This is a genomic window from Mucilaginibacter daejeonensis, from assembly GCF_020783335.1.
In the GTDB taxonomy this organism is placed as follows: Bacteria; Bacteroidota; Bacteroidia; order Sphingobacteriales; family Sphingobacteriaceae; genus Mucilaginibacter; species Mucilaginibacter daejeonensis.
On record NZ_CP086068.1, the window covers coordinates 403,700 to 461,370 of the forward strand.

At 48.6% G+C, this 57,671-nt stretch carries 50 protein-coding genes and 1 tRNA gene (1 of these 51 cut by a window edge); 31 read left to right on the plus strand and 20 right to left on the minus strand.

The annotated features are described in order from the left end of the window. Positions 1-114: 114 nt before the first annotated feature. The 6 genes from LLH06_RS01780 (at position 115) to LLH06_RS01805 (ending at position 9,492) form a co-directional block, all read left to right on the plus strand. Complete coding sequence (locus LLH06_RS01780; RefSeq protein WP_228171539.1) at positions 115-1,254, plus strand: efflux RND transporter periplasmic adaptor subunit; 1,140 nt, start codon at positions 115-117, stop codon at positions 1,252-1,254. A 76-nt stretch (positions 1,255-1,330) separates the two neighbouring features. Beyond that, the gene (locus tag LLH06_RS01785; RefSeq protein WP_228171540.1) at positions 1,331-4,492 is read left to right on the plus strand and encodes an efflux RND transporter permease subunit; all 3,162 of its coding nucleotides are present in this window, start codon (positions 1,331-1,333) and stop codon (positions 4,490-4,492) included. Positions 4,493-4,505: 13 nt separating this feature from the next. Continuing rightward, entirely contained in the window at positions 4,506-5,945 is a 1,440-nt protein-coding gene (locus LLH06_RS01790) for a TolC family protein (RefSeq protein WP_228171541.1), read from the plus strand. Between the two features lie 127 nt (positions 5,946-6,072). Then, on the plus strand, positions 6,073-7,356 hold the full coding sequence (locus tag LLH06_RS01795) for a glycoside hydrolase family 2 TIM barrel-domain containing protein (protein WP_228171542.1): 1,284 nt from the start codon (positions 6,073-6,075) through the stop codon (positions 7,354-7,356). A gap of 79 nt (positions 7,357-7,435) precedes the next feature. Next, complete coding sequence (locus LLH06_RS01800; RefSeq protein ID WP_228171543.1) at positions 7,436-8,119, plus strand: response regulator transcription factor; 684 nt, start codon at positions 7,436-7,438, stop codon at positions 8,117-8,119. 14 nt (positions 8,120-8,133) lie between these two features. Next, entirely contained in the window at positions 8,134-9,492 is a 1,359-nt protein-coding gene (locus LLH06_RS01805) for a HAMP domain-containing sensor histidine kinase (RefSeq protein WP_228171544.1), read from the plus strand. An 80-nt stretch (positions 9,493-9,572) separates the two neighbouring features. Here the strand turns inward: LLH06_RS01805 and LLH06_RS01810 are convergent, their stop codons facing one another. The 6 genes from LLH06_RS01810 to LLH06_RS01835 form a co-directional block, all read right to left on the minus strand. Further along, positions 9,573-10,379, minus strand: coding sequence for a hypothetical protein (locus LLH06_RS01810; protein ID WP_228171545.1), 807 nt, complete (start codon positions 10,377-10,379; stop codon positions 9,573-9,575). 522 nt (positions 10,380-10,901) lie between these two features. After that, the gene (locus LLH06_RS01815) at positions 10,902-11,345 is read right to left on the minus strand and encodes a hypothetical protein (protein ID WP_228171547.1); all 444 of its coding nucleotides are present in this window, start codon (positions 11,343-11,345) and stop codon (positions 10,902-10,904) included. A gap of 173 nt (positions 11,346-11,518) precedes the next feature. Next, on the minus strand, positions 11,519-12,064 hold the full coding sequence (locus LLH06_RS01820) for a hypothetical protein (protein WP_228171549.1): 546 nt from the start codon (positions 12,062-12,064) through the stop codon (positions 11,519-11,521). A 292-nt stretch (positions 12,065-12,356) separates the two neighbouring features. Next, positions 12,357-13,604, minus strand: coding sequence for a tagaturonate epimerase family protein (locus LLH06_RS01825; RefSeq protein ID WP_228171554.1), 1,248 nt, complete (start codon positions 13,602-13,604; stop codon positions 12,357-12,359). 157 nt (positions 13,605-13,761) lie between these two features. Next, entirely contained in the window at positions 13,762-15,486 is a 1,725-nt protein-coding gene (locus tag LLH06_RS01830; RefSeq protein WP_228171555.1) for a S41 family peptidase, read from the minus strand. Between the two features lie 86 nt (positions 15,487-15,572). Continuing rightward, entirely contained in the window at positions 15,573-15,788 is a 216-nt protein-coding gene (locus tag LLH06_RS01835; protein ID WP_228171556.1) for a hypothetical protein, read from the minus strand. Between the two features lie 115 nt (positions 15,789-15,903). On the opposite strand from LLH06_RS01835, the gene LLH06_RS01840 reads away from it, so the two are divergent. Next, entirely contained in the window at positions 15,904-16,497 is a 594-nt protein-coding gene (locus LLH06_RS01840; protein WP_228171557.1) for a porin family protein, read from the plus strand. Between the two features lie 73 nt (positions 16,498-16,570). Here the strand turns inward: LLH06_RS01840 and der are convergent, their stop codons facing one another. After that, positions 16,571-17,872 carry a ribosome biogenesis GTPase Der gene (der, locus tag LLH06_RS01845; protein WP_228171558.1) on the minus strand — a complete coding sequence of 434 codons (1,302 nt, stop codon included), beginning with the start codon at positions 17,870-17,872 and terminating at the stop codon, positions 16,571-16,573. Between the two features lie 83 nt (positions 17,873-17,955). Next, positions 17,956-18,834, minus strand: a complete 879-nt coding sequence (era, locus tag LLH06_RS01850) for a GTPase Era (RefSeq protein WP_228171559.1) — start codon at positions 18,832-18,834, stop codon at positions 17,956-17,958. 80 nt (positions 18,835-18,914) lie between these two features. Here era and LLH06_RS01855 point away from each other — a divergent pair. The 3 genes from LLH06_RS01855 (at position 18,915) to LLH06_RS01865 (ending at position 21,914) form a co-directional block, all read left to right on the plus strand. After that, positions 18,915-18,991 (plus strand) — tRNA-Met (locus tag LLH06_RS01855). Between the two features lie 59 nt (positions 18,992-19,050). Further along, a complete protein-coding gene (locus tag LLH06_RS01860) occupies positions 19,051-19,614 on the plus strand; it encodes a hypothetical protein (protein ID WP_228171560.1) in 564 nt (187 codons plus the stop codon). Between the two features lie 572 nt (positions 19,615-20,186). After that, positions 20,187-21,914 (plus strand): ATP-binding protein, encoded by a 1,728-nt coding sequence (locus tag LLH06_RS01865; RefSeq protein ID WP_228171561.1) that lies wholly within the window; start codon positions 20,187-20,189, stop codon positions 21,912-21,914. 148 nt (positions 21,915-22,062) lie between these two features. Here the strand turns inward: LLH06_RS01865 and LLH06_RS01870 are convergent, their stop codons facing one another. Then, positions 22,063-22,662: a lipoprotein gene (locus LLH06_RS01870; protein WP_228171562.1), complete on the minus strand. Its 600-nt coding sequence runs from the start codon at positions 22,660-22,662 to the stop codon at positions 22,063-22,065. A 314-nt stretch (positions 22,663-22,976) separates the two neighbouring features. On the opposite strand from LLH06_RS01870, the gene fumC reads away from it, so the two are divergent. The 4 genes from fumC (at position 22,977) to LLH06_RS01890 (ending at position 26,300) form a co-directional block, all read left to right on the plus strand. Beyond that, the gene (fumC, locus tag LLH06_RS01875; protein ID WP_228171563.1) at positions 22,977-24,374 is read left to right on the plus strand and encodes a class II fumarate hydratase; all 1,398 of its coding nucleotides are present in this window, start codon (positions 22,977-22,979) and stop codon (positions 24,372-24,374) included. A 46-nt stretch (positions 24,375-24,420) separates the two neighbouring features. Continuing rightward, positions 24,421-24,945 (plus strand): fumarate hydratase, encoded by a 525-nt coding sequence (locus LLH06_RS01880; RefSeq protein WP_228171564.1) that lies wholly within the window; start codon positions 24,421-24,423, stop codon positions 24,943-24,945. 4 nt (positions 24,946-24,949) lie between these two features. Beyond that, positions 24,950-25,744, plus strand: a complete 795-nt coding sequence (locus tag LLH06_RS01885; protein WP_228171565.1) for a S1/P1 nuclease — start codon at positions 24,950-24,952, stop codon at positions 25,742-25,744. A 115-nt stretch (positions 25,745-25,859) separates the two neighbouring features. Next, entirely contained in the window at positions 25,860-26,300 is a 441-nt protein-coding gene (locus tag LLH06_RS01890; protein ID WP_228171566.1) for a low molecular weight protein-tyrosine-phosphatase, read from the plus strand. Between the two features lie 66 nt (positions 26,301-26,366). On the opposite strand, the gene LLH06_RS01895 is transcribed toward LLH06_RS01890, so the two are convergent. Next, positions 26,367-26,807, minus strand: a complete 441-nt coding sequence (locus tag LLH06_RS01895; RefSeq protein ID WP_228171567.1) for a DoxX family protein — start codon at positions 26,805-26,807, stop codon at positions 26,367-26,369. Between the two features lie 192 nt (positions 26,808-26,999). After that, positions 27,000-29,102 carry a glycoside hydrolase family 97 protein gene (locus LLH06_RS01900; protein WP_228171568.1) on the minus strand — a complete coding sequence of 701 codons (2,103 nt, stop codon included), beginning with the start codon at positions 29,100-29,102 and terminating at the stop codon, positions 27,000-27,002. 728 nt (positions 29,103-29,830) lie between these two features. Between LLH06_RS01900 and LLH06_RS01905 the strand changes: the two genes are divergently transcribed. Then, entirely contained in the window at positions 29,831-30,022 is a 192-nt protein-coding gene (locus tag LLH06_RS01905; RefSeq protein WP_228171569.1) for a cold-shock protein, read from the plus strand. A 116-nt stretch (positions 30,023-30,138) separates the two neighbouring features. On the opposite strand, the gene LLH06_RS01910 is transcribed toward LLH06_RS01905, so the two are convergent. Continuing rightward, complete coding sequence (locus LLH06_RS01910; protein ID WP_228171570.1) at positions 30,139-31,239, minus strand: lipase family protein; 1,101 nt, start codon at positions 31,237-31,239, stop codon at positions 30,139-30,141. Positions 31,240-31,652: 413 nt separating this feature from the next. Between LLH06_RS01910 and LLH06_RS01915 the strand changes: the two genes are divergently transcribed. After that, a complete protein-coding gene (locus LLH06_RS01915) occupies positions 31,653-32,429 on the plus strand; it encodes a TlpA disulfide reductase family protein (protein ID WP_228171571.1) in 777 nt (258 codons plus the stop codon). A gap of 114 nt (positions 32,430-32,543) precedes the next feature. Here the strand turns inward: LLH06_RS01915 and LLH06_RS01920 are convergent, their stop codons facing one another. Continuing rightward, positions 32,544-32,891, minus strand: coding sequence for a HesB/IscA family protein (locus tag LLH06_RS01920; protein WP_228171572.1), 348 nt, complete (start codon positions 32,889-32,891; stop codon positions 32,544-32,546). Positions 32,892-32,988: 97 nt separating this feature from the next. Here LLH06_RS01920 and LLH06_RS01925 point away from each other — a divergent pair, with 97 nt between their 5' ends. The 3 genes from LLH06_RS01925 to dnaA all read left to right on the plus strand — a co-directional run bounded on the left by LLH06_RS01925 (position 32,989) and on the right by dnaA (position 35,801). Next, on the plus strand, positions 32,989-33,522 hold the full coding sequence (locus LLH06_RS01925; protein WP_228171573.1) for a DUF7935 family protein: 534 nt from the start codon (positions 32,989-32,991) through the stop codon (positions 33,520-33,522). Between the two features lie 41 nt (positions 33,523-33,563). Continuing rightward, positions 33,564-33,878, plus strand: coding sequence for an energy transducer TonB (locus LLH06_RS01930; protein ID WP_228171574.1), 315 nt, complete (start codon positions 33,564-33,566; stop codon positions 33,876-33,878). Between the two features lie 495 nt (positions 33,879-34,373). Further along, positions 34,374-35,801, plus strand: coding sequence for a chromosomal replication initiator protein DnaA (gene dnaA / locus LLH06_RS01935; RefSeq protein WP_228171575.1), 1,428 nt, complete (start codon positions 34,374-34,376; stop codon positions 35,799-35,801). Between the two features lie 70 nt (positions 35,802-35,871). On the opposite strand, the gene LLH06_RS01940 is transcribed toward dnaA, so the two are convergent. Further along, the gene (locus LLH06_RS01940) at positions 35,872-36,972 is read right to left on the minus strand and encodes a glycosyltransferase family 4 protein (RefSeq protein WP_228171576.1); all 1,101 of its coding nucleotides are present in this window, start codon (positions 36,970-36,972) and stop codon (positions 35,872-35,874) included. After that, positions 36,969-38,147, minus strand: a complete 1,179-nt coding sequence (locus LLH06_RS01945) for a glycosyltransferase (protein ID WP_228171577.1) — start codon at positions 38,145-38,147, stop codon at positions 36,969-36,971. The genes LLH06_RS01940 and LLH06_RS01945 overlap by 4 nt, the downstream gene beginning before the upstream one ends. A gap of 100 nt (positions 38,148-38,247) precedes the next feature. Between LLH06_RS01945 and LLH06_RS01950 the strand changes: the two genes are divergently transcribed. Next, entirely contained in the window at positions 38,248-38,979 is a 732-nt protein-coding gene (locus LLH06_RS01950; RefSeq protein ID WP_228171578.1) for a glycosyltransferase family 2 protein, read from the plus strand. An 8-nt stretch (positions 38,980-38,987) separates the two neighbouring features. On the opposite strand, the gene LLH06_RS01955 is transcribed toward LLH06_RS01950, so the two are convergent. Beyond that, on the minus strand, positions 38,988-40,046 hold the full coding sequence (locus LLH06_RS01955; RefSeq protein WP_228171579.1) for a glycosyltransferase family 4 protein: 1,059 nt from the start codon (positions 40,044-40,046) through the stop codon (positions 38,988-38,990). A gap of 80 nt (positions 40,047-40,126) precedes the next feature. Then, positions 40,127-41,416: an aminopeptidase P N-terminal domain-containing protein gene (locus LLH06_RS01960; protein WP_228171580.1), complete on the minus strand. Its 1,290-nt coding sequence runs from the start codon at positions 41,414-41,416 to the stop codon at positions 40,127-40,129. A gap of 148 nt (positions 41,417-41,564) precedes the next feature. Between LLH06_RS01960 and LLH06_RS01965 the strand changes: the two genes are divergently transcribed. From LLH06_RS01965 to LLH06_RS02000, 8 genes are all read left to right on the plus strand, one after another. Next, positions 41,565-42,899 carry an OmpA family protein gene (locus LLH06_RS01965; RefSeq protein ID WP_228171581.1) on the plus strand — a complete coding sequence of 445 codons (1,335 nt, stop codon included), beginning with the start codon at positions 41,565-41,567 and terminating at the stop codon, positions 42,897-42,899. A gap of 73 nt (positions 42,900-42,972) precedes the next feature. After that, the gene (locus LLH06_RS01970; RefSeq protein WP_228171582.1) at positions 42,973-43,116 is read left to right on the plus strand and encodes a DUF6728 family protein; all 144 of its coding nucleotides are present in this window, start codon (positions 42,973-42,975) and stop codon (positions 43,114-43,116) included. Further along, positions 43,116-43,496, plus strand: a complete 381-nt coding sequence (locus tag LLH06_RS01975) for a RidA family protein (protein ID WP_228171583.1) — start codon at positions 43,116-43,118, stop codon at positions 43,494-43,496. The genes LLH06_RS01970 and LLH06_RS01975 overlap by 1 nt, the downstream gene beginning before the upstream one ends. Positions 43,497-43,518: 22 nt before the next feature. Further along, positions 43,519-45,627, plus strand: coding sequence for an ATP-dependent DNA helicase RecG (gene recG / locus LLH06_RS01980; protein WP_228171584.1), 2,109 nt, complete (start codon positions 43,519-43,521; stop codon positions 45,625-45,627). Positions 45,628-45,660: 33 nt separating this feature from the next. Continuing rightward, a complete protein-coding gene (locus tag LLH06_RS01985) occupies positions 45,661-47,058 on the plus strand; it encodes a M20/M25/M40 family metallo-hydrolase (protein WP_228171585.1) in 1,398 nt (465 codons plus the stop codon). 71 nt (positions 47,059-47,129) lie between these two features. Further along, positions 47,130-47,699, plus strand: coding sequence for a C40 family peptidase (locus tag LLH06_RS01990; protein ID WP_228171586.1), 570 nt, complete (start codon positions 47,130-47,132; stop codon positions 47,697-47,699). Positions 47,700-47,783: 84 nt separating this feature from the next. Next, on the plus strand, positions 47,784-49,079 hold the full coding sequence (locus LLH06_RS01995) for an MFS transporter (RefSeq protein ID WP_228171587.1): 1,296 nt from the start codon (positions 47,784-47,786) through the stop codon (positions 49,077-49,079). Between the two features lie 47 nt (positions 49,080-49,126). Next, positions 49,127-49,510: a DUF6804 family protein gene (locus LLH06_RS02000; RefSeq protein WP_228171588.1), complete on the plus strand. Its 384-nt coding sequence runs from the start codon at positions 49,127-49,129 to the stop codon at positions 49,508-49,510. Between the two features lie 212 nt (positions 49,511-49,722). On the opposite strand, the gene LLH06_RS02005 is transcribed toward LLH06_RS02000, so the two are convergent. Continuing rightward, a complete protein-coding gene (locus LLH06_RS02005) occupies positions 49,723-50,706 on the minus strand; it encodes a pyruvate dehydrogenase complex E1 component subunit beta (RefSeq protein WP_228171589.1) in 984 nt (327 codons plus the stop codon). 218 nt (positions 50,707-50,924) lie between these two features. On the opposite strand from LLH06_RS02005, the gene LLH06_RS02010 reads away from it, so the two are divergent. Beyond that, positions 50,925-52,868: a DUF4153 domain-containing protein gene (locus LLH06_RS02010; RefSeq protein ID WP_228171590.1), complete on the plus strand. Its 1,944-nt coding sequence runs from the start codon at positions 50,925-50,927 to the stop codon at positions 52,866-52,868. Between the two features lie 63 nt (positions 52,869-52,931). Here LLH06_RS02010 and LLH06_RS02015 read toward each other — a convergent pair whose 3' ends face one another. Then, complete coding sequence (locus LLH06_RS02015) at positions 52,932-54,578, minus strand: S8 family serine peptidase (protein ID WP_228171591.1); 1,647 nt, start codon at positions 54,576-54,578, stop codon at positions 52,932-52,934. A gap of 377 nt (positions 54,579-54,955) precedes the next feature. Here LLH06_RS02015 and LLH06_RS02020 point away from each other — a divergent pair, with 377 nt between their 5' ends. Then, positions 54,956-56,359: a tetratricopeptide repeat protein gene (locus LLH06_RS02020; protein ID WP_228171592.1), complete on the plus strand. Its 1,404-nt coding sequence runs from the start codon at positions 54,956-54,958 to the stop codon at positions 56,357-56,359. 175 nt (positions 56,360-56,534) lie between these two features. After that, positions 56,535-57,365, plus strand: a complete 831-nt coding sequence (locus LLH06_RS02025) for a hypothetical protein (RefSeq protein ID WP_228171593.1) — start codon at positions 56,535-56,537, stop codon at positions 57,363-57,365. Positions 57,366-57,454: 89 nt separating this feature from the next. Here the strand turns inward: LLH06_RS02025 and LLH06_RS02030 are convergent, their stop codons facing one another. Beyond that, positions 57,455-57,671, minus strand: the final stretch of a protein-coding gene (locus tag LLH06_RS02030; protein WP_228171594.1) for an N-acetylmuramoyl-L-alanine amidase. The gene runs 653 nt beyond the window's last position; the window shows 217 of its 870 coding nt (coding positions 654-870); the start codon falls outside the window, past its right edge; the stop codon is at positions 57,455-57,457.

Sequence of the window (57,671 nt, forward strand, 5' to 3'; positions counted from 1 at the left end):
ATAAAAGCTTTCTCGACCCGATCACTGTGCTGCATGGCCTTGCTTTGCCGTGCCCTGCCGTATAGCTTTTTACAGGGACCACTACGCCCTTTATGTTTTCAGACTTAACACACCATGACCGAAATTAAACGAGTTCATAGCTGGTTGGCAGTTGTTGCTGCTGCATTTTTATTAGCCAGCTGTTCTTCAAAAGATAAAAATAACGAGGCCCAGGACACCCTGGAGATGCCCGTATTGACCATCAAGACACAAGACACCACCCTGCAGACCGCCTATGTGGCCGATATACAGGCCCTGCGGAACGTAGAGGTGCGCTCACGCCTGAAAGGCTTTTTAGAAAAGATATTTGTTGACGAGGGTAAGCCCGTGACCAAAGGGCAGATCCTTTTCAAGATCAATGATGAGGAGTACCGCCTGGCGCTCTCTCGCGCCAAAGCGATGCTCGGCAATGCCGAAGCCGATGCCGTGGCCACCCGCCTGGAGGTGGACCGCGTAAAGATGCTGGTGAACAAGAACGTACTGGCCGCATCAGAATTGCAGGTGGCGCAATCAAAGCTTAAGGCCGACGAGGCTACCATTGCCGAGGCCCGCGCCAATGTACAAAGTGCGCAAACACACATCGCCTACACTACCATACGTGCCCCGTTCGACGGCATTATTGACCGTATACCACTTAAGGGTGGGAGCCTGATCGATGAGGGTACACTATTGACCAGCATATCCGATATTAGTTCCATTTATGCTTACTTCAGCTTCCCTGAAAATGAGTATCTTAAATATCAGCGTATACTTAATAGTGGAGAACAGGAAGAGGGTGCTAATACCGTGAAACTGGGACTGGCCGACGGTAGCAGTTATGCCCACAGCGGCACGATCGAGACTATTGAAGGCGAGATCGAGCAAACCACCGGTTCCATTTCGTTACGGGCCAAATTCCCCAACCCACATAAGCTGTTACGTCATGGGGCCAGCGGTAAGATCTACATCACTTCGGAGATGGACAACGCGATCATGATACCGCAAAAATCGGTCTTCGAGGTGCAGGACAAGAGCTACGTGTACCTGGTCGGTCCTGACAACAAGCTCAAGATGCACAGCTTTGTGCCGTTGACCCGTTTTTCGCAATACTACATCGTGAAAGAGGGCTTAAAGGCGGGCGACAAGATCCTGTTCGAAGGTGCGCAGAACGCACGCGACGGTATGGTGATCAAGCCCAGCTTGTTGAGAACGGCTCCTGTACTGGCTGCCAAATAAGCCGTAACCCATTTATTGCTGAATGCTGCCTTTGCAATATGCTAAGGAGCTATCGTATCATTTAATACCCTGATAAATGTTCAACACATTCATTACGCGGCCTATCCTGTCGCTCGTAATATCATTGATCATAACCCTGCTGGGTGTACTGGCGCTGATCACGCTGCCGGTGACCCAGTTCCCCGATATCGTACCGCCATCGGTAACGGTGACTGCCAACTACGTGGGTGCCAATGCCGAGGTATGCGCCAAGGCGGTAGCCACGCCGCTGGAGCGTGCCATCAACGGTGTGCCCGGCATGACCTACATGTCGTCGGTTTGTAGTAACGATGGTTTGACCGTGATCCAGATCTACTTTAACGTTGGTACCGATCCTGATCAGGCCGCCGTTAACGTACAGAACCGCGTGGCCACCATTATTGATGAGATGCCTGAAGAGGTGATCAAAGCCGGTGTGACCACCGAAAAAGAGGTGAACAGTATGCTCATGTACCTCAACGTGATGAGTACAGATCCTGCCGCCGATGAGAAATTCATTTACAACTTTACCGACATCAACGTACTGCAAGAGTTAAAGCGTATAGATGGTGTGGGGCGTGCCGAGATCATGGGTGCCAAAGAATACTCGATGCGGGTATGGCTGAAGCCTGACCGCATGATGGCGTACAAAGTAAGCACCGACGACGTGATCGCTGCCATACGCGCCCAGAACGTGGAGGCCGCTCCTGGTAAGACCGGACAAAGCTCTGACCGCTCGCCTCAAATGATGCAGTACGTACTGCGTTATAAGGGCAAGTTCTTTGAGCCGAAGCAATACGAGCGGATCGTGATCCGGGCCAACGAGAACGGTACAGTGCTGACCCTGAAAGAGGTGGCCGATATCGAATTCGGTTCATTGACCTACAGCATGGTGTCTGAAACGGATGGTCGTCCTTCGGCATCCATCATGATCAAACAGCGCCCGGGTTCCAATGCCCGCGATGTGATCAATAACATCAAATCGCGCATGGCCGAGCTGAAGGAAACGCAATTCCCCAGCGGGATGACCTACAACGTGAACTATGACGTATCTCGCTTCCTGGATGCCTCGATCGATGAGGTGCTGCATACGTTGGTGGAAGCCTTCCTGCTGGTTTTCGTGGTGGTGTACATCTTCCTGCAAGATTTCCGCTCTACACTGATCCCTGCACTGGCCGTGCCCGTTGCGTTGATCGGTACGCTGGCCTTTATGCAGATGCTGGGCTTCTCTATTAACTTGTTAACGCTCTTTGCGCTCGTACTCTCTATCGGTATCGTGGTCGATAACGCCATTGTGGTGGTAGAGGCCGTGCACGTGAAGATGCACGAAGAACACATGAACGCCATGGATGCTACCCTAAGTGCCATGAAAGAGATCAGCGGAGCCATTGTGGCCATTACACTGGTGATGTCGGCGGTGTTCGTGCCGGTGGCATTTATGTCGGGTCCGGTAGGGGTATTTTATCGTCAGTTCTCGCTCACCATGGCCATCGCCATCGTGATATCGGGTGTTAACGCCGTAACGCTTACCCCGGCCTTGTGTGCCATCATGTTGAAGCCGAACCACAGTAATAAGAAAGGATTTATCGACCGGTTCTTTGCCAAATTCAACAAGGGGTATGATGCTGTGTCCAACAAGTACTCAGGATCGTTGACCAAGGTGGCAGGCCGCAGGGTGGTCACTTTGATCGCATTGGCGGTCTTCTTCGCCGCTACTTATGGCTTGAGCAGCATACTGCCTTCAGGCTTTATCCCTACAGAGGACCAAGGCATGATCTACGTGAACGTGACCACTCCACCAGGCGCCACTGTTGAACGTACCCAGGAGGTATTGAGTTCGGTGTACAAGCAAACCAAAAGCATCAAAGCTATCGAGTCGGTATCTACATTGGCCGGTTATAGTTTGGTGAACGAGGTGGCTGGTGCCTCATACGGTATGGCCATGATCAACCTGAAAAGCTGGGACGAACGCGAGGAATCACTGGACGACATCATCCGGGAGCTGCAGAAGCGTACGCGCAACATTAGCGACGCCACCATTCAATACTTCCCGCCGCCTACCGTACCGGGCTTTGGTAACTCCAGCGGTTTTGAGATCCGTATGCTGGATAAAAGCGGTACCGGCGACCTGCAAAAGACCGCCGAGATATCCAATGGCTTTATCAAAGCACTTAACGATGCGCCCGAGATCGAGAACGCTTTCTCCAGTTTCGACCCTAACTTTCCGCAGTACCTGATCAGTGTTGATCAGCATATGGCCGCCAAAAAAGGGATCACTATCGATAAGGCCATGAGCACCCTGCAAACGCTGATGGGTAGTTACTATGCCTCTAACTTTATCCGTTTTGGGCAAATGTATAAGGTCATGGTACAGGCATCGCCCGAATTCAGGGCCAAGCCTGAGGACGTACTGCAACTGTACGTGAAGAACGATAAGAACGAGATGGTGCCCTTCTCTACCTTCATTAAAATGGAGCGTGTTTACGGCCCTGAGCAGTTGACCCGTTATAATATGTACACCTCGGCCATGGTGAACGGCGATGCCGCACCGGGCTACAGTAGTGGTGATGCCATCAACGCGATCAAGCGTATCGCCGAAGAAAAGCTTCCTAAAGGTTACTCTTTCGAATGGTCTGGTATGACGCGCGAGCAGATCCTGTCAGGTGATCAGGCCATCTATATCTTCATCGTGTGTTTGGTGTTCGTGTACCTATTGCTGGCCGCGCAATACGAGAGCTTGTTGCTCCCGCTGGCGGTGATCCTGTCCTTGCCTACGGGTATTCTCGGAGCATTCTTCTTCCTCAAGATAACTGGGCTCGAGAACAACATCTACGCCCAAGTAGCGCTGGTAATGCTCATTGGCTTGCTGGGCAAAAATGCCATTTTGATCGTGGAATTCGCCGTGCAGCGGGAGCGTGAAGGTGCTACGGTATTGCAGGCCGCCATTGAAGGTGCGGTATCGCGTTTACGCCCGATCTTGATGACCTCGTTCGCGTTCATTGCCGGTTTGATCCCGTTGTGTATCGCCAGCGGGGCGGGCGCCATGGGTAACCGCTCGATCGGTACGGCTGCTGCCGGAGGCATGCTGTTAGGAACCTTCTTTGGCTTGATCCTGATCCCCGGGTTGTATGTCATCTTCTCCGGTCTTTCGGGCAAGAAGAAAAAGCAGGAACCTGTGCCTGTGGCCTTAGAACCTGAACTGAACACCACTTACCATTAATTGAAGTTCCTTTATGCTCAAATATAAGATCCATATATTCTCGCTGCTGATCGTGATCGGTTTGGCGGCATGTCATCCGCTCAAGACCATACCCACCAGCACACGTGATACTGTACCTGCCACTTATACCGGCAAAACCGACAGCACCAACGTGGCGGCTTTACCCATCGGCAGCTTTTTCACCGATACGTACCTGGTACAACTGATCGATACCGCCTTGGCGGCAAACCCTGATATATTGACCGCCTTGCAGCGTGTCGAGATCGCCAACGCCAACCTTAAATATAACAAGGTGCAGTTGCTGCCCTCACTAAATGGCGATGCCCGCGCAGGGGTGGAACGTTATGGGGATTACACCATGAACGGAGTGGGTAACTATGACACCAACCTGTCGCCCAACATCAACGGTGATCAGCGTATCCCTAACCCAACGCCTGATTACTTTGTGGGTTTCCGCAGTAACTGGGAGGTCGATCTGTGGGGACGATTACGTAGCCGTAAAAAAGCCGCTTATGCTCGTTTTTTGGCAAGCCAGGCAGGCTACCGCATGGTGATCACGTCGCTCACCGCGCAGATCGCCACGGCTTATTACGAATTGCTGGCACTTGACAATGAGTTGCGCGTCATCCGCAAGAACATTGCCCTGCAGAACGATGCGCTCGAGATCATCAAGGTCCAAAAGCTGGGTGGCCGTGCTACTGAATTGGCCGTTCAACAATTTTTGGCGCAGCTAAAACGTACGCAGGGACTGGAATACGCCGTGATGCAGCAGGTCACCGAGACGCAGAATCAGCTGAACTTCCTGACCGGCAAATTCCCGAAAGACATCGTTCGCGATACCTCGATCAATACCCTAAAGTTGCCGGCGGTATTAAAAGCGGGCGTACCGACCCAGTTGCTGCTCAATCGGCCCGACATACAAGAGGCCGACCTGGAGCTTCGCGCCATGAATGCGGATATCAAGGCCGTGCACAGGACCTTCTTTCCGTCGTTAACGTTAACGCCTTACGTTGGCTTCAATGCCTTCGCCTCCAAACTGTTGTTCAATCCCGGCTCGGTGGCCTGGGGTGTGATCGGCGGACTTACCGCGCCGATCTTTAACAAGCGCCAGATCCGCACCGATTATGAAACGGCCATAGCTCAAGGCAATCAGGCGCTGTACAACTACCAAAAAACGGTATTGAACAGTTACCAGGAGGTACTCAACAACATCAAAGGGGTGGAGAACTACAGTCAGATCTATTCGCGCAAGCAGCAGGAGGTGCAGGCGCTCAACAATGCAGTGTCGGTAGCTAAGGATCTGTACCTGGTGGGCCGGGCCAATTACCTCGAGATCATCACCGCCCAGCGTAACGTGCTTGATGCGGAGCTCGAACTGGCCAATACTAAAAAGAACATCTTTATATCGGCCATTAACCTGTACCGCGCCGTGGGCGGTGGTTGGAAGCGTTAAACCGTTATCAACAAATATCACTCAATATCCAAGCCCTGTTGGTCATATCAGCAGGGCTTTTGTGCATAATAGTGTTACTTGTACACTTGGTTAAAAAAGGGGATATTGCGTTCACCAATTATTTCCTATGAAGATCTTTTCCATGTTGTTAGCCTTGGTAGCAGGGGCGTTTTTTACCTTGAATTGCCATGCACAGGGTCCGGTGCCCGTGAAAGTCAAAGCCACTAAAGATGGTTTTGAACTGTTGCGCAACGGCAAACCCTATTTCATCAAAGGCGCTGGCGGTACCAATTATACCGACCGCCTGGCCCGATACGGCGGCAACTCGATCCGCACCTGGGATACCCGCAACGGCACCGAGGTGCTCGACAAAGCACAAAGCCTTGGCCTTACCGTTACCATGGGGCTCAATGTGGCCCGCGAAAGGCACGGCTTTAACTATGATGATACCGCCGCAGTGCATGCTCAACTGGAGCGTTTACGTAAGGAGGTGATCAAGTATCGTAACCATCCGGCGCTGCTGATCTGGGGCATAGGCAATGAGCTGAACCTTGACTACAAGAATCCCAATGTTTGGAACGCGGTGAACGATATCGCCAAAATGATCCATGCCGAGGACCCCAACCACCCGGCTACCACGATGCTGGCGGGCGTGAACAAACGCGAGATAGACCTGATCAAAGAACGTTGTCCGCAGCTCGACCTGCTTTCGGTGCAGGTTTACGGCGGATTGGCCAGTGTACCGCAGCAATTGGCCCGTGCCGGATGGCAAGGCCCTTACATAGTGACCGAATGGGGGCCTACCGGCCATTGGGAAGGCCCGCAAACGGCATGGAAGGCATCGGTAGAAGAGACCAGCAGCCAAAAAGCCGCCGTTTATAAAAGTCGTTATGAGGCATCCATTCAAAAGGATAAGCATTGCCTGGGTTCATACGTGTTCTTATGGGGGCAAAAGCAGGAACGCACACCGACGTGGTACGGCTTATTTACCGAGGCCGGTGAAGAGAACGAAGTGGTGGATTTGATGCAGTATCTATGGACAGGTAAATATCCGGCTGATCGTGCGCCGCACCTGGCCGAAGCTTTGTTGAATGGAAAAAGCGCTACCGATAACATCTATCTCGAACCCGGGTCAAGTTACCCTATCGAACTCAAAGTGAACGACGCGGACAATGATCAACTTACCACCCGGTGGGAGTTACTTCCCGAAAGTACTGACCTGAAACAGGGCGGCGACCGTGAATCGCGCCCGGCACCAATTGCGGGGCTGATCAAAGCGGAACGGTATGACAAAGCGACCTTGAAAACACCCGAAAAAGAAGGGGCATATCGGCTTTTTATGTATGTAAGTGATGGGCACAACAAAGTGGCTACCGCTAACATACCTTTCTACGTGAATGCCAGCAGATAACTGTATGAACAGTGCATACTTTTGTTAAGTTTGCTGTTCGGCGAAGGGCTGCGGCCTCACGCACAATTATAGCAAGGGCATGGCACAAATACTGTTAGTAGAGGACGAGGACAAAGTATCGTCATTCATCAAAAAAGGGCTGAATGAGCATCACTATCATGTTGATGTGGCGCGCGATGGTGTGGCAGGCCTGTCAGAAGTGCTTCAAAAAAAGTATGACCTCATTATACTGGATGTGATGCTGCCCCTCATTAACGGGATCGACCTTTGTAAGCAGATCAGGCAAAAGCAAACGCAGGTACCTATTTTGATGCTGAGCGCCCTGGGTACCATTGATGACAAGGTGAACGGCTTACAAGCCGGTGCTGATGATTATTTGTTGAAGCCTTTCCACTTTAACGAACTGTTGGCCCGTATAGAGGCATTGTTGCGCAGGCGTAACATTGCCGAATCAGTAGACCATACCCTCAGCTTTGCCGATCTTAAGCTGGATACCTGGGACAAGACGGCCGAACGGGCCGGGAAAAAGATATCGTTAACGGCTAAAGAATACGTGCTGCTTGAGCTATTCATGCGCAACCCTAACAAGCTACTTTCGCGTGAGTACATCATGGAGAAAGTATGGGGGCTTAACTTTGATACCGGTACCAACATGGTTGATGTATATGTGAACTACCTGCGCAACAAGGTGCAAAAGGGGTTCGATACCAAGCTGATCCATACCGTGATCGGCATGGGCTATATCATGAAAGAGCAACGTTAATCAAACCGTAGCACATGAAGATCAAGACCCGCCTCTCGCTATACTTTACCCTGATCAGTTGCGGCGCGTTGTTGCTAGTGCTACTGGGTGTATATTTTGCGGTGTTCGCATACTCTAAGACCGACTTCATTAACAGGCTTAACGACCGCGTGAACGTGGCCTCCAAACTGTACCTCAAAGCCGATGAGATAGGAGAGGACTCGCTACTGCAGATACAGCAACAATATCTGGAAAAACTACCCGATGAGGTGATCCGGGTGTACGACGAGTCGAACACCTCGGCCTTTAATACCCGCAACCGGATCGATTGGACCAAGGACATCATTGAACAGGTGCGTAAGGATGGCTCCATAATGTACCAGGAAGGGTCGAGGCAGGTGATCGGTAAGTATTATCGCGACAACCAGGGCAACTTTGTGATCCTGGCCTCGGCCGTTGATGAGAATTTTAGTAAGCGGATCATTCAACTGGGCAAGATCGCTACGGCGTTCTTTGTGGTATTCAGCGTGTGCTTGTTCTTTGCGGGCCAATGGCTGGCCAAAAATACGTTGAGGCCCATTGAACGCATCATTGGGCAAATGCGGCAGATCCGGTCAAGTAACCTGCATTTACGCATCAAGGAGAATAAGAATAAGGATGAGATAGATGAGCTCATTAGTAACTTTAATAATCTTTTAGAACGGTTGGAGAATGCCTTCGAGATGCAGCGCAGCTTTGTGTCCAACGCGTCGCACGAGTTGCGCACTCCCGTGACCAGCATTATGGGCGAGGCTGATGTGGCACTCGAAAAGCCTCGTAACATGGATGAATACGAACGGGTGCTAAGATCTGTATCGGCCGATGCCATGCATTTACAGGAGACCATCACCAGTTTAATGGAGCTGGCCCAGGTAGACTTCAATTACACCCAGGCCGTGCTCACTCCGGTGCGCATGGACGAACTGGTGTGGGAGCTGCAAGAGTATTGGATGAACAAAAAGGATGCAGGCAAGCTCGACATCATTTTGGCCGATATGCCTGAGGACGAGAATGCGCTGGTGATACAAGGAAACAAGCCCCTGCTTAACATCGCCATCAATAATATTGTCCATAATGCCTTCAAATTTTCGGGTAATGCGCCGGTGCAACTGCATTTTGAGGTATTGGAACACAACATCGTGATGACCATTACCGACAAAGGCCCCGGCATCCAAGCTAATGATGTGGATAAGATATTCCGCTCGTTCTATCGTGCCGATAACACGCGCGACGTTCCGGGTAGCGGTATCGGCCTGTACATTGCCGGTAAGATCATACAGCTGTGTAACGGTACCATTAAGGTGGAGTCTGATGGCGTGTCGGGCAGTTCCTTTGTGCTTAACTTTGCTAAATGATCAAATGAGACAAATGAAAAAGCCGCTGCCTGTATCAGGTCAGCGGCTTTTTTGTAGATGACTGTTATGGCCTGCACCACTTATTGATAGCTGAATTTGACGGTGCTCACGGTCGGATTAAGTTGTCCGGGTTCGGTAACCTTGGTTTGGGCCTGAGTTGGGTAGCCGTTGCTGTTGTAAGTGTAGGCGTAAGTGGTGGTGCGCACCAAGTCATTATTCTCATCAGTAACAGTGGCTTTTACCGGATTATGTTTTGATGGTGCCTCGAACTTAAGCTGATAGATCTCGCTCACGCTATACAACGGGTTGTCGTGGGTGTCATACTCGTAAGTGGTACTTTCTGATAGCACATAAGTCTTGGTCAACCAGTTGTATTGAAGGTCACGCTGGGTCTTTATATCGCCATTGGCGTAGTACTCAAAGGTGGTTTTAATGAGTGGCACCGGGTTGGCCTCGTTGGGGATGAGTCCGTAAGTAACGATGTCGTTCAAAACGGCGTTGTTGTAGCTGAACTTAAAATAGCCCACATTGGCGCCCTGCAAACCTCCTTGATACATGTCTACCCGGTCGGTTAGGCCATTGGTAGCATAAGTGAATTTGAGTGCTTCCTGGTCAGATGAGGTCAGGCTGAACAGCTTATTGTTCTGGTAAGCCAGGTCGATCACGTCCGTCTCGCCATCTTCGGCGGTCGTTATCTTAGTGATATGACCGGCGCTATTGTACTCAAAGTTGGTGTAGTTGGTGGCCGAGGCCTCTACCCGCTTAAGTTTAAAACCATTGGCAGGTCTGTCGGCACCGTCGTTATCTTTTTTGCATGACGTGCTGAGCATGATCAAGGCCGCAGCGGCTAAGGTAAAAGCTTTGGATAATTGTTTAAATGGTTTCATGTTGTGTGTGATTGTGATAAAATAGGTGTGTTATTAATAATTATTCAGTTTAGGCGACCTTTGTGGCTGGGCAATAGCTTTCCATTTGGATACCTGGTATCCATTACATGGGTCGGAAAATGATGGTGAATTAGGAAGGTCTAAATGATCAGACCTTGAGGGAGCGTTGTTGCGCCGGTGTTGGCCGGCGCACTAACTGGTGATATAGGGTTTAGGTAGAGTGACATTTGTTGTGTATAAAGTTAGGTCGCTTTTGCTTCGGTATAGCGTAGACATTGTTGGCATGCCTAACGCTACAGCGAGCCAAAAAGATATTATCGCTTACTCTCTTTGTGGCCGCTTCCTTATTTGCAAAAGCACTTGATAGAGTAGGAATAGGATGGAAGGTTTAAGGAGATCTTTAAAATTAATTTGAAAGGCGCTATAATGAGTTGTACGCCAGTGTTTTAAATTATCCGTCTGTGCGTTGTGAAAAGCGACATGATCGCGCCAACAGCATGTAGCGCAGATAAGACAACACTTTCAATACTTGATCTTTACGCCCTGGCTTTGTTTCAGATCAGAGGCCAGTACCAAGCGGCGAATGAGTTTCTTGCCGCTATAAAGGTAAAGGGCGGCGGTGTTGGGTGGGGTGGTACCTTCGTTCTCGGCTTGCATCACCAAGCTGTTCATGCCTTTTTTGAGTACGATCTGGAATATGCGTTTGCGCTTGTGGTCGAGCGTGAAGTGGCTGATGATGGGCTTATTGTTATAAAATACCGTCACCACGTCGCCATCGGTCTGGTCGGCATCGTACATCTCGGCACGCAGGGTGCGGTTACGTGAGGTAAGGGTACGCAGGTAGGTGACCGGCCGCATGATCGCCACAGGTTTGGCAGTGGCAGTTGTTGCTGTCGTAACTGGTTGCTCCTGGGCAAAGGCCATCGCACTAATGGCAATAAGCGTTAAGGTAATGAGGCTCTTCATGGTCATTCTGCTAATAGATCTAAGGATAATGGATACGGATGGGAATCTGTAGTTCAATGTATGCTATTAAACGCCAGTTGCTTATCAAGTGTTTCAAACACTTTGATAAGGCTTATTAAACAACAGAGCGGCCTTTATAAGTGCCGCTCTGTTCAATCATACTGATCGATCAATTAGTGATGACCGTGGCCATGACCTTTGCCCGGACCACCGCCTGGGCCATGTCCGTGACCCTTACCCGGTCCGCCCGGACCATGTCCTGGCCCACGACCGTTACCTTTGCCAGGGCCGCCTTTCGGTCCTTTGCCGGGTTTATAATGATCCACATATTTAGTTTCCTTACTGTTGCGAATGATCACCTGGTCATGGCGTCCACGGTAACCGGCATAACGGCTACGATACACGGCGGCGCGTTCCCACGGGCGAGGCTCGTTGATCACCACTTTATAGTTGTTGTAAACGTTATAGTTACCAAAGCGTGATGGCAAGCTGCGTGAGCGTATCCAGCGGTTATCGTTCAGGTACACGTATTCGTGCGTATCTACGGCGTAGTAGCTATCAATGTCAGGCAGGTAATAGTAGTCTACATGGTCATAACCAACCGGGCCCCAGTCTGGCTGGCTGCCGATATTGATATTCAAACTTACCTGTGCATCGGCTTTATGGGTAGCTGCAACACCACTTACTAAAATGGCCGCTGCAATGATGAATCTTTTCATGGTGCTTGTTCTGCTAAAATTTGGAAGTATGACAAACACTGCAGGTCAAAAGTTTAAAAATTCGTGTGTATCGGTTCGGTTACGATCGGGGGGCATAGTATATCTTGCTACCACCACATCATTGCAAGGAACGAAGCGAACTTTACAGTGCATTGGATGGAACTCTATACTGACCGTACGCATTTTCTATATCAACCTAGTTCTATCTATTTAATAATTTATCAAATTCCTTTTTAAATGAAAAGGCCACACGCTTACCGCGTGTGGCCATCAACCTTATGATCTTTAACGCTTAGCTCAAGAACAATGGCACGATGTGGCGCTCGTAAAGGTTCAGGGTAACATTGGCCGCTACCACATCTTTGTATTTCTTTAAGGCAGCGTAATAGCGGTCGCCTTTTTCGCCGGCCACTTTGTAGGCCACGTGCAGCATCTGCCTGAAGTTAGGGTTCAGGTCGGGGTGCTTTTGATCATGGCGCAGGCTGTTGGCAAATTTTTCGCCGCTCCAGCCTTGTACCTCTTCGGCTGTAGGCAGCAGATCTTTTTTTACATCGATCACGGTGGCGTAAGGCACGCATAATTCGTCGAAGCGGCCCAGGGCGTCCAGGTATATCTCTTTGGCCAATTCCAATGCTTCATTGCCCGCCTCTGCCAAACCGATCATTTCTTCTAACCAAGTGGTGCCTGCCGTTTTAAGATGAATGCCGGTATCATGCTTTTTGATCAGCTTGCTGATAGGGGCATACAGCGAGAACTTATCGCTACCGGAGTGTACGCTCAGTTTCAGGTTAGCCGGTAAGCCGAACTCCTTGATCGCCCCCCTGATCACCAGTATATCTTCCTCGAACTCCTTAGTGAACTGCGCTAGATCACCCACATAATCAACACCTTTATTGAAACGGCCGGTGAATTTCGGGGCGATGGTCTGCGCCTTGATGCCATTATCGGCCAGGGCGCTTAAGATGAAGAATAGCTCAACAGGTGTTTGCGGGTCGTTCACCTCGTCCATTGATACCTCGGCAATGAAGTTGTCTTCACCTTTAGCATCGGCAATATGTTTATATAATTTACCCGCCTCGATCGCAGCCAGCAAAAATTTGCCGGCAATGTCGCGCAGTTTTTCTTCAGTAATCTCGAATTTTTCTTCGATGCCCGGTATCGATAAGCTGCCCACGAATTGTTGGCGACGCTGGATGAACGCCTCTATCTCGGCATCGGGAGCGGGCTTGCCAATAAAATCGGCCACATCGAGGGTGAAAAAGTCAGAACTTGCAATAAAGCCATCAACTGTGGCCAGCGTGATATGATCGGCGTCAACACGGTACGGGCCTGTCCAACCCAGCGCTTTTACGGCGGCATCAGCTTCGGCGCGTAACTCAGCAGGTTCGGTCTTTACGGTCTTGTGTTCGCGATTTGATTTGTTCCATACAGGAGTGATGTCAACACCTTGTTGTTTGGCCCTGGCAACTGCGGCAAGCTGTGCTTCGCCCTGATGCGCGAAACGATCGCCCATGCCGAACGAAAATTTTTCTAAGATCATATCTGTATCTGTTTAACGGTTGGTATTAGTTGCGCTAAATATAGATACCGTTAGTATGTGAACCGTCCTGATGGCTTTCCTGACCCAAGGCATTCATATCAACAAAAAAAGCAGCCTATCAAGCTGCTTTTATATCATAATTGCGAATGAAAGGCAGTTAATTACCGTCGGTGCCGGTGGTCTTGGCGGCTGCCAGGGTAAGCTGCGGTTTGCCGATCACTTTATAGTTGCCTTCGCCCTTCAATATCGCCAATACCTGAGGCTTGTCTTGCAAGGTCTTTACGGCAAGGGCCAGTTCTTTGTCGTATTTAAAGTTAGCCTCGTAACGGCCTTTTTCGTAATAATAGCGGGCAGCTATCTCATTCTCCAGCACTTGTTTGATCTCGGGCTTATGTACCTGCAGGTCGTTCTTTTTGGTGCTGGCCAGTTTATTTTTCAATGCCTCTAGTTCGGGCTGTAGCTCAGCATATTGCTTGTCCTTTGAAGCCTCTGTTTTGAGCGCGGTCAGGATCTTTTCGCTGGCAGTACTGTAGCTGTAATTCTTGCTCGACAGATATTTTACAAATTCCGCATAATCCTCGTCGTTAAGCGTGAAGCTACGGGGAGCGCTGATCTTAGTATGCGTGTTGCGGTAATTGTTGGCGAAATCAAAGATCAGGTACTTGCCCACCAAGGTCTGCGTCACATCGGCGAAGCGTTCCTGTTTGATGGTCAAATCGGGGTAAACGCCGCTGCCATCATACACCGAGCGGCCCGCACGGGTCTTGAACTCATGTAAAGATGAATCGGCGATCTTCACCACGCTTCCATCATCCTTACGGTGAGCATAGTCAAGCGCTTGCACGCAACGGCCCGACGGGATAAAATATTTAGCGATGGTGATCTTGACCAGGCTACTATAAGGTAAGCTAAAGGTTTGTTGTACCAGGCCCTTACCGTAACTGCGCTGACCGATCACCACGGCACGGTCAAGATCTTGCAGGGCACCGGCCACGATCTCTGAAGCTGATGCCGAGCGGCCATTCACCAATACCACCAACGGCAGATCCGGCTCCATGGCATTGCTTACCGTGCGGTATGTGAAATTCTTTTCTTTGATCTTTCCTTTTTGCGACACCACTTCCATGTCCTTAGGTACAAAAAGGTTCACGATCTTAACGGCCTCCTGTAAGATACCACCTCCGTTAGAGCGCAGATCCAGGATGATGCCGCTTGGATTATTCTTTTTGATACTGGCCAGGGCGTTGGTCACTTCATCGGCCGAGTTCTCTAAAAATTTGTCGAGTTTGATGTAGCCCATGTTGCCATCGACCATGCCTGCGTAGGATACGTTAGGCTGTTTGATCTCGTCACGAACGAGGCTCTTCTCCATGGTTACCTCACCGCGTTTGAGCACCAGCTTAATGCCGGCGCCTTTGCTGCCTTTAAGTAACTGGCTAACCTGTTCGCTATTGCGGCTGGTAAGCTCGATGTCATTGATCTTCACGATCTGGTCGCCGGCGCGTACATCGGCCTTTTGAGCAGGGTAACCTTCAAATACCTCTGATACGTAAACTTTGCCATTGCGTGAAAAGATGCTGGTACCTATACCACCGTATTGGGTGCTGATGTAATGAAGTTTGTAATCCTCGATCTCAGATTCAGGAACGAACTCGGTATATGGGTCCAGACCGTTCAGCATGGCATCCACGCCGGTCTTGACCATTTTGGCCGAATTGATATCGTCCACATAGTTCAGGTTTACCTCTTTATAAACAGAAGCAAAAACATCCAGATTTTTGGATATCTGGAAAAGGTCATCTTTGAAACTGACAACACCTATGGCCAACAAGGCCAGGCCGGTGACCATACCCGCTTTACGGTATACATTTTTCACGCTCATAATTCCTTCAGCTCACTGCTTTAGAGGGCAATATCTTAAAGATACGTAAAACGACACCGTATTGTTGACCCTGCGATCGTAATTATTTACAAACGGTTGTTGTCAATATTCACCAGTGCTTTTTGGAGCGTAAATACCACATACTCACGGCTGCGGTTCACGAGGTTGGTCAGATTATTGATCAGTGCCTCTTCCTGCCCTTCGGTATATTGCAGCGCGGCATCAGTCAGATGATTATATTTGCGTTTCAGTTTGATCTTGACACGTGGCCAATCTTTATTGCTTATGCTGATATTTGCCATGAAGACAAAAATATAAAAAAACACCACTTTTGCAGATCGGCCGTAAAATTGTGACAAAAGGTTAAACCTTCCGGTCCGAAACTTATCTTAGCGTTAACTATAAAACTACACCTACATGAAAAAGTACATTTTAAGCATTGCCCTGCTGGTGATCACTATTGCAGGCGCTAAAGCTCAGGCATCGCTCGGTATAAAAGGCGGGATCAACCTTTCTAAGATCAACCGTGATGACCTGACTGAATCTACCGTTACCGGTTATCAGGTAGGTCTATATGGCCGCATCGGTAACAACCTGTACCTGCAGCCCGAGCTTTACCTGGGCAGCCGCGGTGGCAAATTTGAGACCAATGTGGCCGGAGGTACCAGCGCTACGGCCACCAGTAAGGTTACCTTCACTACGCTTAACGTGCCGTTATTGGTAGGTACTAAGATCGTTAATGCCGGTACGATCAACGTACGTGCAATGCTTGGTCCGGTTTACTCTTACAACCTTGACAAGAACACCAGCGCCGCCAACAATGCATCAGGCGCTATCAATGATTTTGGCGATTATAAGAACAGCACCCTGGGCTTCCAGGCCGGTGCTGGCGTGGATATCGGCAGTATCAACGTTGACCTGCGCTACGAGGGTGGCCTAACCAAGATCAATGAAAAGTACGGACAACGTGCCAACCTTTGGGCATTGAGCGTAGGCTTCAAGATCCTGTAATCGTTACTTCAATAAAATAAAAAAGGCCATTGCAATACGCAATGGCCTTTTTTATTGCGTCAATAAGAGGCTATTATTTTTGCCTGAAGAATATCTGGATCGGCACACCTTCAAAGTCAAAGTTCTCGCGCAGCTTGTTCTCTATAAAGCGGCGGTAAGGCTCTTTGATGTATTGCGGCAGGTTACAGAAGAACGCGAACATTGGCGCGTTACCATTGATCTGTGTAGCGTATTTGATCTTAACGTGCTTACCTTTTAACGATGGCGGAGGATAGTTCTCGATGATCGGCAGCATCACATCGTTAAGCTTCGACGTTGGGATCTTTTTGCTGCGGTTGGCGTAAACCTTATCGGCTGTCTCCAAAACCTTAAGCAAGCGTTGTTTCTCCAATACAGAAGTGAAGATGATCGGCACATCGGTGAACGGTGCGATCTTTTCGTGTATCTGCTCTTCAAATACCTTAATGGTCTTATTGTTCTTCTCGATCAGGTCCCACTTGTTCACCACGATCAATACACCTTTCTTGTTCTTTTCGGCCAGGTGGAAGATGTTGATATCCTGTGATTCCAGTCCTTCAACCGCATCGATCATCAACACCACCACATCAGCTTCTTCCAAAGCTTTAATGGTACGCATCACCGAATAGAACTCGATATTCTCTTTTACCTTGGTCTTTTTACGCAGACCGGCGGTATCGATCAGCATGAACTCATGACCGTAACGGTTATAATGAATGTGGATCGAATCGCGCGTGGTGCCGGCGATAGGCGTAACGATATTGCGGTCCTGACCGATAAGCGCATTGATGATAGATGATTTACCCACGTTAGGACGACCTACGATGGCATATTTAGGCAAGGTGTTCTCTTCGGCCGGTTCATCGTCGAAGGTCTTCACCAACTCGTCCAGCAATTCGCCCGTGCCTGAACCGGTCATAGAAGAGATGTTAAATATCTCGCCCAGGCCAAGGCTGTAGAACAGTGTGGCGTCAGACTGTAGCGAGGTGTTATCCACCTTGTTCACTACCACGAATACCGGTTTTTTGCCTTTACGCAGCATCACGGCTATCTCATCGTCCAGGTCGGTTATTCCGGTGGTCACATCCACCACGAACAGTATGGCGGTGGCCTCATCGATCGCGATCTGTACCTGCTCACGTATGGCGGCCTCAAAAACGTCATCAGAATTAGCTACATAACCGCCGGTATCGATCACGTTGAAGCTGCGGCCTACCCACTCGGCTATACCGTAATGGCGATCACGGGTAACACCGCTAAAATCGTCAACTATGGCTTTCCGGCTTTCGGTAAGGCGATTATATAAAGTGGATTTGCCCACGTTAGGGCGGCCCACAATGGCTACTATATTACTCATATTTTAATGGTGAGTTGTGAACGGTCAATGTTTGACAGCTCGTTGCAAAGATACGGAGGGCTGGTGACACAAGGTCACAATGATCAATCTTCGTACCCGAATTTTTTAAGATAATTTTTCTTGCTGCGCCAGTCGCCGATCACTTTAACGAACATTTGTAAGAAGATCTTGCGCTGAAAGAACTCCTCCATGCTGCGGCGGGCATAAGTGCCCACGATCTTGAGCATATCACCGTTCTTTCCGATCAGGATGTTCTTTTGCGAATCGCGCTCCACAATGATCTCGGCACTGATGCGGTAGATGTCCTCAGCCTCCTTGAACTCGGTGATGATGACCTCAGTGCTGTATGGGATCTCTTTTTTATATTGTTTGAATACCTGCTCACGGATCATCTCCGAAGCAAAGAAACGGTCGTTACGATCGGTCAGGAAGTCCTTTTCGTAATAGGGTGGATGCTCGGGCAGGCTATCGATCACAAAGTCCATAATGGCTTTGATGTTGTGCTCATGTAGAGCCGATATAGCAAATATGGCTTTGGGCTTCAGCTTTTGCTCCCAGTACTCGATCTTTTGTTTAACGGTGGCCTCGTCGCTTTTATCGATCTTGTTGATCAGCACGGCCAGTGGCGCTAACGAACCTTCCAACTTCTCCAGCACCTCGTTCTCATCGTGCGTCTCGTTAATATCGGTCACTAACAGGATCAGGTCGGCATCAACGATCGAGCCGCTTACCTGGTGCATCATGCTTTCTTGCAGGGCGTAATGCGGTTTGATCACGCCAGGCGTGTCAGAGAACACGATCTGATGGTCGTCAGTATTCACGATGCCCAGTATACGATGCCTTGTGGTTTGCGCCTTAGGCGTAATGATCGACATCTTTTCGCCCACCAGGGCATTCATTAAGGTAGACTTACCTGCGTTAGGTTTACCAATAATGCTTACAAAACCCGCCCTGTGACCCATATCAAAAAATAATTAAAATAAATTTGGACTGCAAAGAAACGAATTATATCTTTGCAGTCCAATACAAAAACAAACAATAGTGCGGGATGGAGCAGTTGGTAGCTCGTCGGGCTCATAACCCGAAGGTCGTAGGTTCGAGTCCTGCTCCCGCTACCCAAGAAAAAAGGGGGTCAATAAAGTTGATCCCCTTTTTTTATTTCAGCAAACCTTATCAACATGAAACATAAATTTTACGCCATTTCCATCGCGCTTGCATCTTTGTATTCCTGTCAGCAATCTCAAGCTTTAAAAGTTAATACTGAATCGGTCGCTGAACAAACAAAAACCGCAGATATTGATAGTATGAAAGTATTATCTGATACAACTGGTTTAAATAACGCACCTATCAAAATATTTTCAACAAAGCTTAGTTCAAAAGTAGTCGACACTGTTGATCAGCCCGCTGACAATCTAAATCATAAAGGTCATTTTGGACGCTTTATAACTATTAAGGTCAAATACAAGAACATATCATCGAAGCGAATTATTGGTGCGCGTTTGATATGGCTAATAGTTGACGAATATGGTAAACCCGTACCTGTAGGAAATTCCAAATTAGGCAATCAAATGGGTTACATGGGTAGTTTAGCAGAGCCGGAAATGGATTTTAGTTTTGCAATTGGTGAAACCCGAACCGATGAATGGGAATACACAAGTAACTCAGGTCAAAACATAAGGCTCGCTTATCCTCAAGAAGTTGAGTTTTATGATGGAGCAAAGTGGAAGATTGGAAAGAAATGAAAACTATTAAATTTCACCACAAGTCGCCTCGTTTGTATATTAATGGAGAGAAAAAAAATCGGACTCTGCTCCCGTTACCCAAGAAAGGAAAAGCCTCTTAGAAGAATCTGAGAGGCTTTTTTAATGCTTAAAAAGCATATGGTGTGCCTTGAAACTCTATGACCTGACCAAACAGTGGTACAGGCTAAGGTATACAAAACGTCTCCGAAGTATACTTGCCGATTTTAAGTGATCTACTGTTTTTTACACACTTGTATTGATGCTCTGATCTATTCATTTTGATCAGTGCAACCAAGTGGTACACAACATTCACATCCTGTTCTTTCTATACCGACACCTTCCTTATTGACTGCGACGCCAACTCTACCATTGGCGTTTTATTGAGCCCGGCTACTTGGAATAAGCACTCATCGTAAAGACATAATGAGAGCTTCGCACATGGATTTGGGGAGGCTTTTTTCTTTTCGGCCGATCGGTAGTGTTCAGGTCAATGACAACTTCATGCGCTAATATTTCAAAAACCTCGACGGGGTTGTCGTGTTAATTTAATTTATTTCCATAATTCTCCTAAGGTGATACATCCAGACCGCGATCTGTTCTACAGCAGCAATGAATTTCAAAACTTTTTTCAGCGTTCGCTACGCTCATTGGTGCTCAAAACTGATGCACCGCGGTTCACGATCATGGCAGTAAGCGACACGTATCTCGATCTTGTTCATAAGCAGCGGGAGGAGGTTTTGGGCTTAGGGCTTTTTGAGGCGTTCCCCGGCAGTGAAGGTGACCCTTCGGAGGCTGGCAGTGTAATGGAAGCATTGTTGGAAGTGATCCACACCCAAAGAACCGTTATTCAGCCTATCTTCAAATATGAGATCTACGTGCCCGAAACGGATGCTTATGAAACGCATTACTGGCATAATCAGCATGAAGCGATCCTAGACCAGGCCTCAGGGCGGGTAGCTTACATCATCAACACCACCACGAATATCACCGAGCGCATCAGGTTAGAGCAGGAAGTGAAAAAGGGTCGTGAGCGTGAGTTAAGTCTGATGGGGCAGCTCGCAGCACGTAACCGAGATCTTACTGCGATAAATGATGCATTATATACGACAAACACCGAGCTGAAGGCCTCCAATGCTGATATCAGGCGGCTGAACATCGAATTACGGAGTTATGGTGAGCGGCTGAAGCAGATCAATCAAACCCTGTCAGAAAGCGAAGAACGATTCAGGAGCATGGCCGAAGGGTCAGGTGTGCTGATAGGGGTGGGCGATACGACAGGAGAGGCGATATATTTTAATCAGGCTTGGTCACGGCTTACCGGCAAGCCTATCGAGGAGCTACTGGGTACTGGTTGGTCTTCGCTTATCCACCCTGACGACAAAGACGACTACCTTGACCTCTACATGACCTCCGTCAAAAATAAGCTTCCTTACACGGGCGAATACAGGATCCTTAGTGCAAGCGGCGAGTACAGGTGGTTACTGGCCTTCGCCTCGCCACGCTTTGAGCCGGATGGCTCTTTCGCAGGCTTTATAGGTTCGTTCGTTGATATTACTGAGCGTAAGAGGGACGAACAGCGTAAGGTAGATTTTATCAGTATGGTCAGTCATGAGTTAAAAACGCCTATTACCTCTTTGAACGGTTTTTTGCAAGTGCTCAGAACAAGAGCCGCGAAGGCAGAGGATACTTTGGCCGTTGGCTTTTTAGATAAATGTATAAAGCAGGTACGCAAGGTGACCGATATCATCAATGGTTTCCTCAATGTATCCCGTTTGGAGTCGGGCAAGGTTCATATTGATAAACAGCCGTTCGATATGGCCGAATTGGTAAAAGAGGCAGAAGAGGAAAGTTTAGCGGCCATCACCACCCATCGGGTGGTATTCGCACCGGTAGAACATACTCCCGTTATGGCCGACAAAAATAAGATCGCGCAGGTGGTGACCAATCTGATCAATAATGCCGTTAAATATTCACCACAGGGGAGCGTAATTAATGTAGCCTGCGTAACTGCCAATGATGTGGCCCTGGTGAGTGTTAAAGACGAAGGAATGGGTGTCGCTCCTAATGACATTAAAAAGTTGTTCGATCGTTATTACCGGGTAGAGAGCCATGCCACCAGGTCCATAGCAGGTTTTGGTATCGGTCTATATTTTTGTAAGGAGATCATTGAACGCCACGAGGGTACCATAGCAGTTAAAAGTGAGTTAGGCAAAGGTTCAACTTTTTATTTTACGATCCCCGTGTTAAGCAGCATCAATAATGGTGACAAAGCGGCTATTCAAGGCGAACAAGAAAACTGATCATTGTAAGGTCACTCGCCAAAATGCCCACCAAGGATATTGGTTAGAGAGTGTGTCAAGCTCGGTTGGGCCAGGCCGTCATCGTATCCTGATAAATAAGAAAGCCTCACCATTTACGGTAAGGCTTTTCGTGTTTATGATAAGGTGGTTAATGGTCCCATTTCAGTCCGGCTATATCGAATTCCATGGTCTGCAGGCCACTTTGGTAGAACTCGGCCTGGATGATCATCTTCTTGGATCTTTTGGCATTGGCTATGAATTTGGTGGCATTGTTGATAAAGAGCAGGTCTGAACTATTATCTGATGGTTCGCTACAACTGAAGGTGATCGCTTTGTTCTGGTCAAATCGTACGGTCACTTCCGAGCCGTCCACGCCGGTGTTGAACTGCCCTTTAGATACCGAAAGCAACACTTCATTGCCGTTCTTGCCTTTTCTGAGCGCGATCGTTGCTGTAGAGCCGCCATCATAAGGGAAGTCGAACTGTAATTCCTCGTTGGCGTCTATCGAGGCAAAGTAGGTCTTTTTTGAGGTCATCTTATCTTCATGCTCGCTATAGGTCCACTTGGTGGTCGGTGTGGTAGCCACCTTTTCTTTTTCTGCGGCGGGCATGGTATCGTCACTCACTCCTGTGGTGGTGTCAACGGCAAAGGTGTCTACCTTAACACTGTCGATGTCTGAAGTTGAGGAAGGGGCATTGCAGGCACTAAGCATAATAGCCGCAACAATGAATGTGAAGGTCTTTTTCATGTGAGTTGAATTTGGTGCGGCTAAACTAAATATAAATTTTAACTGTACAATAGTTTGGCTATTATTTTTAGTAAAATAATTGATGGGCAGTGTTCAATTAGGTCGCAATTATACAGCGGAAAGACGGTCGCTTCGTATTAATAGGCTATATAGGCCATTGAGTTCAGGTTCGGAGTTGATGCTTATGAGCCCTCATGCCCAATGTTTTGGTATATGATGCGGCAAATGGTCAGAGAGGTTAAATTTATTCAGCGGCGGTGCATGATCTTTACATCTGATCCTTAACTTTGGGCGCAAAATAATACAGCGAACTTATGAGTTTCAGAACCGAACATGATACCATGGGCGCGGTACAGGTACCGGCCGATAAATACTGGGGCGCACAGACCGAACGCTCACGCAACAACTTTAAGATCGGCCCCGAGGCTTCGATGCCTAAAGAGATCATTGAGGCGTTCGCCTTCCTGAAAAAAGCTGCAGCTTACACCAACACCGACCTTGGCGTATTGCCAGCCGAAAAACGTGACCTGATCGCTCAGGTATGTGATGAGATACTGGCCGGTAAACTGGATAGCGAGTTCCCACTGGTGATCTGGCAAACCGGTTCAGGCACTCAAAGTAACATGAACGTTAATGAGGTGGTAGCCAACCGTGCGCACGTACTACAGGGCAACACACTGGGCGAGGGCAAGACCTTCATCCACCCCAATGATGATGTGAACAAATCACAGTCATCTAATGATACTTACCCTACCGCTATGCACATCGCGGCTTACAAGATCCTGATGGATGTGACCATCCCCGGGGTCGAAAAATTGCGCGATACCTTGAAGGCCAAATCAGAAGCTTTCAAAAGCGTAGTTAAGATCGGTCGTACCCACTTGATGGATGCCACACCGTTGACCTTGGGTCAGGAGTTCTCGGGTTATGTTTCTCAACTTGATCACGGTTTGAAAGCGCTGCGTAACACGCTGGAGCACCTTTCAGAACTGGCCTTGGGTGGTACAGCAGTAGGTACCGGCATCAACACCCCTAAAGGTTATGATGTCAAGGTGGCTGAGTATATTGCACAATTCACAAACCTGCCGTTCATCACGGCCGAAAATAAATTTGAGGCACTGGCCGCTCACGATGCCATTGTAGAGAGCCATGGTGCATTGAAGCAGATCGCGGTATCATTGATGAAGATCGCTAACGATATCCGCATGCTGGCCTCAGGTCCGCGCTCGGGCATAGGCGAGATCCACATCCCTGACAATGAGCCAGGTTCATCGATCATGCCGGGTAAAGTTAACCCTACACAAAATGAGGCCGTTACCATGGTAGCCGCCCAGGTGATGGGTAACGATGTGGCCATTTCTATAGGCGGGTCTAACGGACACTATGAGTTGAACGTGTTCAAACCGGTCATGGCCGCTAACTTCCTGCAGTCTGCCCGTTTGATCGGCGATGCATGCGTATCGTTCAATGATCATTGCGCGGTGGGCATAGAGCCTAACTACGAGGGTATCAAAAAACACCTCGAGAACTCGTTGATGCTGGTGACCGCATTGAACCCGCACATCGGTTACGAGAACGCTGCAAAGATCGCTAAGACCGCATTAAAAGAAGGTTTGTCATTACGTGAGGCTGCCCTTAAACTCGAACTGCTCACCAACGAGCAATTTGACGAGTGGGTACGTCCAGAAGATATGATCGGAAGTTTAAAATAAACACCTCTCCCAAACCCTCCCCATTAGGGGAGGGCTTTTTGTTTATATGCTACGCAGAACATTCGCTTTTCTTTATCCGGTCTTGTTCCTGGCCATCGGCTCCTGGTACTTGTCTCTTACAGCCTGTAGCCCTAATGCCAATATCCAAGGTATGGGCGAAGGCTTTTTGCAGGGCGAATGGAAACAGAAAGCCAATGCTGCCGATCAGCAATTGGTGAACTATACATTGTATAACTTCAAGTTCACCTGCGATTCGTTCTACGTGCAAATGAACACCTTTAGCAAAGTGAACTACGGTGCCGATACCTGTATGAACAAAGGCCACTGGACCGAGTATGCGAAAGGGCTCTACAACATGCGTAACGATACGCTGCACCTAAAGGGATTTTATACCAACGCCGATCAAAGCCTCAAGAACCTGGGTGGATGTTTTAGGGCCGGTGTATACGAGGAGTATTTCAAGACCCGTAACGAAGCTGATACCTTGTTGCAACTCACCAACACTTCAGGGGTTTTACCGCTAAATTTGCAGCTAACAAAACGACTTACTTGTGTTCCCAAACCATTGTAGAAAAATGAAACTGAACATTCTTAAAAAACTGATGCTGGGCGTGGTGCTATTCTATTTACCACTGCAAAGTATGGCCTGGGGCGATAAAGGCCACCGCATAGCCGGACAGATCGCATCAAGCTACCTTACCCCAAAAGCCCGTGCTGCAGTTAGAGCCATTTTAGGCAACGAGAGTGTGGCCATAGCCAGCACCTGGGGCGATTTTATTAAATCAGACCCATCTTACAATTATCTGTACAACTGGCACTTTGTTGATTTTGACAAGCCTTACACCTATCCTGATATGGTGACCTACCTGAAACAGGACACCAGCGTCGATTCTTATACCAAGATCCAATTTATGGTAGGTGAGCTCAAGAAAAAGAACTTAGCCGCCGATAAAAAACTGCTTTACCTGCGCATGTTGATACACGTGGTGGAGGATATTCATCAGCCTATGCACACCGCCCACACAGATGACAAGGGGGGTAACGACTTCAAAGTGCAATGGTTCAACGAGCCAAGTAACCTGCACTCGATATGGGATAGCAAACTGATCGAATTCCAGAACCTGAGCTATACTGAATATTCAAATGCGATTAACTTTACCACCCCAGCGCAGCGCGCCGAGTGGCAAAAAGAACCGGTGACCAAATGGATATTTGAAAGCCAGCAACTGGCCGAGAAGATCTACGCAGCATCGCAAAAAGATGAAAAGCTGGGTTATAAATACAACTTTCAGCACATCGCTACTGTGAACAGGCAACTGCTAAAAGCGGGGGTTCACCTGGCCGGTTTGCTGAACCAGATATTTGGATAATTCTTTACACGTCATCGCGAGGAACGAAGCGATCTCTGAACTTGATGGATAAACGCCCCATGCAGAGATCGCTTCGTTCCTCGCGATGACGTCTTTTTATATCACATCGATACACATGAAGATCCTAATGATATGCCTCGGTAATATATGCCGGTCGCCATTGGCAGAGGGTATTATGCAGCACCTGGCCGATAAGCAAGGACTCGGCTGGACCATTGATTCGGCCGGTACGGGCAACTGGCATGTGGGCCAATGTCCTGATCATCGCTCTACTAGGGTAGCTCAACGGTATGGAGTGGATATCAGCAAGCAGGTATGTCGCCAGTTCAGTGTGGCCGACTTTGACGAATTTGACCTGCTAATGGTGATGGACCGTAACAACCTGCGCAATGTTCTTGCTATGGCCCGCAACAGCGCCGATCAGGCCAAGATAAGGTTGTTGCTGAACGACCGTGAGGTTCCCGACCCTTACTACGACGATAACCAGTTCGAGCCGGTGTATAAGCTGATCGAGGATGGTTGCAAGCGGATCATCAACGAGTTCGCCCATCAATAAAAAAAGAGGCCGGAACATGACGTTCTCGGCCTCTCTCTCAAAAACTAATTGATCACTTCACTATGGTTAGGCAATAGCCTCTTCTTTTCGGTTCTCCACCGATATCACACCGTCTCCTTCAATTAAAAAGCAGATCAGGCCGGCCAATACCAGGCATGACAGCCAGAATTCCGAATACGGTTTAAAAACGTTAGCACTTAAGTTGACAAAGAATACCGCCACCAGCAGGATAGGTAGGTTAAGCAGGCAAAAGAAACGGGTATGTGAGCCGATCACCAAAAAGAAGCCGCCAATGATGTGCAGGCCAATGATCAGGTGAGCAGCTATGCTGATACTCACTGCCGTGCCAATGCCCGACTGCATCATAAGCGCCGTGAACGCCCCTAAATTATAGGCGAATAACACGCCCTTCCATATCAGCACAAAACCTAAAAGTATACGAAAAAGGTCTAACCACATAGGGTGATTCTTATCGCCCCAGTCTTGGATCTTGGTAAGCATTTTCATGATGTTCAAATTGGTAATACAATTATAACGAACTTTTTACATCAAGTGTTCGCTTTTGTCAATTTTTCATCAGGTAAGCTATTTTTGGAGTATTTGTTGAAAGGTTAATGATATTGACGGCATAATATTAAAAAATTTTTAAAAGATAAGGCCTGTCAATATTGACAGGCCTTTCACAACAACACACAACACTTATTTGATACTGATGGCAAAGCCGCCGCCCGGGGCCACAGTTTGCTTCAGCACGGTCTTGGAGTTCACCTTCACTTTGCGGATGGTGTAGCTCTGAGGGTTCTTTTCGTAATCGGCATCTTTCCCATCGGCATAAATAATGGCCTCATAGGTCTTGCCTTTTGGCAGATAGTCAAATTTGACGGTAGCGGTTCGGGCGTTCTCGTCGGTCACGCTGCCCACGTACCACTCGTTCTTGCCTTTGGCTTTGCGGGCAATGGTGATGTAATCGCCAGGTTCGGCCTCGATCACATAGCTTTCGTCCCAATCAACGGCCACGTCCTTAATGAACTGGAACGCATCGGCGAATTTCTCGTAGGTCTCCGGAAGGTCGGCCGCCATTTGCAGCGGGCTGTACATGGTCACGTACAAGGCCAGTTGCTTAGCCAGCGTAGTGTGCACGAACGACTTATTTTCCGGATTGTAAGCACTGATCCTGGTTTGAAAGATGCCTGGCGTGTAATCCATCGGTCCGCCGGTCAAACGGGTGAACGGTAGTATGGTGGTATGGTCAGGGTTGTTACCACCGAACGATTCATATTCGGTGCCGCGGGCTGCCTCGTTGCCGATCAGGTTAGGGTAAGTGCGGGCCAAACCAGTAGGGCGTATGGCCTCATGTGCATTCACCATGATCTTATAGTCGGCGGCTTTTTTAATGGCGTACAGGTAATGATTCACTAACCATTGGCCATAATGATGCTCACCGCGAGGAATGATCTGACCTACGTAGCCGCTTTTAACGGCGTTGTAACCATTCTCCACCATAAACTTGTAAGCCGTATCCAAATGGCGCTCGTAATTACGTACCGAACCCGAGGTCTCGTGGTGCATAATGATCTTCACGCCTTTTGAGGCCGCGTAGCGGTGCAGTTTCTTCACGTCGAAATCAGGATAAGGGGTCACAAAGTCAAAAACATAATCTTTGGTCTTACCGAACCAGTCTTCCCAGCCTTCGTTCCAGCCTTCTACCAGTACAGCATCAAAGCCGTTCTTAGCAGCAAAGTCTATATATCTTTTAACGTTGGCGGTATTAGCCCCATGTTTGCCGTTAGGTTGGGTCTTGCTGTAGTCGGTAACGCCCAACTGTACGCTTTCGAGGTTATTGTAAGCCCAGGTGCTTTTACCGGTGATCATTTCCCACCAAACGCCTACATATTTAACAGGCTTGATCCACGATACATCCTTGAATTTGGTAGGCTCGTTTAAGTTGTAGGTCAGCTTCGACATCAGGATATCGCCGGCCTTGTCGCTCACGATCACGGTACGCCATGGCGACTGTGTTGGCGCTTGCATGTATCCTTTATCGCCAATGGCATCAGGCGTTAGGTGCGATTCGAATACCATGTTCTTATCGTCCAGGTCGAGCGACATGCATGAATAATCTACCAGCGCGGCCTCGTGCAGGTTGATGTATAGGCCATTGTCACTCTTGAGCATCAACGGAGTTTGCACACCGGTAGGCGAAAAGGTGGTCTGTGATACGTTGGGGGTAACGGCCGCTTTCATTTTGCCACGTATCTCTGATAGTTTTGAGGTCACGGTGCTGTACTCTTGGGTGTCATAGTCGCCCGGCAGCCAGAAAGCCTTATGGTCGCCCGCCATTGCGAACTGGCTATGCTCTTCCTTGATAATGAAGTAGTTCAGGTTAGGTTGCGACGGGAACTCGTACCTGAAACCCAATCCATCATCAAAAACGCGAAAACGGATGCGGATGAAGCGGTCCTTTACGGCCTTTTGGCTCAGGGTCACCAACAACTCGTTGTAATGGTTGCGGATGCTTTTTTGTTCGCCCCAAACAGGTGTCCAGGTCTCGTCGGAGGTGTTTTGCTCGGTCTTGGTGATGGTGAACCCATCCATGAACGAAGGCACATCCTTGGTCTCGATACCCAATTTGCTGGTCTTGATCACTTCCTTTTGCTTGTAGCTCAGCTGGTAGGTGGGTACACCATTACCTTGCAGTGCAAAAGTAAGTTTGAGGTTCTTGTTGGGTGAGGTGATAGTTTGCGCCCTGGCCGTACTAACGGCTAACAAGACGACAACAGTACAAAGTAGAATTGAACGCATGGTCAAAATAAAATAGGTTTTGCAGATAGCACTTATCTGTATGGCTAATGACAAATCTGCTCATCTTGCTCGCGCGCTCCTAATTATTTAAGCTGATCTTGAAAAAATATAACGGCTTACTTAAAATAAGATATTGAAGGTCAATTCAGTGTGATGGAGAGGAGCGTATTTTTTGATCTGATTTTTTAAGCGTTTTTGAGCGGTAATGACACGCCTATTCATGCTTTAAGACAGCTTATCCATCGTCTATTAATGTCATTGACACGACCCATCGGCGGCGATCAGGATGTCTGCTATAGATGATCACCGATTTCGTAAAAAAGCATGCTTTTTGTAATTTGAAGGTGTGGCAAAGCTTAGGAACTGCGCCGTTAAAGTGTTACATGGATGCGTTTACGTGTTACATCTGGTGTTACATTTTGCTTTTTTGTTGAAAATTCTGGAAAAAGTTGGGCTTTTACGAATTTCGCAACGCTGAAAAGTGGGGAAAGTTGGGGAATTCTGTTATATCAGTGTAACAGATCTGGTGCTACCCGAACGCGCTTTTGGAGGGATGCATAACCAACAAAGAGGACCCAGGACCGACGTTAGCGGCGAGCCTTTAAGGCCATGGCAGTGTCAACTTTTTGTTAACTATAGGTTTAAAAGATACCTTTGGTTAATATAATTTACCAAAACCGCAAATACCCCATTATTTATGTATACCTTGCGACCTTATTAAAAATACAATGCAAAAAGAAGGAACAGTAAAATTTTTCAACACCGAGAAAGGTTTTGGATTTATCACAGAAGAAGGTAAAGGTGATGTATTCGTACACACTACTGGCCTGATCGACGAGATCCGCGAGAATGACCGTGTATCGTTCGAAGTTGAAGAAGGTCGTAAAGGCCCAAATGCGGTAAAAGTTAGAGTAATATAATTATCACTATAAATTAGCATTTAAAAGCCCCTGCCGGTTACGGTAGGGGCTTTTTATTTTTTAGAATAAGTTTTAGGATCGTGTTCCGCACCCGCTTATATGCAGGCTACGTGCGATCAGTTCTTATTCAGATACTGTTTCTCGGTAAGGTATCGGTACGGGCTGAACATGTGGTGGGTAAACACGTTCTTGGGGTCGTTAACAAATTTTTTGCGGTACTCCTCATCGGGCAGCAAAATGATCGGCGTACCGGCGGTAGTGTATAGGCTGCCGGTCACATACGCCGGTTCCTTAAATTGAGGCATCGCCTTTTTAATAAATCGTTGGTATACCATACCGCCCAGGTACTTCTCATTGTTGTGGGCCGCTTTTTCAGATGGTTTCCGCAAGCGATTGTATACATGGGTCATGTATAGGCGGGCAATGAATGGTAATTTCTTGATGTACTGCTTAGCGTTGCTGAAAGGGTTAGGATCTGTAAAATCGTCGAGCGTTTGGATGGAAAATGGGGTTTGCGGCACCCAATCGGCCGCATTGATCACGGATAGTCCCCAACCACCGCGGGTCAAAAAATCGTAATCATATGCATAATAGGTATTGCCCGGTTTAGGCGGCGCACTGCAATAGGTCTTGATCACCAGGTCGGCCGGTAGTCTATGTTGTTTTTGCAGATCGGCAATGTACGACCGCAGCAGGTAGGCAATGGCCCCGCCCTGGCTGTGCCCCATAATAGTGAACTGGGTGATACCTTGTTTATATAAGCTATCTATTTTAGGGATGACGGTACGGCTCAGGTCGGCCATGCCTAACAGCCAGCCAATGTGTACCGCTGCGCGCGGGTCGGCCGCCAGATGATATTTAAAGGTAGTGCTATCATTAAGGTGCAGCTCACCGGTGGCCGGTACCATGGCCGCATAAAAATTCTCCATCCAACTGGTTTGCTCACCGGTGGTGCCGCGTATGCTGATCACTACGCTATGGCCGTCGGTGTTCTTCCACAGGTCCCAGCGGTTCAGCAGCGGACCGATCCCCGAGCGGTAGATCATATGGTGATGCTGCGGCGCACCTAACGTTTCTGTTTTAGGGATGGTATCGATCTGCCGGAGCGACACTCTTAATAGTTCCAAATATTCGCGGGCATCAAAGCCTGGCTTAAGCTGGGCGTGGGCGGCCAGGGTCGATAGCAATAAGGCCGGTATCAAAAGCAAGTATCTCATATAAGTATCGTCGTGTCAAAGGTGATGCCTGTCACTTAAGCATGGTGGTGCAAAATTAGCAGATCGCCTGGCAGTGTAAAGGTGCTAACATCACTTGATAAGGCAATGCAACGTTCGGGACGTCCGATGGTTTGCAGTTACCTACCACCGTGGCGAAAGCACCCACGCATTGGGGAAGGGGGAGTTGAGGCGGAGAGGTGTTGGGGAATATTTCCCCCGGCGATAAAAATGTCGCCTTGCTTAACTATTTAACGATCGGTAAAATGCAGGCTCTCTTTTAGCGAAAATGAGGTGTTTTAGCAGGCGTTCCTTGCGAAAATGGCAAAAAGCGGCCTTTTGAGCAGTGGGGTGCATTTTAAGGGAACAGCGTTTGCCTATACCTTTAGCATAACACCGCTAATAAAAATAACAACATGAGAACACTGCTTTACACCATCGCCCTTTTACTTACGGTGACCTTCGCTCAGGCACAGACCAGCACCTCAGGCCCACAAAAAGTATATCGCCTGCCACGTTTGGACGAGCGCTCAGTGATCCTGGACTCAGCAGGACGTAAAGTGGACTATACCGCCTGGACCACCTTAGTGAACAGCGGCCGTTACGAAGTAAAGGTAATAGTGATGGAGAACGGTAAAGGAGCCCTGCGTTTGGTAAAGATGACCAAAGCCGCAAGAGATGCCAAATTCGCTAAGATGGGTAAACCGGCAGAAAGCCCGTTCTTCACCACCGGTCAGGCCTTCGGCAAAAAGCTGAAAGAAAAAAGCTACAACGGTGAGCAGTGGACCAATGAGAAACTAAAAGGCAAGATCGTGGTGATGAGCTTCTGGTATGTGAACGACATTCAGTGCCGCCAGCAACTGCCAGACCTGAACGAACTGGCAGTAACCTACAAAGCAGATGGCGACGTGGTGTTCCTGTCCGTACCACTGGATGATAAAAAAACGGTAGAAGAGTTCCTGAAATATAGCCCACTGGCCTACCAGCACCTGGAGAACGGAAAAGAACTGAGCAGCAGGTTAGGCGTGGTTGGTCAACCAACGGACGTAGTGATCGATCAGCACGGCTTGGTACAATACCACACTACCGGTTACAATGCGGCTAACGCTTACTGGATCGGCAGAACCATCGAGACGTTGAAGACCACTGCCGGTGCAGCCGACGTAAAAGAGCTGACCCTGGCCAGCAAGTAGGCCAGGCGCACCGAAACAACGAAACAAAGAGAACAACAACACAAAGCAGTGTAAAGCAAAAGGGCCGCATCGAAAGATGTGGCCCTTTATATTTTTTAAAGGTAAGGCAGTAACTTATACCGAGAACGAAGTACCACAACCGCAGGTGCTTTGGGCATTAGGGTTGTTAAATACAAAGCCGCGGGCATTCAGGCCGTCCTGAAAATCTACCTGCATACCGGCCAGGTACATACCATGTGCCTTATGCATGTAAACTTTAATGCCATCCACATCATATACCTTATCGCCGTCCTTCATCTGGTCAAAACCTAATATATAGTTCATGCCGGCGCAGCCTCCGCCCTCAACGCCAACGCGCAGGCCAAAATCGTCGCTCAGCTCTTGCTGGTCCTTCAATTTTTTGATCTCTTTGGCAGCGCCTTCGGTAAAGCTTACGGGTGCCATTTCAACTGCTACACTCATGTTTTAATTTTATTTAGCTAAACAAATATAAGCTAAAATGCAGATCTTTGTTGCCGCCCTATTCTATTTATGACATGGGCGCAACATTGCACCTCCTATGAATTTGTACAACATCCTGCTCGACATCCTTAAAATGACCATTGCCGGCGTAGGCGTGGTTTGGGTGGCCTTTTACCTCATTAAACCTTACCTTGACAAGACCCAGCGCCTGCAGGTGCTCGAGTTAAAAAAAGCCGCCGATAATACGACCTTGCCTTTGCGTTTGCAAGCGTATGAACGTATCGTGCTGCTGGTGGAGCGTTTGAGCCCGGCCTCTATGCTGGTGCGCCTTAATCAGGCCGGCTACTCGGCCGCTGATCTGCATCTGCTGGCCATACAGGAGGTCAATAACGAATATCAGCACAACATTACCCAACAGGTCTATGTAAGCAGCCGTGCCTGGGGCGTGGTTAGGCGTTTAAAGAACGATACCACTACCTTGCTCAACAATACTTACCGCAGCTTGCCCGAGGGTGCCTCAGGGCTTGACCTGGCCCGCACCGTACTGGCGCACCTGAGCCAGCAGGAGAACGATCCTTACGAGGTGGCCGCATCCATGATCCGCGCCGATCTGGACGAGCTTTTTGGATAGTGATGAAAGAACTGGTGCTGATATCACTACTGGGGCTCCTTATGAAGCCGTCGACTTCCAACGCACAGGCCAAAAGTGTGGGCATAGCCAAGGACACAGTGGCCACCACCAAAGCAAGAGTTCATGTGGTATATATAGTGAATACAGACAGTACCATAAGCAGCCTTAAGGCCAAGATCGTTGAATGTGAAGGTTGTAAGGGTAGTAAAGACAAGGCTTATTTAAAAGGCGTGGCTCTTAACATGGTCAGGAAAGCGCCTCGCCCTCCATCTATACAGAACGGGAAGCCACAAAGAACACAGTACACACAGCCCTTTTTGATCGAACTTGCCGATACCGCAAAGGCAGGCCATTAGCGATCGGTACCTCAGGATCTGCGTTATAGTTAGAGTAATTTCCTGTGTGGTTTACGGGACAATGTTGTGAATAGTACACGTGATGTAAGGTATATCGGCACAACTTAAGGGTGTTAAAAAAGGGGCGCTTATTTTATCGTTCCGAGTTTCAATCGGTTAACATTTTGAGGTGCTGAGCAAGGGGCTTGTGGCGTAGTAATTGCACTTGAAAATGACACGAAAAATAGCCGGTCTGGTATATTTCTTTTAACGAACGATCTTCAATTCAAGATCAAAAAGCGCAATGCTTAACATATTAAAAATGAACGTGATAGGCCAAATTTTATTTGGATAAAAAGCGGTCCTTTCGCGTATAATACCACAAAAAAGCAAGGCTCACAAATAAAAGATTTATTTTTTTGATCCGCTTATTTTTTGAATATTCGATGTTCCGTAAACGTCACAAATAAAGTGTGAGCGGGCTTTGGAAATCAGCATTTTACCGTTAATTGTTATATGGAAAAAACTTGTACTAATGTTTGGAGTAGCTGCTTGCAGATCATCAAGGATAATATCCCTACCCAAAGCTTCAAGACCTGGTTCGAACCGATCAAGGCTTTGAGGTTAGATGGCAGCGTGCTTACCATACAGGTACCGAGTTTATTTTTTTACGAGTGGCTTGAAGAACATTACGTTGGGCTGCTTCGTAAAACCATTAAAAAACAACTGGGCGACGATGGACGCCTGGAGTATAACATCGTGGTAGAACAATCATCATCTAATAAGCCGTTCACGACCAACATGCCCTCAAACGGTAACGGTGCCGAGGCCAAGAACCAAAGCATGCCGGTGCCTATCTCATTGAATAAGGACATCAAAAATCCTTTTGTGATACCAGGGCTGAAAAAACTACATGTTGATCCGCAGCTTAATCAGAACTATACTTTCGAGAATTTTGTAGAGGGCGATTGCAACCGTTTGGCCCGCTCGGCAGGTTATGCCGTGGCCGCTAAACCGGGTGGCACCTCATTTAACCCGCTGATGCTGTATGGCGGCGTGGGTTTAGGTAAAACGCATTTGGCCCAGGCCATTGGTAACGAGATCAAACGCACTTTGCCTGATAAGCTGGTATTATATGTATCATGCGAGAAATTCACTCAGCAATTTGTTGACGCGTTAAAGCATAACAACATCAATGATTTTGTGAACTTTTACCAGGCGATCGATGTGCTGATCATGGATGATGTGCACAACTTTGCCGGTAAAGAAAAGACACAGGATTTCTTCTTCCACATATTCAACCACCTGCACCAATCGGGCAAGCAAGTGATCATCACGTCAGACAAGGCTCCTAAGGACCTGGCCGGACTGGAAGAGCGCTTATTGTCACGCTTCAAGTGGGGACTTTCGGCCGATCTGCAAACGCCAGATCTGGAGACCCGCATGGCCATCCTTAAGAACAAGACCTATCAGGACGGTATCGAGCTGCCTGATGATGTGATCGAGTATGTGGCGCACAACATCGATAACAACATTCGTGAGCTTGAAGGCGCCATGGTATCATTGCTGGCCCAATCGACCCTGATGCGTAAAGAGATCGATCTGGCACTGGCCAAATCGATGCTGAAGAACTTTGTGAAGAACTCGGTAAAAGAGATATCTATCGAGTACATCCAAAGCCTGGTTTGCGAGTATTTTGAGGTACCGGTGGATATGGTAAAATCACAGACCCGCAAGCGCGAGATCGTGCAGGCGCGTCAGATATCTATGTACCTGGCCAAAGCTCACACCAAAAGTTCATTGAAATCTATCGGTAACTTCTTTGGCGGCCGTGACCACTCTACCGTGATCTATGCCTGCCAAACCGTAGAGGACCTGATCGACACTGATAAAAAATTTAAAGGGTATGTTACTGATATTCAGAAAAAGCTGAAAATGTCGTAACTTGCTCGTGTAAAACGCCTTTTACTAACCAACTATAACCGAAGCCCTGCCACTCCCCGTGTGCAGGGCTTTATTCTTTACCGGTCACGCTCCTATATACCTCAATGGTATTGTTCACACAATCTTCCATGCTGAATTGGCTTAGCCGCTGCGTGCCTTGTTGAATGAGTTGCCCACGGAGCGTTCCATCTTGCAGTACGTTGCTGATAGCGGTGCGCATGCTATCGGCACTGGCCGGGTCAAAATAGGCAGCCGCCTCGCCTGCTACCTCTGGCAGCGCAGTGGTGTTACTGCACACCACCGGGCATTGGTTGGCAAAGGCCTCCAGCACCGGTAACCCGAAACCTTCCTGCTTGGATGGAAAAGCGAATAATAACGCCTGGCTGTACAATTGCGTTAGTTGCTCATCGGTCACGTTCATCTGCGTTAGCTGCTTATCGATATTCAACTTGGCAAATAATGCTGATTCCTCTTCGCTGAACTTGCCGCCACCGGCGCAGATCAGGTGCAGGCTGGGGTCCTGTTGAAGCAAAGGGGCAATGGCGTTCACGAAAGGAGTGAAGTTCTTATAGTGCCAGCGTTCGCCTACATATAATATATAGCGTTCGGGGAGTTGGAGCTTGTCGCCGCTATCAGCAATGGTGGGTATGTGGCCATGGTGAACCACCTTTATCTTAGGTTCCAGTTCAGGATAGAAGTGCAGGATATCCTGTTTGGTATGCTCCGATATGGCGATGACCGCGGCGGCCTTATCCATCAGTAGTTTTTTACGGCGAATGATCTCCTGCGCGGTATGGTCGAACAGCTCTGGATACAGCTCGTAGATCATATCATGCAGCGTCACCACAAAGGGCTTGCGGCAGTACTTGATAAAATACGGGTCGTAATAAGTAGGGTGGAACACATCGTGGTCGCTCAGGCGCAGCATCCAGCGCGAATACCGGCGATTCCATTTGAAGGCCTTGTCCTTGTTATCACCAAAAAGGCTTTTGCCTATACCGGCCAGCGGCAAGCTGTCCTTATCGATGTACTCGTTCTGGCTATAAAGCGTGGCTATCCGGCTGCTGACGCCCGGCGTGGCATTAAAGCCTGCGTTCAGGTTGGCAAAGTACCGCGATATGCCGCCGTACCGTTGCATCGAAAAGGTTTGATGGTCGATCAGGATCTTCATGCAAATACCTCGTCCAATAGCTTGTAGCTTACGCCCGTCTCAAAATACTGGCTGAACAGGCGTTGAGCCAGCTGCTGCTGTTGTTGATATAGTTCAGGGTCGTTAAGCAGGCTGACGATCAGTTGGGCATAGCCCGCCGGATCATTGCTCACCAGACAGCCATTATCGATCTTGTTGGGCAAGCCATCGGTACCGTAAGTGGTGCATACGACGGGTAGCCCGTATGATAAAGCCTCGATCACCTTAACTTTTACCCCGGTTCCGCTCAGCATCGGGCAAAGCGCGATCTTGGCCTGGCTGTAATAGCTATCCAAATTTTCGGCAAAAGCTATCTGCTCAATGGCTAATCCTTTAGGCAAATGTTTATTGATGCTGCCGATCACACATATCCTGATCCCCTTAGGCAATAGCGGGTACACTTGCCCGAAGAACCAATCGGCCGCTTTTTGGTTATGCACGTTATCGCTTGCCACATAGATGAGGTCGATCGGGCGTTGTTCTAAGGGTAGCTGCAATCGCTGAGGGGTATCCATCATCATGGGCACCAATCGCACCTGCGTTTTACAGAACTGCCCGAACACGTAACGCTCCTCGGCCGATATGGCCCAAACCTCGTCAAAAGCGTTCAGCCTTTTCACCTCATCGTTCAGGGTTGCGCCCAGGTCGAACCCGCGTTTGTATTTGAATTGTGCTGTAATAAAGTCGTGGGTGTCCATGATCAGCCGTGCGTTACCGGTCAATTGCTTGGTGCTCACCAGGTCGGCGTAGTAGATGTAGCTGATAATGATGGCATCGTACTGCTCCTGTTTCAATACGCCTTCAAAAGCTTTTTTGAGCTTTAAGGTCATGAACGTAGGAATGCTCGAACTTGACGGGAAGGTGAACAGGTAGTAGATAAGGTCCCAAAGCTTGTACCGCAAAAAATACCACACCGAGTTGCTTTTACCAGGTTTGCGCGGCAGTAAATGAACTTGGCGGGCCAGGCCGGATCGTTGCAAGAGGTCGGTCACCTGCTGGTCGGTATATTGCTGGTCGCCGGTCTCATTGCGGATGCCGGCAAAGTCGACCGTTATGCCCCGTTGCCTGAAATACCGCAGCAGATACATGGCCCGCGTAATGTTCCCGGCGTTTTGCCGGCCCATGTTGTCGGGGAAAAAATAAAGAACTTTTTTCATCTGCTTTGGTGCCGAGGCATCTGTTTGGTCAAATCGTTACTTTTGCAGCAATAGGTTGCCTGTTCATGGGCAAATATACATTCTCTGTTATTAATTATAGATGTTACTCCAGGGCGACGCCGCAAAGATCGATCACACTAACAAGCCTACCGTATCGGTGGTGATCGTGACCTATAATGCATCGGCTACGTTGCAGGCCTGCCTGGATAGTATCTATCAGCAGCAGTACCCAGCCATCGAGATCGTGGTGATCGACGGACAAAGTACTGATGCCACCGTCGAATTGCTTAGAGCTAACGACCAGCACATCCATTACTGGCGCAGCGAGAAGGACGCCGGTATATACGATGCCATGAACAAGGCCCTAAAGTATATTAAAGGTGACTGGGTATACTTTTTGGGTGCCGATGACACCTTACTGCCCGGCTTTTCGGGACTGGCTGCCGAACTGAAAGACCCCTCGGTTATTTACTACGGCCGTGTACAGACCTTTGGCGGACCCACCTTCCCGGTCAACGCCTATCAATTTGCCAAGATCGGGATATGCCACCAAGCCATGATCTACCCTAAAAGCGTGTTCGATCATCACAGATTTGATGTGCGGTACCGCATCTCGGCCGACTATGCCTTTAATATTCCGTTGTTCCAGGGGAATGAATATCACTTTGAGTTCCGTGACCATTTGGTGGCCAACTTTAACCATACAGGGGTATCAAGCCTAAATACTGATACTGCCTTTGAGGCCGACCGTAGCAAAATGGTGTTAAAGTACTTTGGGATAAAGATCTGGCTGCGTTTCCAGTTCTGGCGGGCCAAGCGGAAGAAGAATTAATATTAGGGTCAGCCTTTTAATAGTTCATCATACAAGGCCGTGTATTTCTTGGCCGCGTTCTCCCACGAAAAGGTCTCGGCATGTGCCATGATCGCTGCGGACATGTCCTGCTTGCGGTACTGACGCATACCTTCAGCAAATATTTGCTGCATATGTGCTGGTTCGAAGTTGTCGAAGTACCAGGCCATGTTGCCGCCAACCTCTGGTAAGGAGGTGTATTTAGATAAGAATACCGGCTTGCCAAAATACATTGCCTCGATCACCGGCAACCCAAAACCTTCGGTACGTGACGGGAAAACGAAGGCTTCGCAATTCTGATAGTACCAGGCCTTATCCTCCTCGCTGATCGTGCCGGCAATGGTCACACGGTCGGCACAATTATGCTTTTGCGCTTCCTGTATGATGATGTCTTTGTGCAGGGTCTCAGGGCCTGCGATCACCAGTTCCAGCTCATTGTCTTGCAACAACGCAGGTATGTAATGAAAGCCTTTTTGGGGAGATAGTAAACCAATGGTGAATATAAATGGTCGTTTGGGGCGATACATAGGTTCATGACCTTGTGGGGTCACCAATTTATCGGCCCCGTTGTGGATCACGCTGATCTTGCCTTTGGCAGCAGGGCAATACTTCAATATATCGTTAGCTACAAATTGAGATATCGTGACCACCCTATCGCATTGTGAAATATACTTGTTGATCTTGTTCACATGCGCCCTGATGCGCCATGGTTTGCTTTTATTAAGATGTACCTTATTAATGTCGTGTATGGTAAGTACCTTCTTGGCGTTCACCATGCCAGGCTTCAGGCGGCAGCGTTGATCGGTGAAGTGTACCAGGTCGAACCCATTGCGCTGCGGAAAGTACAGATTATGCAGCTTGTTGACCGGCAGTACCGCTACACTGGTATCGAATTGGTACTGCGTATTCCTGAACAGGTAATAAGTAAGCTGATAGCGACCAGCATTCTGGCTCACTAATGCATTGCCCAAACCTTTCCCAAAGGAAAAGTAACCCGAGTTAGGGTTCAGCATCGAATCGAAGGTGACTAATACAGAGGGTTGGGCCATAGCTTAGAGCAAAAATAACAAAACCATGCTATTTCATTGTTATAGCATGGTTTTGCGGTATCAGGAGGTTTAATGAACTGTTAGCTGTTCATGATCTCTTCAATATGGTCGGCCTCGATCGGTATACCGGCCATCAGGTCGATGTTACCATTCTCGGTGATCAGGATGTTGTTCTCTAAACGGATACCCAGGCTTTCTTCCTTAATATATATACCCGGCTCACAGGTGAGGATGTTGCCTACCTCAAATGCTTTGTGGCGGCTGGCAAAGTCGTGCACATCTATGCCCAAGTGGTGCGAGGTGCCGTGCATAAAGTACTTTTTATAGGCAGGCATCTTAGGATCTTGCTTCTCCACATCGTGACGGTCCAATAGGCCCAGACCGATCAGTTCGCTGGTCATCAGCTTGCCCACCTCCACATGGTACTCGTTCCATATGGTCCCGGCCTGCAGCATCTCTATCGAGCCTTTCATTACTCTCAGCACCGCATCATATACCTGGCGCTGGCGTGGGCTATAACGGCCATTCACCGGTATGGAGCGGCTCATATCAGCATTATAGTTGGCATACTCGGCCGCCCAGTCGAACAGCACTACATCGCCATCCTTACAGATCTGGTTGTTATCGTTATAATGGAGCACGATCGCGTTATAGCCCGAAGCAATGATCGGGTTATAGGCATGGCCCGTTGCACGCTGGCGCAGGAACTCATGAATGATCTCGGCCTCGATCTCATATTCGGCCACACCCGGCTTCACAAATTTGAGCACCCTGATAAAGGCATCGCGGGTTATGTCGCAGGCTTTTTGAGTGAGCTCGATCTCAATGGGCGATTTCACTACACGCAGGTCGCGCATGATCAGGGCCGCGCGTTCGTATTTATGTAATGGGTACTTGCTGCGGAGGTCCTCTAAAAAGCGCAGGTCACGGTAAGGCACGCCCGGTAAAAAGCGATCATTCTCGTTGGTATTGACGTAAATGTGTTCAGCATAGTGGACGATCGCATGGAAAATGCTCTGAAAATCGTCTAACCAGCGTATATTTTCAATGCCTGAGGCTTTCCTGGCCTCTTCCATGGTGTATTTATGTCCTTCCCAAATGGCGATGTGTTCACTGGTCTGTCTTAAAAAAAGTACTTCCCTGTATAGGGGATCAGGACAATCAGGGAACAGCAGTAAAATAGTTTGCTCCTGATCAATGCCCGACAAGTAAAAAAGATCGGCGTTCTGCTTGAACAAATAGTTCTGGTCGCCGCTGCGTGTGTACTCATCGTTGGCGTTCAGAACAGCCACAGAATGAGGTTTTAGTCGTGAAACGAAATTTTTTCTATTGTTAATAAATAAGTTGTTGTCAATAGTGGGATATTTCATTTTTTAAAGATTAGAAGTTTTTTGAAAACAAATTTTTGCATTTATTTGTCTCCTGTATTAGTAAAATTGGAACAGTGTTTGGTGAAGACGAAGCATAAGTACTAATTTTATCAAGTAATCACAATTAAAATTGTTTAATCTTAAAACTATGAACTATTCTACATTAAAGAAAACAGTAGCGCTTTCTTTTGCGTCGTTGATGGCTGTAGGCGTTGCTAACGCACAGACCGATTCGACCATGAGCGCATCTACTACTACTGCCAAAGTATTTGGCGGCAGAGGTCAGTACAACACTTGGAGCTTCGGCCTTAACGCTGGTGTGGTTTCTCCATTGGTGGCTATCGGCGGTGTGCATGACTACACTGACTGGAAAGCAAGATTAGGTTACGGTGCTTCATTGCGTTGGCAACTGGCCCACTCGTTCGGCTTACAATTAGAAGCTCACGGTGGTAAAGTAGCTGGTACTAACGAAAGCGCTAACAATGGTACCCGTGACGGTTTCCGTTCTTACGACACCCGTTTCTGGTCAGGTACTTTAAGCGGTACTGTTAACGTTGCTACTATCGACTTCATCCGTCGTAAAAACGCAGTTAACTTCTTCGTTACAGCTGGTGGTGGTATGGTTTGGTATAACCCAACTTATGTAACTGCTAACAACGTTGCTGGTCGTTACACTAACTCTGACGGTTCTAACCACTACGTAAAAAGCTTAGTGATCCCAGTTGGTGCTGGTGTTAAATTCCGTTTAGCTGACGCGTTAGCCCTGAACTTAGGTTACACCATGAACTTCACTGACGATGATAACCTGGACGCTTTGAAAAGAGGCTACCCTAGCAAAGACAAATACTCTTACGGTTACGGTGGTTTAGAGTACACTTTCGGTCCAAGCTCAAAACCAAACCTGGATTGGGTTAACCCAGTTGCAATGATGTATGACGAGTTGTATGATGCAGCTTTACGTCAAGAAGTTGAAGCTTTGAAAGGTCGTGTTACTAACGTAGAGAACGCTGTTAACGATCTGAAAAAAGATTCTGACGGTGACGGTGTATCTGATCAATTTGACAAATGCCCTAACACCCCTGCTGGTACAGTAGTTGACGGTGCTGGTTGCCCTATCAAATTCCCAGAGCCAGCTGCTGACTCAGTTAAAGCTGAAGCTTACTCTAACATCCAATTCGATTTCGATAGCTCAGTGTTAAGAACTTCTTCTTACTCTGTATTAGACGCTGTATCTGCTGATATGCGCTCTAACACTGCTAAAACTGTTGAATTAGATGGTTACGCTTCATCAGAAGGTACTGCAGCTCATAACCTGCGTTTATCAAAAGACCGTGCTAACTCAGTAAAAACTTACCTGGTTAACTCTGGTGTTGAAGCAAGACGTATCAAAGTAAAAGGTTTAGGCGAAACTAACCCTATCGCTGACAACTCAACTGAAGAAGGACGTGTAATGAACCGTCGCGTTGAGTTCAAGCAAAAATAATATCTAATAACAATTAGATACTTTGAAAAGGCTCCGGATAACCCGGAGCCTTTTTTTATTACATTTGTTTCGTATGTATTTCTTCCGCAAAAAAGATAACGACAGGCCCCAAAGCTTTAATCTTAAAGTGATGCATATCATCAATGCAACCGCCATTATTATGTTCATTGCGGGCATCATTTGGAAACTGATCGACTGGTTCATCCTCAAAAAATAATGAGTACAATAATCAATACTGCTAACGCACCTGCACCTATAGGCCCATACAACCAGGCCGTATTAGCGGGTAATTTTTTGTTCGTGTCAGGGCAGATAGCCCTTGATGCTGCCACCGGCGAATTGGTGCTTACCGATATTGCCACCGAGACCCATAAGGTGATGGCCAACATCAAAGCCATATTGGCCGAGGCCGGTCTTGACCTATCGGCTGTAGTAAAGACGAGCATCTTTTTAAAGGACATGGGCAACTTTGCCGAGGTGAACGAGATATACGGCTCGTACTTTACGGCTGATTTCCCTGCCCGTGAAACGGTACAGGTAGCTGCTTTGCCAAAAAATGTGAACGTTGAGATCACGGTGACCGCTTTCAAGGCCTGATCTTTAAACCCGTGCTCCTGATTTGAACCCGCAGGTATTTAACACCCCGGTAGATTATTTAAAGGGCGTGGGCACCGCCCGAGCCGAGGTGCTTAAAAAGGAGCTTGGCATTTTTACCTATCAGGACCTGCTACGGCACTTCCCGTACAAGTACATTGACCGTACGCGTTTTTACAAGATACGCGATATGGACCCTGAACTGCCCCATGTGCAGGTGATCGCCCGGCTGATGCGTAAGGAGATACTGGGCGAAAAACACACTAAGCGCCTGATCATTCAAGCGCAGGATGATACCGGTGCAATGGAGCTGGCCTGGTTCCAGGGCATCAAGTGGGCCGAAAAAAGCCTGGTTATTGGCAAGGCTTATATCATATTTGGTAAGCCGGGCATGTTCAACGGCAAGGCGCAAATGGCTCACCCCGAGATGGAGCCCTACTCGGCCGAGGCGCTCAAACGCATGGGTAACCTCACCCTCCAGCCGGGTTATAACTCTACCGAAAAGCTTCGTTCTTTCTCGCTCGATAGTAAAGGCCTGCAAAAATTGGTGGCCATACTGCTGGATCAGCATGTGCGTGATATTCCAGAGAACCTGCCGCTCTACATCCTGCAAAAATTCAAGCTCATGGGGCGTGCTGATGCTTACCGGCAGATACACTTTCCGCAGGATGCTACCATGCTTCACGAGGCGCAGCGAAGGCTCAAGTTCGAGGAGTTATTCCTGATCCAGATGCGCTTGTTGAAAAGCAAGCTATTGCGTACTCAAAAATTCAAAGGCAATGTATTTGGAACAGTGGGTGAATTGTTCACCACCTTTTATAATGAGCTGATCCCGTTCCCGCTCACCAACGCCCAAAAGCGGGTGTTGAAAGAGATACGCATCGACACCCAGCGCGGCGTGCAAATGAACCGCCTGCTGCAGGGAGATGTGGGCAGCGGAAAAACGGTGGTAGCCCTTATGTGCATGCTGCTGGCTATTGATAATGGCTTTCAGGCCTGTATCATGGCACCTACCGAGATATTGGCCAATCAACATTACCTTTCTATAAAAGGCCTGGTGGGCGACGACTTTGTACAGGTAGGCCTGCTTACCGGCTCCACTAAGAAGAAGGACCGCAAGGTATTGCACGAGAATTTAGAGAACGGCAAGCTGAAGATCCTGATTGGTACCCATGCCCTGATAGAGGATGCGGTACAATACCAGAACTTAGGCTTTGTAGTGATCGATGAGCAGCACCGCTTTGGGGTTGAACAACGCTCGAAGCTTTGGCGTAAGGCCGCAGTGCCGCCGCATGTGCTGGTCATGACCGCCACGCCGATCCCACGTACGCTGGCCATGACGCTGTATGGCGATCTTGATGTATCGGTGATCGATGAGTTGCCGGCCGGCCGTAAACCTATCGAGACCATTCACTACTATGAAAGCCAGCGTTTGCAGATGTTCGGCTTCATCAGGCGCGAGATCGCTTTGGGAAGGCAGGTGTACGTGGTATATCCGCTCATTCAGGAAAGTGAGAAATTAGACCTCAAGAACCTGATGGATGGCTTTGAGGTGATATCGCATGAGTTCCCGTTGCCCCAATACAAGGTGAGCGTGGTACATGGTAAAATGCCGGCTGCCGATAAGGACATTGAAATGCAACGCTTCCTGAAAGGGGAGACCCAGATCATGGTGGCCACCACGGTGATCGAGGTAGGGGTGAACGTGCCCAACGCCTCGGTGATGATCATTGAGAATGCTGAACGGTTCGGTTTGTCACAGTTACACCAGCTGCGTGGCCGGGTGGGGCGTGGCGCCGAGCAGTCATACTGCTTGCTCATGAGCGGCCAAAAACTGAGCCGTGAAGGGCGTATACGCCTGGATACCATGGTGCGCACCAATAATGGCTTCGAGATATCTGAGATCGACCTGCAATTGCGCGGTCCGGGTAATATAGAGGGCACGCAGCAAAGTGGTGTGCTCGACCTCAAATTGGCCGATCTGGCCACTGATCAGGAGCTGCTTTTACAGGCCCGCAAGTGCGTGGAAGACATCTTTGCCCGTGATCCGCAACTGGCATTGCCCGAGCACCAGGTGCTGCACCAGGCATCTACCACAAAAAGTGGCGGCTTAACTTGGGATAAGATCTCGTGATCCGTATATTACGGCATCAACTCAACTCCTTTAATGAAATTCCAAATTATTGCCCTGGCCCTTGCCGCGGCTACCGGTATAAGTGCATCGACCTATGCACAAAATAATGACCCTGAAATGCTGCGCAAGCTTTACGACGAAGCTTTGGTGAATGGCCAGTGCTATCAGAACCTGCGCTACCTTTGTAAGACCATTGGCCCGCGCCTAAGCGGATCTGCAGGTGCCGCCCGCTCGGTAGAGTGGGGCAAAAAGCTGATGGAAAGCTACGGCTTTGACAAGGTGTACCTGCAGGAAGTGATGGTGCCGCACTGGGAGCGCGGCGCCAAAGAGCAGGGCGTGATCGTAAATGGCACCACCCGTACACCGGTAGCTTTAGCGGCGCTGGGCATGTCGGTAGCTACTCCTAAAGCAGGCATCACGGCCGAAATGATCGAGCTGCATAGCTTAAAGGAACTAGAAACACTGGGTGAGGCCGGTATCAAAGGTAAGATCGTGTTCTTTAACCGCCCGTTCGATAACCGGTTTATTGAGACCGGCAGCGCCTATGGTACCGCAGGCGATCAGCGTAATGCAGGTCCGGGTGCAGCATCCAAATATGGCGCGGCGGCGGTGATCGTACGCTCGTTAACGGCGGCATTGGACGACTATCCGCATACCGGCGCTACTAATTATGGTACTAACAAGCCGATACCGGCGGCGGCCATATCCACCATGGCGGCCAATAAGCTCAGCGCTATGCTGAAGCAGAAGAATGGCAAACCGGTAAAATTCTTCTTAAAGACCAACTGCCAGACGCTGCCTGATGTGCTATCCTACAACGTGATCGGCGAGATCAAGGGTACTGCCAATAATAACAAATACATTACCGTTGGTGGTCACCTCGACTCGTGGGATCTGGCCGAGGGCGCGCATGATGACGGCACCGGAGTAATGCAATCGGTAGAGGTGTTGCGCATATTCAAGGCGGTTGGGTATAAGCCCAAGAATAACGTGCGCGCAGTGTTTTTCATGAACGAGGAGAACGGCCACAAAGGCGGTATCAAATATGCCGAGCAGGCCAAAGCCAATAACGAAGAGCACATTGCTGCCATTGAAACTGATGAGGGCGGCTTTACGCCAAGAGGTTTCAGTTTTGAAGGGGCAAGCCCTGAGTTTTTGGCTGGAGTTAACCAGAAATGGAAAAAGCTATTAGAGCCTTACGAGGTGGATCGCCTGGTGGCTGGCGGTGGTGGTACCGATATAGGTCCGCTGAAGGAGACGCAGCCCGGCATCAAACTGATCGGCTTCCGGCCTGATTCGCAACGGTATTTTGATATTCACCACACCCCTAATGACGTGTTCGAGAACGTGAACAAGCGTGAATTAGAATTGGGCGCGGCGTCCATCGCCTCGCTGGTGTATCTGATCGATCAGTATGGGTTAAGTTTATAGATCACGGGTGGAAGGGTGATCAACGAACAAAGCGCTATCGAACAAATAGCGCTTTGTTTGTTTACAGGTATATGCCGCTCATTTACACATTCTTACTTGCCGCTATCATTCTTTCATCATGCAATGCGCCAGATACCGTCAAGGTGGCCCCGTCGCTCACCGGCGGTAAGTACCTTGCATCAGAGGCTATGGATACGGGCAAGCCGGATACAGGCATACAAGTGGGCGCTACTACTCCTGCGGAACTGATCACTTTTGCGCGCACACTTAAAGGCGTTCCTTATAAATATGGCTCTACCGATCCGGCACAGGGATTCGATTGTTCGGGATTCATTACTTACGTGTTCAATCATTTCAAGATAGTGGTGCCGCGTACCTCGGCAGGCTTTACCAACATCAGGCGCGAGGTGCCGTTGCGCAACGCCCAGCCCGGCGACCTGATCCTATTCACCGGCACCGATAGTACTAAGCGTGAGGTGGGACACATGGGTATACTGGTCACTAAGGCTACCGAAGGGCCGGTGTTCATCCATTCTACCTCGGGTAAAGCCAATGGCGTTACCGAGACCCCACTAAACAGCTACTATCAAGGCCGGTTCGTGAAGACGATACGCATCTTTGGCTCCAATGATGAACATTAAGTAAATGCCTTTACTAAAAAGCAAAAAAATGCCGGGCGAACTTTTAAATGCTTTAACTTTGTGATGCACTAAACATTAACGCTCGTGGAAGAACGACAGGATACCCCTGCTACCCCTAAAAAAGACGCATTCGCTGCCTTACGATACAAAGACTTCCGCGCATACTTAGGTATGCGTTTCTTTTTTACGTTCGCCTACCAAATGCAGGCCGTGGTGATCGGTTTCTACATTTACCAGATCACACATAGCAAACTGGCGTTGGGTTACATCGGTTTGTGCGAGGCTATACCTGCTATCAGTATCGCCCTGTACGGCGGTTACATTGCCGATAAATACGAAAAGCGTAAGCTCCTGTTCATGATCTTCTCGGTGGTACTGCTGGCATCGCTCACCATATTTACGGTAACGCTCAATAGTATGAGCCACTGGGTGCAGGCGGGTTGGGTGGTGCCGATCATTTATGTCATGATCTTTTTCAATGGCGTGGCGAGGGCATTCTATGGTCCGGCCACGTTCGCCATCTATGCACAAAGCATTCCTAAAGAGTTGTACCCTAACGGCAGTACCTGGAGCAGCTCGGCCTGGCAGATCGCCACCATATTGGGCCCGGCAGCAGGAGGATTGATCTTCGGGCACTGGGGGATCACCCCAACGTTCGTGATCATTTTGATCTTGCTGGTGATAGCGCTCACACTGGTGTACATGCTGCGCTCTTATCCACCAGTATTCATTCCTAAAGAGGATATCTGGCAAAGCCTTTCGGCGGGTATCAAGTTCGTGTTCCACAACAAGATGATGCTGGGCGCCATGACGCTCGATCTGTTCTCGGTGTTCTTCGGTGGCGCCATAGCCCTGCTACCGGTATTCGCACACGATATATTGAAGGTAGGGTCTGAAGGATTGGGCATCATGAGGGCCACCTCATCTTTGGGTGCGGTGCTTACCATGCTGGCCATGACGCGTTTTTCGCCCATGAACCGGCCTTGGCGCAACCTGCTCATCGCGGTGTCGGGCTTTGGGTTATCAATCCTTTGTTTCGGCCTCTCTAAAAGCTTTTATATTTCGTTGATATTCCTATTCACCGAAGGTGCGTTCGATAGCATCAGCGTGATCATACGGGGCACCCTGATGCAATTGCTTACACCTGATGATATGCGCGGTCGGGTATCAGCCGTTAACTCCATGTTCATCGGTTCCTCTAACGAGATAGGGTCTTTTGAGTCGGGCTTTACCGCCGAGCTGATGGGTACGGTACCATCGGTGATCTTTGGTGCCTGCATGACGCTGAGCATCGTGACCATCACTTATTTCAAGACCCGCACGCTGATCCCTACGCGACTGTCGGACATCAGTTCGCCCACCGAGAAAAAAGTGCAATAAAAAGCACAGCCAACGTTGGAGTGCTTATATTAGGGCATTAAGTAAAGATGAACATCGCATTAAAGGTCCTGCGTTTTTTGAGGCGGTACGATATTCCGCAGATATTGATCGGGGTAAAGATCCTTTTGGCACTGCTGCTGATCGGCTGCCTGTTCAACGTATCGCGTGACTATTTGCGCATCGTACGCTACCTCGTTTTTGTGATGTCGATATGGGTAGCCTATGTGGAGTTCAGTAAAGGTGGCTTTGTGGCCGGTGCCGCAAGTGTGATCACTGCCATCGTGCTTAACCCGGTGATCCCCTTTTTTCTTCCTCAGTATCAATGGAAGCTCTTTTATGCTTTACTGGCCGTTGCACTGATCGTATGGTCGGTATTTGAGCTGTATGTGGCAGTCACTACAAAAAAGGTCACGAGCCGGTATGAGGAATGACCTCTCTTAAGCAGATCCCTCGATAAATATTAACTCCCCTGTCATGGTCTTTGAATTGCTGTGGAGCTTTGACGTGTGCTCTGTCGGTAGTATCGACGTAGCACTGCTCAGTAACGTACGCACGGCATTACAAAAAGCATTGAAATGACCTTAGCTATCAACGCAAAAAGCCCCGCTTGTGGCGGGGCTTTTATATAACGGGCAAGTATGAATTACTTGGTCACGTACATTACTTCTTTAACGGCTTTGATCACGCGATCGGCGTTAGGCAAGTACTCCTGGATCAGGGTAGGTGCATAAGGCAGTGGCACGTCGCCACCGGTGATACGCAGGATAGGAGCATCCAGGTAATCAAAAGCATCTTTTTGTACCTTGAAGGCGATCTCGGTAGCGATAGAGCCTAAAGGCCAGCTTTCTTCAACAACAACCAAACGGTTGGTCTTTTTAACCGACTCAATGATGGCCGCATAGTCGATCGGGCGTACGGTACGCAGGTCGATCACCTCAGCATTGATGCCTTCTTTCTCTAATTCGGCAGCAGCAGCGTTAACCACTTTCATAATCTTGCCAAAGCCTACCAAAGTAACATCGGTGCCTTGTTTGGTAACATCGGCTTTACCGATCTCAATGTAATATTCTTCTTCAGGTACTTCACCTTTATCGCCGTACATTAATTCCGACTCCATGAAGATGACCGGATCTGGATCCAGGATAGCTGATTTCATCAAACCTTTGGCATCGCGTGGGTTAGATGGAACGATCACTTTCAAACCAGGGCAGTTAGCATACCAGTTCTCAAAGCACTGGCTGTGCTGTGAGCTAAGCATACCTGCGTTACCAGTTGGGCCACGGAACACGATAGGCACCGAGAACTGGCCACCGCTCATGCTCATCATTTTGGCTGCACCGTTAATGATCTGGTCAATAGCTACCAATGAGAAGTTGAAGGTCATGAACTCGATGATCGGTTTCAGGCCGTTCATGGCCGAACCGATACCTATACCGGCAAAACCCAGCTCAGAGATAGGCGTATCGATAACACGCTTCGCACCGAACTCATCAAGCATACCCTGGCTAACCTTGTAAGCACCGTTATATTCGGCAACTTCTTCACCCATCAGGTATATGTTAGGATCCTTGCGCATTTCCTCGCTCATGGCTTCCCGAAGCGCTTCTCTGAACTGTATTTCTCTCATTATATTATTAAAATGAAAATTTTTCCGTCGCAAATATAGTTAATGGAGCGGTAAAAACAACGTACCCGGCCAAAAGAAGAACGCGTAAGTTTATTTTTACGAAGCTGTTATTTTGAGGGGCTTAGCCCGGCGGTGATCTGTCATTTTTTCAAGCGGCGGGCGGTTAGGCAATGTGGCTTAACTTGCCTATTTTACGGCCATCTAACTTATCATCCTTCATGATCAAATTCCCCTCCATACATAGCCTGTTGCAGGGTGCAGCAGGCGTGCTGAAGCGCTTCCCGGTAGAGGTGTTATTTGCACTTACGGCCACCGTTGCTGCCACGGTCAACGTCGAACTCAACGATGTGAATTACCACGGGCAGGGCTGGTGCTGGCGCATTATTGCGGGCGCTAATCTTGGCCTGCTGCTTTCGCTTTCGGCCACGCTTTACGGTGAAAGTAAGCAATGGCCACTGGCTAAGATATGGATACTGCGCCTGGCAGCGGTACTGGTCACGGTGGGTATATTCCTGAGCATTGATCCCTTTACCCGCAGTACCGACGCGATACGGTTCTTTTTGCTCAGTTTCGCTTTTCACCTGCTGGTGTCGTTCGCGGCATTTAGCGGTCGCGGTAACCTGCATGGTTTCTGGCAGTTCAATAAAACGCTTTTCCTGCGCTTTTTGACCAGTGCCTTGTACAGCGCGGTATTGTTTGCGGGCCTGGCCGCAGCCATAGGTGCGGCAAATTTCCTGTTCAACCTGAAGTTCGAATGGGATACCTTTGCCAATTTATGGGTATGGATCGTAGGGATGTTCAGTGTGATCTTCTTTTTGGCCGGCGTACCTGTACATACCGCATCGCTTGAACAGGATGACAGCTACCCCAAGGGATTAAAGATATTTACCCAGTATGTGCTGATCCCGCTGGCCACGGTGTACGTGGTGATCCTGCTGGCGTACGAGGCCAAGATCATCGTTCAATGGCAATTGCCCAAGGGTTTGGTATCGAGCCTGGTGCTGGGTTATGCGGTGTTCGGTATCCTGTCTATTTTATTGGTTTACCCGATCCGTAACCTCGAGGGCAGCAGATGGATCAAGAGTTATGCTAAAAGTTTTTACCTGTTGCTGCTGCCGCTCATCGTGTTACTATTTGTGGCCACGGGAGCAAGGGTGTTCAAATATGGGGTTACTGAGCTACGGTATTTTTTGATCGTGCTGGCTTTTTGGCTGCTGTTCATCAGTGTATACTTTTTGGCTTCGGCCAGGCAAAGTATCAAGCTGATCCCCATGAGTTTGTGCTTGCTCAGTTTGTTGGCGGTGTACGGTCCGTTAAGTGCGTTCTCGGTAGCAAAAGTATCGCAGCTTAGAATATTGAAGGAAGTATTTGCCCGCAACCATGCGCTGAAGGATGGAAAGCTGCAGAAAGTGAGCGATAAGATCAGTAAGCGGGACGGTAACCGCGCAGTAGCGGTGATCAACTATTTGGTAGAGCGGCATGACCTTGCCTCGCTGCAGCCCTATTTTAAGCAAGATCTTGACCACGTGGCCGATTCGATCATGCACCTTAAAGGGCATGGCCGTTACGACGAGCGCATGAGCCGGTACGAGGCGCGCGGTAATAAAATAGATTGGGTGAAAAAGCAGTTGAACCTGGAGGACTTTTCAGGTTACGACTATGATGACGAGAGGAATGGGACAACGGAGATCAAGCCATTGAGCAAACAATACATCCTGAACACCCGGCAGCAAGAGGTGGTCGATGTTTCGGGCTATGACCAGTTGATCAATGTTAGCTTCAATTCGATCAATGATCTAACCGACTCGATCACGGTTGATACCAGCACCTACGAGTTACCGCATGGTAAAATGAGCACCATCAGGATACGTAACAGCGCCAACGTAACTGTTGAACTGGACGGACAAAAGATTAGCTTTGACCTGAACGCATGGTCGAACACTTTGCTTAAGGACTCCAAGCAGTTGAAAAGCTACCGCCAACCCAGCAACAGCGATGCTTACTATCAGTATGATCTGCCCGCTCAGCTCACGTCGATCACTAAATATACGGGTAAGCACAAGGTCACGTTCAGGGTAGACCAGCTGAACGTATCAGAAGCGAACGGCGTTAAAAAAGCAGATGTGAACTATTGCAGCGGGGTGTTTCTGATCAAATGGTAAATGGTTCATAAACAAGAAAAGCGGACCGATGTGGTCCGCTTTTCTTGTTCATGGTGGGGTAAGTTATTTCTTACGTTCGCCTTTTACTTTACCGGCCAGGATCACGGCCTCGTAGGCGTTCACTACGCCGCCGGTCTTGCTCAGGGTGGTAAAGTCTACCTTGTCTTGCGTGCCTGGTTTGATCACCATAGTGCCGGTCAATGGTTTGGCCGATTGCAAGATGATCTGTTTAAGTTGCTTGGCACTCAGATTAGGGTAGTACTCCAACAACAAGGCAGCAATACCTGCGGTGATCGGCGAGGCAAAGCTGGTGCCATCCGCAGTATTGAACTCGGCATCTTTATCTACCGAGGTCACCTTTACACCCGGTGCAAATACATCAACGTTCTTTTTGCCATAGTTGCTAAAATCGCCCGGCAGTTTCTCATCCTGCTTGGCCGATGATGCACCTACGCTGATCACGTTGTCAAGGTCGGTCACTGAGCCGTCCTCAAAGGTGTCATTAGGATAGGCTGCTTTTTCATCAACGTTCTGGTGGTCGTTACCTGCGGCCTGCACCAGCAGTACATCATGGTCGGCAGCATATTTAAAAGCCTCATCTACCCATTTTTTGTGCGGAGATAGCTTTTTACCAAAGCTCATGTTCACCACCTTGGCACCATTATCTACCGCGTAACGGATCGCTTTGGCAATGTCCTTATCATACTCATCGCCGTTAGGCACGCCTTTGATGGCCATGATGCGCACGTTATCGGCCACGCCATCGATGCCGTACTGATTGTTGCGTACAGCGCCCATCAAACCAGCCACACCCGTACCATGCGAAGCATCCTCGAACTTCAGGATGTTGCTGCCGTAAGGCTTAGTATCCCATACATTAGGGTCGTCGCCCACGATGCGGGCACGGGCCTCCAGATCAGGGTTGATGTCGTTATTGATCTTGGTCATGTATTCGCCAAGATCTTTGATGATCTTCTCGTTGGTAGCGGTAGGGCCTTCCTCGGTAAAAAAGTAGGTCCAGGCGTTCTTGCTTTGGGCAATAGTATCGTTAGTAGCTTTTAGCTTGCTCAGGTCGGCCAGTTTGAATGTGCCGTTAGCCGGCAGGTTCAAGCCTTTTTTGATGTAGCCGCTGGTGATCATAAGCACGTTCATGATCTGCGACAACTGCTTGCTCTCGTTAGATGACTTGGTGAAGGTAGAATCGTAGGTCGTCTTCACGGTTTGCCAGTACGCGAACTCCTTTTTGTCGGGCGCGTTGGCCTCGGTCATCATGCCGTATTTGTCCTTCAGGCGGTGATACTCGCGCACCTCCTCGGTGGTCTCGCTGAAGTCACACTTGCCGCCCGGGCCGCCTAAAAAGTTCCAGCCATGCATGTCATCGATGTAGCCGTTGCCATCATCGTCCTTACCATTGCCCGGTTTCTCTTTCGGATTCACCCAAAGCACGCTCTTAAGGTCAGCCTGTGCGGTATCGATACCGCTATCGATGGTGGCGATCACCACGGTCTTGCTTTTTTTGCCTTTAAGTGCCTGGTAGGCCTTGTTGAGGCTGATACCGAAGTAGCCATCGGCCTTTAGGTCCATCAAATGCCAGTTCTTTGGCAATTCGGGAGGTGGAGGAGTAGCTGCTGTTTGAGCCTTGGCGCCAAGGCCTGCTAATAGCGATGCGCACAGGGTATATCCTAATAAATGTTTGTTAATGATCGTCATATCTAAAATTCGCGGCAAGTTATTATAAATCGTTTCAATTTTTTGAGTGTTAGCTAAATAAAAGCTGACCGTAGCCTGATCATGATACAGGTGCGGTACACAACAAACGCTGCACCCGAAACGTTTATTTTATATACAAAGCAGCTACCCACAACACCCGCGACGAACAGTGGATACCGACGATAAAAAGTTGTTTTAACTAACGATAATTTACCTGCTCATTATCAATCGATTAAATTCCGAAATATCCACATTGCGGTAATGTTGAAAACTATGTTGCTCTTTGTTATCTTATAATTGTAAATTGAACTCAGTTATCGCCTTACAGCTGTATATCTACCGATATTTTGTAAGGCCTTGACCGTAAATACGATCAGATGGAAGATGAATATGAATTCGGTTTTACTGAGGACCCTAAATTCTCGGTAGAGCGTTATGAGGAAATGCTCCGCAATCATGATCAGTACTTTTTTGATGCACAGGCATTCGAGAACATCATTGACTACTACATCGAGAAAAATGATCCTGTAAAGGCGATCCAGGTAGTAGATTACGCCATCAGCCAACACCCGTTCGCCGCTATATTTTTGATCAAGCAGGCCCAGCTGTTCGTGGTGACCAACCGCGTAGGTGAGGCCTTTGCCGCATTGGATAAAGCGGCCTTACTGGAAGCGTCTGACGCTGATATCTATATCATACGAGGAAACCTGTACGAGAGCATGGACCGTTACACGGAGGCGCTGGAAAATTACCAGAAGGCGCTCACCATGGCCGAGGAGACCGACGATATATTGCTGCACATGGCCTACGTTCATCAGAATATGGGCGACTATGATATGGCCATACACTACCTTAAGGAGTGTTTGAAGCAGAACATGGAGAACCAGGATGCCCTGTACGAACTGGCTTTTTGTTACGACGTGATCGACAATCAGCAAGAGAGCATCCAGTTCTATGAGCAGTACATCGATAATGAGCCTTACAGCTATGCGGCCTGGTATAATTTGGGCAACGCCTTTACTAAGCTGGGACTGTTCGAGAAAGCGATAGATGCTTACGACTATGCGATACTGATCAAGGACAACTTTGCATCGGCTTACTTCAATAAAGGCAATGCACTGGTGAACCTGGAGAAATATGCCGAAGCGATAGAGGTGTACCGTCAAACCTTTGAGTACGAGCAACCCAATGCCGATACTTATTGCGCCATAGGCGAGTGCTACGAAAAGCTGGAGCAAATGGACGAGGCACGCGCTTTTTACAAAAAGGCCGTGAAGATGGACAGCAAGCTGGCCGATGCCTGGTTCGGCATAGGGGTAACGCTCGATTTTGAGGAACGTTACTTTGAAGCCCTGCACTTTTACCGCAAGGCGCTTGATCTGGATATCAGCAATGCTGATTATTGGTTCGCCATTGCCGATGCGGAATATAAGCTGGGTCATTTGCCCGAGTCAGAAAATGCTTATGAAAAGGTGGTTGAACTTAACCCACTGGACATAGACGCCTGGCTGGACTACTCATCGATACTGTATGAGCAGGAACGTTTGAACGATGCCATTGAGGTAATGGCCGAAGCGATCAAGAGCAATCCGGATGCGGCTGAGTTATACTACCGATTGGTGGCTTACCTGTTCGCCCGTGGTGATTACAATGAGGCATTGACAAACCTGGAGCTGGCCCTGAGCGCCGACCCTGAGAAACACTATATCCTGTTCGATTATTTGCCACAACTGCAAAAGAACAAGGTGATATTAGACATTATTAACCGGTACACCCGGTAGAACCTATTTAGTTTTTAGAATCAATTTTAACCCCGGCCAGCGCGCGATGCAAGGCCGGGTTTTTTTATGCTTTTGCATCAACTCAGCCGTTTGCAAAAAGTAAGCGGATGTTTATATTTGAGGAGATAAATTTTCTTAGAACTATATGATACCTAATTCTTTATCCATCCTCAAATTGGCACGTCCCTTAGCCTTGGCATCTTTATTCACCGCCCTTGGTAGCGCTTGCTATGCACAAATGGATACTGTTGTTACCAACAACCAAAAGATCGCCTGCGCGGTTAAAGAGATCACGCCTGATGCCGTTAAGTACACCTACCCGGGCGAGGACGTGGTGAATACCGTGTACAAGAACGCCGTACAAAAGATCATCTTTAAAAGCGGCCGCGTGCAAACCTTTGCCGAGAACACTTCTTTTAGACCGATCACCAGCGTAAAGGACTGGAACAACGTGACCATCACCTCGGTAGAAGGAGAGGTGAAAGGGTTGTATAAGTTTGGCGAGGTAAGTTCCAAATCAAAAGGTACTACTATCTACTCGAGCCAGGAGCGCGTGAAGGACCGTGCCTATCGCAAGATCAAGATACAGGCGGCCATGCTAGGCGCCAATACGATCCTGATCACTAACCAACGTACTGAAGGCAACAAATACGGTGGCTATTTTACCAGCGGCTCCTCCGCAGAGACCAACCTGACCGGCATAGCCTATTCCAACGTGATACCCGACCTCGAAAAGTTCAAGTCGCTGATCGGCGATCGCAAGCAATTCACAGCCGCATTGCGCTATAAGTTAGGGGCAAGTGATGCTGACGTGTCCATTGATGGTGCCGACGAGCAATTTGATATTGATAAGATCGTGAACGACAATGGTGTGGTATCGATCGAGGGAAAGCTAAATGGCGAGAATAATGTGCACGTGTTCCAGCTGGCCAATTTTACTAACGAATACTTTAGCATAGGCTACCGTTACAAAGGTACGGCCTACAATTACGTGATCAAGATCTGATCATGGACATTCACTAAACAAAAAAGGCCGGGCGTTTAGCCTGGCCTTTTTTGTTTAGTATCAGTGCCGCATTAAGCAGCAGTTCAGGATCAATTGAGATATTTTTTGCTGACATTGAACAGTACGTTCAGGTCAAGCTGGGTCATGCGCGGACTTACATCACTCTGTACGAAGTGGCGTTTAAAGGCCACGATGGCAGCGTTCAGGTTGCTTACATCGTAACCGATCAGGCGCAGAGCGGTCATGTAGTCATAATCGGGTGGAGCAAGTTCCAGTACATCATCGCTCCAGTAGCCAAAGCCATAT

Bases quoted from the DNA above. Each gene is read 5' to 3' on its own strand.
- LLH06_RS01950 (WP_228171578.1), top strand. From the start codon at position 38,248: ATGTTACTCCAGGGCGACGCCGCAAAGATCGATCACACTAACAAGCCT.
- LLH06_RS01790 (WP_228171541.1), top strand. From the start codon at position 4,506: ATGCTCAAATATAAGATCCATATATTCTCGCTGCTGATCGTGATCGGT.
- LLH06_RS01965 (WP_228171581.1), top strand. From the start codon at position 41,565: ATGAACTATTCTACATTAAAGAAAACAGTAGCGCTTTCTTTTGCGTCG.
- LLH06_RS01915 (WP_228171571.1), top strand. From the start codon at position 31,653: ATGAGAACACTGCTTTACACCATCGCCCTTTTACTTACGGTGACCTTC.
- fumC (WP_228171563.1), top strand. From the start codon at position 22,977: ATGAGTTTCAGAACCGAACATGATACCATGGGCGCGGTACAGGTACCG.
- LLH06_RS01780 (WP_228171539.1), top strand. From the start codon at position 115: ATGACCGAAATTAAACGAGTTCATAGCTGGTTGGCAGTTGTTGCTGCT.
- LLH06_RS01970 (WP_228171582.1), top strand. From the start codon at position 42,973: ATGTATTTCTTCCGCAAAAAAGATAACGACAGGCCCCAAAGCTTTAAT.
- LLH06_RS02015 (WP_228171591.1), bottom strand. From the start codon at position 54,578: ATGACGATCATTAACAAACATTTATTAGGATATACCCTGTGCGCATCG.
- LLH06_RS02020 (WP_228171592.1), top strand. From the start codon at position 54,956: ATGGAAGATGAATATGAATTCGGTTTTACTGAGGACCCTAAATTCTCG.
- LLH06_RS01810 (WP_228171545.1), bottom strand. From the start codon at position 10,379: ATGAAACCATTTAAACAATTATCCAAAGCTTTTACCTTAGCCGCTGCG.
- LLH06_RS01930 (WP_228171574.1), top strand. From the start codon at position 33,564: ATGAAGCCGTCGACTTCCAACGCACAGGCCAAAAGTGTGGGCATAGCC.
- LLH06_RS01870 (WP_228171562.1), bottom strand. From the start codon at position 22,662: ATGAAAAAGACCTTCACATTCATTGTTGCGGCTATTATGCTTAGTGCC.
- LLH06_RS01885 (WP_228171565.1), top strand. From the start codon at position 24,950: ATGAAACTGAACATTCTTAAAAAACTGATGCTGGGCGTGGTGCTATTC.
- LLH06_RS01815 (WP_228171547.1), bottom strand. From the start codon at position 11,345: ATGAAGAGCCTCATTACCTTAACGCTTATTGCCATTAGTGCGATGGCC.
- LLH06_RS02005 (WP_228171589.1), bottom strand. From the start codon at position 50,706: ATGAGAGAAATACAGTTCAGAGAAGCGCTTCGGGAAGCCATGAGCGAG.
- dnaA (WP_228171575.1), top strand. From the start codon at position 34,374: ATGGAAAAAACTTGTACTAATGTTTGGAGTAGCTGCTTGCAGATCATC.
- LLH06_RS01795 (WP_228171542.1), top strand. From the start codon at position 6,073: ATGAAGATCTTTTCCATGTTGTTAGCCTTGGTAGCAGGGGCGTTTTTT.
- LLH06_RS01955 (WP_228171579.1), bottom strand. From the start codon at position 40,046: ATGGCCCAACCCTCTGTATTAGTCACCTTCGATTCGATGCTGAACCCT.
- LLH06_RS02000 (WP_228171588.1), top strand. From the start codon at position 49,127: ATGAACATCGCATTAAAGGTCCTGCGTTTTTTGAGGCGGTACGATATT.
- LLH06_RS01835 (WP_228171556.1), bottom strand. From the start codon at position 15,788: ATGGCAAATATCAGCATAAGCAATAAAGATTGGCCACGTGTCAAGATC.
- LLH06_RS01820 (WP_228171549.1), bottom strand. From the start codon at position 12,064: ATGAAAAGATTCATCATTGCAGCGGCCATTTTAGTAAGTGGTGTTGCA.
- LLH06_RS01985 (WP_228171585.1), top strand. From the start codon at position 45,661: ATGAAATTCCAAATTATTGCCCTGGCCCTTGCCGCGGCTACCGGTATA.
- LLH06_RS01800 (WP_228171543.1), top strand. From the start codon at position 7,436: ATGGCACAAATACTGTTAGTAGAGGACGAGGACAAAGTATCGTCATTC.
- LLH06_RS01840 (WP_228171557.1), top strand. From the start codon at position 15,904: ATGAAAAAGTACATTTTAAGCATTGCCCTGCTGGTGATCACTATTGCA.
- LLH06_RS01925 (WP_228171573.1), top strand. From the start codon at position 32,989: ATGAATTTGTACAACATCCTGCTCGACATCCTTAAAATGACCATTGCC.
- LLH06_RS01990 (WP_228171586.1), top strand. From the start codon at position 47,130: ATGCCGCTCATTTACACATTCTTACTTGCCGCTATCATTCTTTCATCA.
- der (WP_228171558.1), bottom strand. From the start codon at position 17,872: ATGAGTAATATAGTAGCCATTGTGGGCCGCCCTAACGTGGGCAAATCC.
- LLH06_RS01940 (WP_228171576.1), bottom strand. From the start codon at position 36,972: ATGAAGATCCTGATCGACCATCAAACCTTTTCGATGCAACGGTACGGC.
- LLH06_RS01910 (WP_228171570.1), bottom strand. From the start codon at position 31,239: ATGAGATACTTGCTTTTGATACCGGCCTTATTGCTATCGACCCTGGCC.
- LLH06_RS01805 (WP_228171544.1), top strand. From the start codon at position 8,134: ATGAAGATCAAGACCCGCCTCTCGCTATACTTTACCCTGATCAGTTGC.
- LLH06_RS01975 (WP_228171583.1), top strand. From the start codon at position 43,116: ATGAGTACAATAATCAATACTGCTAACGCACCTGCACCTATAGGCCCA.
- LLH06_RS02010 (WP_228171590.1), top strand. From the start codon at position 50,925: ATGATCAAATTCCCCTCCATACATAGCCTGTTGCAGGGTGCAGCAGGC.
- LLH06_RS01920 (WP_228171572.1), bottom strand. From the start codon at position 32,891: ATGAGTGTAGCAGTTGAAATGGCACCCGTAAGCTTTACCGAAGGCGCT.
- LLH06_RS01890 (WP_228171566.1), top strand. From the start codon at position 25,860: ATGAAGATCCTAATGATATGCCTCGGTAATATATGCCGGTCGCCATTG.
- era (WP_228171559.1), bottom strand. From the start codon at position 18,834: ATGGGTCACAGGGCGGGTTTTGTAAGCATTATTGGTAAACCTAACGCA.
- LLH06_RS01895 (WP_228171567.1), bottom strand. From the start codon at position 26,807: ATGAAAATGCTTACCAAGATCCAAGACTGGGGCGATAAGAATCACCCT.
- LLH06_RS01900 (WP_228171568.1), bottom strand. From the start codon at position 29,102: ATGCGTTCAATTCTACTTTGTACTGTTGTCGTCTTGTTAGCCGTTAGT.
- LLH06_RS01960 (WP_228171580.1), bottom strand. From the start codon at position 41,416: ATGAAATATCCCACTATTGACAACAACTTATTTATTAACAATAGAAAA.
- LLH06_RS01830 (WP_228171555.1), bottom strand. From the start codon at position 15,486: ATGAGCGTGAAAAATGTATACCGTAAAGCGGGTATGGTCACCGGCCTG.
- LLH06_RS01945 (WP_228171577.1), bottom strand. From the start codon at position 38,147: ATGAAAAAAGTTCTTTATTTTTTCCCCGACAACATGGGCCGGCAAAAC.
- LLH06_RS01905 (WP_228171569.1), top strand. From the start codon at position 29,831: ATGCAAAAAGAAGGAACAGTAAAATTTTTCAACACCGAGAAAGGTTTT.
- LLH06_RS01860 (WP_228171560.1), top strand. From the start codon at position 19,051: ATGAAACATAAATTTTACGCCATTTCCATCGCGCTTGCATCTTTGTAT.
- LLH06_RS01880 (WP_228171564.1), top strand. From the start codon at position 24,421: ATGCTACGCAGAACATTCGCTTTTCTTTATCCGGTCTTGTTCCTGGCC.
- LLH06_RS01785 (WP_228171540.1), top strand. From the start codon at position 1,331: ATGTTCAACACATTCATTACGCGGCCTATCCTGTCGCTCGTAATATCA.
- LLH06_RS01825 (WP_228171554.1), bottom strand. From the start codon at position 13,604: ATGATCTTAGAAAAATTTTCGTTCGGCATGGGCGATCGTTTCGCGCAT.